This is a genomic window from Ruegeria sp. AL11 (genome assembly GCF_056540865.1).
Genome location: NZ_JBQFXO010000005.1, coordinates 1 through 56834 on the forward strand (window position 1 = coordinate 1; position 56834 = coordinate 56834).

Below are 56834 nucleotides of genomic sequence, written 5' to 3' on the forward strand. Positions count from 1 at the left end.
TGGCGAAGACGGCAACGCCGAGGTCGAGGCCAAGGTCAAAGCCGAAGTCGCCGACCTCTGCGCCCGCTTCCCTATCTATACGAACCTGTAATTCGTCTCGGGTACACAAAAAGAAAACGGTGCCGCACACGGCGCCGTTTTTCGTTGCAACAACGTTTGGGTCAGATGAACCCGCGCCAGCGCAGCACAATCATCGTCACTGCCGCCAAAGCGATAAGACCCAACGCGACTGAGCCAAGAAAGCTCAGAAACCATCCCAATCGTCGATCCGCCAAATTGATAGCGTTCAGATGGCTCTGCACTTCATCCGAGGCTTTCTCAAGCTTCGGCCCGTCCAGAACCAGACGCAGTTTCGGATGTTCTGCCATCTGCTCGGCCTGCGCCAACACCATGGCCTGCTTGTAGACTTTGCGTGGCAAACGCCGCTTGGCGCGGCGGACCGAGGCGATCAGCGTCTTGTCCTTGACCCCAAGTTTCTTGCGCAGCAACTGAATGGTCTGCGCGATCTGGGTCTGGATATCTGTTTCCTGGGTCATCTGCGCCTCCTGACGGGACAACTTAACCGCCCTGCACTGGGGCGACAATGGGGCTGGTTGTTCGGTGCAGTCGCGCGTATCACAAGACTATGCTGAATACGATCACCCATGGCGACCCGACGGACACCCCTCCTCTGTTGATTGCACACGGGCTTTATGGCTCGGCCCGCAACTGGGGCGTCATCGCGCGGCGTCTTTCCGACGAGCGGCAGGTGATTGCCGTCGACATGCGCAACCACTCTCAGAGCCTGTGGAGTGATGAGCACGACTATCCCGATCTCGCGTCCGATCTGGCGGAGGTGATCGAGAGCCTTGGCGGATCAGCCGATGTGGTGGGGCATTCGATGGGCGGCAAGGCCGCCATGATGCTGGCTTTGCAGCATGGGGATATGGTTCGCAAACTGGTGGTTGCTGATATTGCGCCGGTGACCTACGGCCATAGCCAGATCCAGTTCATCGAGGCGATGCGCGCGGTCGATTTCTCGCGGGTCACGCGGCGGTCGGACGCGGCTGAACAGCTGGCCGAGCGAGGGGTTGACCCGGCCTTGCAAAGCTTCTTCACCCAATCGCTGGATATCGAAGGGAAACGCTGGCTTCTGAACCTTGATGCTCTGGCGTCCGAGATGCCCAAGATCATGGGGTTCTCCGAAGTCGCCGGACACTGGGATGGCCCGGCGCTGTTTCTGGCCGGGGCTAGTTCCGACTATGTTCTGCCCGAACACCGCGACAAGATCAAAGCCCTGTTTCCCGCCGCGCGCTTTGCCAAAATCCCCGGGGCCGGGCATTGGCTGCATGCCGAAAAGCCCCGTGAATTCGAGGCCGCCGTCCGGGCCTTTCTGAACGCGTAACCTGCGTCATTAAACAGGCGCAGTCTCGCCGCCGCCGTTGACCCAATCCGTCAGACCGCCAAGGTTGTAGACCTCGTCATAGCCCATATCCTTAAGGAGTTTCCCTGCCAGCGCCGCGCGCCCTCCGGCGGCGCAATAGAGGATAGTGACGCGGTCTTTGCGCAATTCGGGGTCATGGGATTTCAACGTGTCATCGGCACGGAACTCAAGCATGCCGCGTGGGATGTGATGCGCGCCGGTTGCACATCCCGATTGCTGAAGCTCGGCCATGTCGCGCACATCCAACAAAAGCGCTCCGCCCTCGATCATCGCCTTGGCCTGTTCCACTCCGATACGCGCGACCACGGCATTGGCCGCTTCCATCATATCCTTGACTGTCAGTGGCATTTGCACTGCCCCCTCTTTGCCTACATATGCGAGGGTTAGCATGCGGCTACGGGTTGGTGTAGCCAAATCGCGCTAGTGTTCACGAAACGCCCGTGACATGCTGTCTGAGACAGGCTTGGCGATATAGGCGGCAAAGGTGCGCTCTTCGGTCTGGATCATGATCTCGGCCGGCATACCCGGAGTGGGCACAAACCCCCGGACGCGCTTCAGCTCCTCGGGTGTCAGCGAGATGCGCGCCAGGTAGACCTCTTGTGGAATGCCCTGAGAATCCTCGACCAGCGCATCGGCCGAGACATAGAAGACCTGACCGCTCAAGACCGGGGTTGTGCGCTGATTGAGCCCGACCAGGCGCACTGTCGCCTCCTGACCGGTGACAACGCTGTCGATCTCGGTGCGAGGAATCTGCGCCTCGATGATCAGAGGGGCGTCGGCGGGCAGAATCTCGGCGATAGGCTCGCCGGTTTCGATAACCCCGCCGGGCGTGTGGTAGTGCAGACGCACAACGGTTCCGGTGACAGGCGCGCGCACGACCGCGCGGGCCAGAACGCTGCGGGCTTGCCGAGATTTCTCTCGTACGCTTTCAAGGTCCGCTTCGATCACGCCCAATTCATCCAGCGCGGCCTCGCGATAGGCTGAACGGGTGCGGGAGATCTGTTCCTCGTATTTCAACAGCATCTGGTTGATCTCGGCGGCTTCGGCCTGCAAACGGGCCTGCTGTCCATCGGCCTCGGCCTGAACGCGACGGATCGTGTTGAGATCACCTTTGCGCACCAATCCTTTTTCGAACAAGGCTTCCTTTGTCTCGAACTCTTCTTGCAATATCTCCGAGCGTCTCTGCATGCTTTTCAACTGGGCTTCAAACCCGCTGGCGCGGATTTTCAGGGCCTCCATATTACGCGCCAGAAGCGCGACATCGTTCAGCAGCGTTTTGCGCGAGACATCAAAGCTGAGCCGTTGGCCATCGAGGATCGTCATCACCTCGACATCATTTGACGCCTCGATCAGGTCGGAGGAGAAGCTGAGCTTTTCGCGCTCGCCATATTCAGCCAGCAACCGTTCAGTCATCGCTTGCAGGCGGATTTTGCGGATAAACAGCTCTCTCTCATTGGCCTGGGCCGAGGTCTGGTCCAGCGTCATCAGTACCTGACCAGCCTGCACGGCTTCACCTTCCAAGACTTTGATATCCTCGATAATCCCCCCCTCAAGGTGCTGAACGATCTTGTTCCGACCGGTGGCAACAAAACTGCCCTGCGCGATGACGGCCGCCGCCAGTGGCGCGCTGAAGGCCCAGACGCCGAAGCCGCCGAAACACACGACCAGCATCACGAACCCCACCACGATCAGGCGGTTGATCGAGCGTGGAACCTCGGCATACCAGACGGTCGGCTCGGACGGAGACGTGTTGACGGGTACGATATCGTTCATGATCAGCCCCCCTGCTGGCCTTCAATACCGGGTTGTTTTCGTGGCGCATTCAGTTGCTGCAGCACCTGTTCACGCTGGCCGAACAAGGCGACGCGCCCGTCGGTCAGCAGCATGATCTTGTCCACCACATTCAGAAGTGTCGGCTTTTGCGTAATCACAACGACTGTGATCTTGCTGTCCTTGGCCTGCGCTATCGCCCGCGCCAGGGCCTGATCCCCCGCCACGTCAAGGTTCGAGTTCGGCTCATCCAACACCACCAGACGTGGGTTGCCAAAGAAGGCGCGCGCCAGAGCAATGCGTTGTTTCTGCCCACCTGACAGGGGCGATCCATCAGCGGCGACAACGGTTTCATAGCCCTGCGGCAGGGTTGCGATCATGTTGTGGACATCGGCCAGAACGGCAGCATCGTGGATTTGTTCGTCGGTCGCGTCTTCTCGCATCCGACCGATATTGTCTTTGATGGTGCCGGGGAACAGCTGAACGTCCTGCGGCAGGTAGCCGATGCTTTCGCCAAACTGGCGCGGGTCCCAGTTGCGGATGTCCATTAGGTCCAGTCGCACGCTGCCCGAAGTCGGCAGGATCGACCCCACAAGCGTCTTGCCCAGCGTCGTCTTGCCCGCGCCGGAATTACCGATGATCGCCAGCGTCTCACCGGGATTGAGCGCGAAGGTGATCCCGTTCAGCACGACGCGTTTGGTCCCGCCCGGCACATAGAGAAGGCGTTCAACATCGAGCCGTCCCTCGGGACGCGGCAGGCGCAGTTTTTCGAACTGAAGCGCGGAATTGGACAAAAGCGCGTTGATCCGGCCATAGGCCCCCCGGGTCAACAGGAAGCCGTTCCAACCTTCAATCGAGCCTTCGATGGGCGCAAAGGCACGCCCGGCGATGATCGAGGCTGCGATGACCATGCCGCCGGTGATCTCACCTTGCAGGGCCAGAAACGCCCCCCACCCCAAGATGGCGATCTGGGTCAGCAGACGCACGGCCCGCGAAATAGCAGCGAAGATCACGTTGCGATCCTGCGCGCGCACCTGCCATGTCAGAGATTGCGCGGTATCGCGGCCCCAGATCCGAACTGCCTCGGGGATCATCGCCAGCGCGTTGATGATCTGGCTGTTGCGCGACATCGAATCCAGATGCTGGTTCGCCATGGACTGGGCTTTGTTCGCCTCCGCAAACGGTTTCGCGGTCGTTTTCTGGTTGATCAGGGCAATCGTCATCAACAGCAGGGCCGTTACGACAACGATCATGCCAAGCTGCGGATGCACCAGAAAGATCATCAGAATGAAAAGCGGCGCAAAAGGCACATCCAGAAATGAGATCAGCGTGCCCGAGACCAAAAACCCGCGCACCTGCTGCAGATCCCCAAGGGTCTGATACTCGCGACCGTTGCCGTGCAATGAGGCATGGGCCGCAGCACTCAGCACAGGGGCGCCCAGCCGCGCGGCCACTTCGACCGCCGTGCGCATCAGCATGAACCGACGGACCGCATCAAAGGCCGCCTGAAAAATCACCGCTCCGGCAACGATCGTGGTCAGCATGATCAGCGTATCCAATGATCGGCTGGTCAGGACTCGGTCGCTGATCTGAAACAGGTAGATAGGAATGGCGAGGATCAGAATATTGGTGGCGCAGGTCAGCACCAGAACGAACACCAGATTGCGGTAGATCGCGCGCATCGAGACCCGCAACGTGCGCCGGAAATCCTCGGGCGGGGTTCGCTTGTGAAAGGTGTGGGGTGGCCCATTGCCGTCACCACCGCCAGATTTGGTCGGCGGCAACGGCTCGTTTGCCTTGGCCTCAATCGTAGTGCCTATTCGATCCCCACCATCTGTGCGCGCAGAGGGGGTCTTACGCGCTTTGGGTATGTTGGTGTCAACAGGATCAGAGGCCTCGGCTTCGGCCACCCCAGCGCCGCCACCTTCAGAGGTCGTATCTTGCGAAGGTTGCGGCTGTTCGCGCCGAAGGGGAGAATCGGCGCGGTGAGTGTTCTTCGGTTCTGCAGTACAGTTTTCAGCTGCTACTTTCTCCTTGCGTTTCAAGGCTTCAGGCGTATCGACGCGCAGCGCATCATGTAGCAGAAGCAAGGCTGAGCCTTTGGGTTCCTGCGGCGCATTCGATCCCTTTTCGGTACGCGGCGCCTCGGACACGGCAACGCCGCCATTTCGATCCAAAGGGCTGGAACAGATGGAGCGGCGCGACGAAAACACAATCGACATAAACTAACCTTCCGGTCACTCGCTATAATTACAGGAAATCAGGCCAGCATGGTCTGCAGGCCATCGTCAGCGCCCGCCATCTCGGTCGGGGCTGTTTGTTTGGCGACGGTTTCATGGATCTTGGCCAGCTCGCTATTGGCCTCTTCCATCAACACGGCGATGGCATCATTTGTCAGCTCAGAGACGCCCTCCTGATCTGGCACATCATACAGGCTGGCCTGATGCAGGAGCAGATCGGAATAAGTTTCCTCAGCCGCCATCACCACCGAGTCGATCCCAGCCTTGGCAACATTTGCCGCATTCAACAGGGCATTGCTGCCCGCGATGATTTCCGTCTCGGCCGCCTTGGGCCCAGACACGTGCACATCGTCCTGATCCAGCAGCATGGTAACCTGTTCCATGATGTTGACCTGTAGCAGATCGCCCTCAATTTTCAGGGCACGTATCTGCTCCATCCCAGCGAACATGGGATCGTTAAGCAATGCGTCTTCAAGTGCGTCCATGTCTGCTTCGCCCAGCGCCATGGCATTGGCCATATCCTGGTGCAGCACCTTGTGGCTGTCCTCGCCCGTTTTCGAAACGGAGGCCTCGTTCATGACAAGGTTTTCATCACCCTGCGCCGAGATCGAGCCGCCCGATACGATATCGTCGTCCATTAACACGTTGGTCTGGAAAAGCATATCGACGGATATCATGTTGCCGCCGATCATGATCACATCATAGTAGCTGCCCAGCTGGACAATATCGGTGACATTGACCATCTGATTGTCGCCCATCGCATAAAGCGTCGTGCTGGCCGAGATTTCGGCCTGGATGTGGTCGATATCCGTGGCGTCGATCTCTTGCTTGATGAAATTCGCAACGACCAGATCGCCACTGATCCAATCGACCGAGGCAAAGGCGGGTTGTCCTTCGACCCCCTCAGCCTGGTTCAGCCAATAGGCGGCTTTCGCCTCAACGCCGACCGAGGCTGACTGCACCACCTTGGTTCCGCTGCTCCCGCCTTGTTCGATCTGGTCCCAATCGGAAATCACAGCGACCTGGCTGATCACAGTCAAATCCATCGCCTTGCCGCCTACGGCTATGTAGGGCGCATCAATCCAGGCAATCGTTGCCGCCACTTCGTTGACCGCAAGATTTCCGCCCGCGATGACCATATGGCCGTCGGCAAATTCTTCATCTTCCGAGCGATCCCATTCTGTGGGCAGCATATCCGGCGTTTCGGTTTCCTCATCTGGTTGGTGATAGGCCGGAAGCAGGTCGTCCCATTCCAAAGCCTCTTCAACCTTTTCGCCGTTTATGATCACACCAACGGCGTCTTCGCCGTGGAATTGGTGAACCGTGACACCTTCGATCTCGGAGTTCATCGGGTTCACAATCTGCTCGGCAATCTCAGAGAGCAGTTCAAGCGAAGCATAGTCGGCCAACGCAAAGGACGGCGCCGCCACCGCATGGAATGTCAGGGCGGTCTCGAGCATGTCCTGCCCTGCACTGATCAGGGCGTCGACATCGCGGAACTCCCCTTCTCCGACGACGTCATTGTCGCGCAGGAACAGTGTCTGGAACGTGTAGGTGACTGCTGATCCAATCAGTTCGTTCTGAAACTGGAACAGCATCAAGGGCGGTGCTTCCGACGGACCCAATGCCGCCTCGCGTACCGCCTCAGAAGGACCCTCTGGTGGGTCGAGGAAAATGTTTGTCTCATAGTTCGGGCCGTTTGCCGGGGGTGGTGGCGGCAACTCGGCCGGAGGTGTGTTGAATTTGAAAGGGATCGGGGCATAGTTACCCGGATCGGCCTTCAACGTGGCCTTGACCTCAATTCTTGTGGGGTCTGACAGATCTTCAAGTTCGACTTTCCGCCGCAGCGCGGTGAACTCTTCATACTGGTCTCTCAATCGTCCTTGTTCGATTGTCAGCTCAAAAGTTCCAACAAAATGTGCAATCGTTTCAGTAATACTGTCGAGGGACATATTAAGGTTCCTTGTCACCCGCTACGGCCGAAAATTTCCGCTTTGGGTTTGCTAAGCCGGGGCCACGTGGCGCGCCCCCGGCGGTTTTGAAGAAAGCTCGGGCTCTGAAAATGGCAGAGCCCGAAACGGGTCTTAGACCTCGGTATCGTCGCTGGCGTAGGACGACGTCATCGAGCCGCCCACCATGGTCGTATCGACCGAGTTACCAAGGACGTTTGCGCCCATGACGATCGACTGGTTGAACGCCGCCGTATCGACAACAGCCGCAGCCGAGGCATAGGATTCGCCGTTCACGATGCCATCGCCACCGTTGTCGGAGCCCCAAGTACCGGCGTTTCCGCCTGCACCACCTGCGCCAGAATTGGCGCCCGAGGCTTCGCCACCGGTATTGGTTGCACCGTTTGTCATGCCGCCGGTCGAGCTTCCCATGACGGCGCCGCTGGTGCCGCCAGCCGCTGTGGCCGCTCCACCATAGCCACCGTCTCCGGACATGGCCGAACCTGTCGCGCTGCCGGTTCCGGTCGAGGTCGCATCATTGTCAGCCGACCCTGCGCCGCCATATCCGGCAATCGCTTCGGCCAGACTGTCAGCGGTTCCATCGGTGTCAGCTTCTGCAAACACCTCGTTGTCACCACCATCGCCAGCTGTGTTGGTCGCATCCGCAGATCCGGCGCCACTACCGGCCGAGCTCGATGTCGGCGAGGTCATGCCACCTGCACCGCCAGTACCTTCGGCAGTCGATTCACCAGTTCCGGTTGCTTCGGCCGTGCCATCGGTCGCATTGCTGCCACCGCCGCCGCCCGATCCATCCGGAGTTTGCAGGTTGTTGGTCGCACCTGTCACGTCACCCGGGCTTTGCGAGATGTCAGGACCTGTCGCAGACTGATCACCAACGCCTTGCGCGTCCGAACTTGTGTCAACGCGGCCACCGCCTGCACCACCAGCACCTGCACCGCCGGGACCATTCCCGCCCATGCCCGTGCCACCGGTGCCTACACCGCCCGGACCATTACCGCCCGAACCCGCACCGCCTGGACCATTGCCGCCAGCACCTGTGCCGCCCGGACCGTTACCGCCAGAGCCTGCGCCACCGGGGCCATTGCCGCCAGAGCCTGCTCCGCCAGATCCGGCGCCACCGGTTCCAGTTGCATCTCCGGCTGTGCCGCCACCGCCCGTTGTCGGATCAGGATCAGCCAGATTCAGACCAAGACCAAGATTCTGCTGGTTCAGCGCAGACAATGCGCCTTCGGCTGTTCCAGAGGCTCCGCCAGAGCCTGTGCCGCCTGGGCCAGCACCACCCGGACCATTGCCGCCGGAACCTGTGCCGCCTGGTCCGTTACCACCGGTGCCCGAACCACCCGGTCCGTCACCACCAGTGCCGGATCCGCCCGGTCCGTTACCGCCGGTCCCGTCACCACCCGGCCCATTGCCACCAGTCCCAGTACCACCGGAGCCGCTACCGCCCGGACCATTGCCGCCATCTGCGTCATTGGCCCCCATAGCGCCAGCACCCGCGATCCCAGCAGCATTGTTGCTGCCAGCGGTCGCGCCGTTGGCCTGGTTGCTGCCAGAGCTTGTGTTGTCGGCACTACCGCTGGATTGTGCATTGCCGTCGCCAGCGTTCGAGCCTTGTGCAGACGCATCAGTGCCCGCGAGACCAAGGCCAGTTCCCATCGAATCGGAGGTATTGTCGCCGCCATCCGCATTGCCGCTCGCGTTCGAGCCGGACAGACCAAGACCAACACCAAGACCCAGAGATCCAGCCGCGCCGCCTTCTCCACCATCGCCAGAGCTGCTTGCACTGGACGTTCCGGAGTTCGTCGCGTTCGAGGTGCTGTTGGCGTTGCCGCCAGCGGCGCCAGTACCGTCACCATCCGACTGCGCCCCTGACAGGCCTAGACCGATGCTGCCGTTATTCGCTTCGCCCGAGCTTGCGCCCGCTCCACCGGTTGCCGCGCCGTTCGCATCTCCGGAGTGGCCACCGAGGGCCATCGAAGTGCTGCCATGAGTATCACCCCACGCATCACCGCCATGGCTGGTGCCACCGCTGCCAGACGCTCCACCATCGGACGATGTGTCGATACCCTCTTCTGCAGTCGCGGTGCCGCCATTGGCATCACCATTCTGTTCGAAGGTACCGGAGTTGGACACGGTCGCACCGTTCAGCGTGTCATTGTCCGTCAGGCTGGCATACTGGTTGTTGAACGAGGCCATGTCATTGCCTTCGCCGTTCAACGAAATATCCAGATTCAGATCGTCACCGGGATCATAGTTCACGTCGTCTCCGGCCGTGATCACGTCACCGGTCGAGGCATCGTCGCCGATGTCCACGTCAACCTTGTCGTCGTCGCGCGGAATCCACTCGCCTTCACCAAAGTCGATATCGACCCGGTTCACATTGTCATTGGTGCTGTTGCCATTGTCGCGAACGGTATTGCTGTCGTTACCACCATTGGTGTTGCTGTCATTGCCACCGTTCGTATTGCTGTCATTGCCGCCATTGGTGTTACTGTCGTTGCCACCATTGGTGTTGCTGTCGTCACCGCCGTTTGTGTTGTCGACAGACTGTTGTTGTTGCTGTTGCTGCTGTTGGGCGTTTTCAGCCATCTCCAATTCAGGATCTTCAACACCCGGGTCTTCAACGACCGGGTCCATGTCTTCGACATCAATTTCTTCGACGGTTGTGACTGGGGATAGAATTCTACGGTCAGACATATTGATTTCCACTCTATTGGCGCACCTGACCACCATTCATCTCAAAGGTGGTTACTCGTGCGGTTGAAACAAAAATCCGCACGGTATGCCTGAACGCATAACCCTGCGGTCTGTTGGTTCCGAGCTTTCTGCACCTCCTTTCCCGGCTAAGCCGACGTCCCCGCTGAAAAGAGATTCGCGAAAATGCGCGAAAAGCGGGCGTTAAAGGAAAAACCTTCGCAATCTGAAGTAGAGGAAGCGTCGCAGCCTTTGACAAAGCTGCCAAGCTATCGAAAAGCTCTAGAACGTCTAGCCTGTTGAAATCCGGGGATATTGCGGGAGTGGTCGGAGTTTTCGCTAAAAAATCCGACCTAAAACCCTACCAATTGGGCTTAGACGAAAGAAGCCGTTGAATTCCCTCTACTTACCCGAAATCACCGGAACACAACCCTAATCAATGGTTCTAGGACCAAGTATCAAATCCGAATATCCGGTTGCTGACCCCCTACATTTCATCTACAATAAGTCTATATTTTTAAGACTATTTCGGCTTTCGAACTGCCCGAATTACTTGTGTGAAAAACTGCGAATTGCAGTTCGGTTTTTTAGTGGGGGGACAGTAATGATTGACTCGTCTGAGCGTGACTACGCCTACCAGAATATCAAGACCGAAGACCTTTCAATTCACTTCATTGGTCGAGAGCTTTTTCTCTCCAATCAAACCCTCAGAAGCGTCCAGAACGAATTTGACGTTCGCGCGTCGCGTTTCGATTCACTGGACGACCTAACATCTGCCAAAGCAAATGCTAGCCGCGTTCTGGTCGTAGATCAGGTCATGCTGGAGGATCTGCTGGAACGGCCAAGTAAATACGCGGCACAGGTTCCGTTTGGATGCCTCGCGTTTTCTTATCGCAAGGACGCCGCAGCCCGGCATCTGTTTGAACGCTGGGATCGCAGTCGGTACGGCGAGATCGGCTTTCTGCCTATGAACGTCGCCCCTGATGTGTGGCGGTCGATCCTGAGGCTTCTGATGCATGAGCAGCTGCACCTGCCCAGCTTCCTCGCGGATTGTGTCGCGGGCCCTAAGGCGAACCCCTGCAAGGCCCCAGCATCATCTGTAACGCCCAAGCCCGCCGACTCACAGCAGGTTGAACTCTTCGACAGGCTGACAAAACGGGAAAAAGAGGTCCTCAGGTTGGTGTCTCAAGGTCAGAGCAACAAGGTCATCGCCGCCGGGCTGGGGATTACGGAACATACCGTCAAGTTGCATATGCATAACGTGGTCGGCAAGATCGGGGTCAGCAACCGAACTGCGGCTGCTCATTTCTATTTCGAGGTTGCGCCGTTTGATGCGCAAAGCCCACGTGTTGGCTGATCTCGTGGAAGAACGGTTTGACCGGCTGATCCTGTTGGTGGGGCGGCTGAACTATATGTGGACAAACACCGAAAGCCTGCTGATCCACCTAATTGCGGGTCTGGCGGGAACAAGCAAAGACTCTGCCGTTATCATCTTTCTGACCCTGAACACGACCCGCGCCCGGATTGATCTGGTTGAGCGGCTCGCGAAAATGGATGGCCGCCCCGAGGGTATTCGAGACCCGATCCTGGAGCACACAAAACGGCTTGGGAAACTGTCGGGCATACGCAACCGGTTCAATCACTGCATCTATTCCTTCGATCCAGAAAGCGGCAACCCCAAGACCATTCTGATGCGCATTGCGGATCGGAAAACAGACATAAAAATGGGTCGCACGGATACTCTGGATGGTGAGGCCCTGCGCGAGATCGAACAGGTTGTCGAAGACCTGTCCACCCTGAACCGAGATATCTGGCAGCTGATCACAAGGCTCGACTATCCGGTCTAAGGAGCTGTGTGTGGTACCCGCGGCCGGACTCGAACCGGCACGGCCTTCCGGCCCAGAGATTTTAAGTCTCTTGTGTCTACCATTCCACCACGCGGGCAACCTGTGTCGACCCGTGGTCGGCACGCGTTGAGAACTACGCCCATAGCTTTGCGAATTCAATGCGCTTCGCGGTGAAAAACGGCTGAAAAATCGCACAAGTATCGCAGTGTTATCGGAGTCAATTCGGCAAGCAGGGCCATTCCGCGATCACCTGCCCCTCTCGCACCGCTAAAACCGTTCCGAACTGGTTCAGAACAGCCTCGCTCTGGCTCGGGCGGATCAACGCGATGTCACCGGGTTTGACGGCATGGTTAGAGCGGCCGGTCCAAACCTCCTGATTGCTGGACCGCCCAAAGACCGAGGAATAGGTGAACCCGCCGGGGTGTACGGGTTGGCCGGGGAAATGCCCTCCGAAGATCGCGATATGGGTTTTGCGCTGGGGTAGGAATTCCAATCCGGGCAGAGGGTTTGACGGCATGGTCTTGAGGACAGGGGTGGCCAGAAACGCAGCTGGTTGAAAGCCAGTAGTGGTCGCGTGGTCGAAATCGGATGGCTTTACGAGGACCGATCCAAACGCAACCTCGGTGGCTGGGCCGGGCGCGCGGTAGCTCTGAAATGTCAGGCTGCCGCCGGTGTTCAGGCAATAACCCGCGCCTTCAGGCAGTGCAGCCACGGCATGTTCAAACGCTTTGGCGCTGGCCTTCGTTGCCCGCGACTTCAGGAGACCGGGTAGCTTCGCCAGATGCGCCTCATACCCCACAAGCCCGCTTAAACGAGCGTTTGGATGCGCAGAGATCACCCGTGCGAGTTCGGCAACCTGATCCACTTTCAACCCGCCACGGTGCAGACCAATATCCACCTCAAGCGAAAAACGCAGGGACGTTTGGCTTGTCTCCGCCAAAGCCAGATACTCGCGCAGGCGTTCGGGGGTGTCGATCAGCCATTGCACCCGATCTGTGGCGTCCGGGAGGGTCTGCAACACACGCGCGGCAGAGGTGGCGGGCAGCGGTTTTCCGATCAGATGTTCCGTGTCTTGTTCCGCTTGCAGCAGAGCCGATAGCATCGGTTCGGAAAAGCTCATCAGGCCTGAGCTGGGGATCAGCCCGCGGATATGATCCAGCAAGGGCAGGCAAGGTAGGGATTTTGCGACCAAGCGCCGGTCCAGACCGGGGTCAGCTGCGGCCTGGGCTGCCCGGCAATTTACCTCGACCCGATCCAGGTCTATTGCGACGACCGGGTGGTCGACCCCGTACTTGCGCAAGATCTCGGACAGCCGGTTGAGGTAGGGATCGCTCATGGCCGGAACAACCGGGCCAAGGCGGGCGTCATGAATTTGCCCTGCGGGTCCAATTCCTCACGCAGGGCGCAGAACCGGTCGAAATCCGGGTACACGCCGGACAAGTCTTTGTAAGAAAGACTGTGCAACTTGCCCCAATGCGGGCGCCCTCCGGCCTCAAGAAACAACGGCTCCAACGCGTCGAAATAGCGGCTGTGATCTTCACCCGCATCCGTGTGCAGCGCGATCGAGATCCGTGGGCCACCCTGAAACGGTGACAGGCAGGCTGTGTCACCTGCCGTCTGGCGCACTTCGATCGGGAAATAGATGTCCTTGTGTTCACGCTCCAGACGGAGAAAGACCTCGGCCAACACATCAACGGCAACTTCAACTGGCAGATGATACTCCATCTCCTTGAACCGAATATGTCTGTCGCTGCACAGCACCCGCCAGCTTTCACCGACGTAGTCCTCATCCGATTGAGCCAACGTGAGCAGGTTCAGCAACAGCTTGCGCAGACCGGGGTTGAAGCGTCCCGCGTTGCGGGCGAGCTTCAGCACCTTGACCGCCAACATATCCAGATCGCGCGGGGCCTTGCTTTCGGGGGCATCGGTGACGGCATGGCGCAGCTCGACCGCTTTGCCGGTGAAGGGGATGTAGAAGAACTCGAAATTCCGGTTCTCGGCCCAATTCTGATGCATGTTGGTCAAGACATCCGACAGATCGGTCAGCGTGACCTGACGGCGCAGATTGTATTTCGGTACGACATTGATCCGCGCCTCGGTCAGAATACCCAACAAGCCCAACGTCACCTGCGCCATCTCCAGCGGGATTTGCGAGGTAGTCAGAATGTTACCGGTCGCACCTATGAACTTGGCATCTGTAATCTCGGCCGCGAGGCAAGGCAAAGTTCGTCCGGTGCCGTGAGTAGCCGTGGACGCAGCCCCAGCCAAAGACTGCGTGTTGATGTCGCCCAGATTGCGGAACGCCACGCCCTGCTTGGCCAAAGCGGGCGAAAGGTCACGCAGACGTGCATTGGCATTGACCCAGACCTGCCCATCTTCGACCGGTCCAACCGTAGGCAAATGCAACTCCGACAGATCCAATATCCGCTCGGCCCCGCCTACGATTGGGGTAAAGGAGTGCCCTGCCCCAACGACCCGCACGTTTGCGGGCTCCGCCACCGTCGCCCGCAGCTGTTCCAACCCCACAGGGCGCGCAATCGGAGCGGTGGCGGTTTCGTTACCGGCCCAGTTTGTCCACATGCCTAACATCCTCCCCAAGCGAGGATTGCAGCCAAGGCACGGCCAAACAAGTCAGGATATCAGCGTATTACGCTACGTGAAGCAGCCCTCAGGCGGCATCTGCCCGCTTGGCTGAGACCTTTTCGAACCAGCTGACAATAGCCTCAAGATCCGGGGTCAGTTGTTCTGCCGCGCCACCCGTGAAGGTCTGAAACTTCTCATCATTCAACCCGTTCACGCCCAGTAGAACGGGGATGTCCTGCGCCAGCGCCTCGGCGATGACGGGGCGGAAACCGCGCCCGTCGGCCTCGTGTTTACCGAACTTGTTGATGATCATCAGCTGTGGGTCATCGGTAAGCGTTGCCATGACCTGTCCCACAGCCTGTTCGAGCGCCGCAGGGTCCAGACGGCAGCCGCGCGCATGCTCGCCTAGGGATTGCGAGATACGGATGGTCTCGCCATCGGGTAGTACCTGCACATCCATATCGCATTTGCTGCTATCGGTGCATTCCGTGTTGGTCTGCACGACCCCCGCCAGTTTCGCCCCACGCGCCAGCAGATGTGCGGCCACGGCGCTTAACAAGCGGTCGGTCGCGCCGCGATCGGTGGTGGTAACATAGGCCAGATGCATTTTTGGACCTCGTAAGTCAGACTTCGGCATATCAGATAGCACGGGACACGCGGGTCGACCACTCCTTGCGTCAGGGAAGTGGCGAGACGCCGATCACAGCACCGTGCAAGCCGATGAGAACGGCAAAGACGGCAAGCGCGGCAAGCCACACGTGAAGGGGCGGCCACGGTGAGGGCGCGCGCAGCGAAAACCGAGCGGTATTGCGCGACAGGCGAGGCCAATCTGCCCCCAATGACCGGGCCGTCCGGCAGTCGATCAGCGCCATGCCCAGCGCGGCAAAACCGGCGAAAAGGCCAAATAGGATCACGTGAGACAAACTGCCATTCGCCAGAAGATGCGCCCCGGCCCACAGCATCAGCGCCGCCAGAAGCGGATGGCGGGTGGTACGCAGAATACCGGGGCGGTCCGGATCAAAAGCCGCCTTCCCCAGCCCACCAAAGGAAAACGGGTTGCTGATGGTCAGTCCGGCCACAGCCAGCCAGCACACCACTGGCATCACGACCAACGGCACCCAGCGCAGCACCGGCCACGGAGGGATCACCTCGACATAGGGCGCATTCGCCGCGGCCACGATCAGCCATGCAAGGACAACGAGAGACAACAGCGAATACGCCAGCAGATACCCCTTTTGCCCCAGAAGCGTGACCAACCTGGCCCTCACCGGCGCACGCGCGGGAATGGCGTGGCTTAGGAAAAACGCCGTCAAAGCCGATATGAATGGCACCCAACTGGACATGGACTCTCCGATAGATGTTTAGACCCGTGTAGCGGTATCGTGCCGATTTGGTCTTGTGCCAGATCAAGTACCTGCTGCGGCCCGGCCACGTCTACGTGAAATCGCCTTGCGCAACGCAAGTGACGCACTAGGGTTGATGACATGGTTTTGCGCATTCTGTTTATGCTCCTTTTGCTTCTGTCCTCCTGCGGGCGTCCCCTGACCGAGCAGGAGCGTGGCTTTGCAAGCGCGGTGCAAGGCACGACGCTGGATCTGGATAGTGTCCGGCTGGTCAAAGGGGCCCCAGTCGTGCCAGTCACCTATTTCCGCGAAGCGCGCCCGCGCGAGGCCTGTCGGGAACGTATCCTGCCCCCTGTCGAGGCTGGTGTGGTCACCGGAAAACCGGCCGCCGTTGCCCTGTTCAACAAAGTCTATTTCGCGCGCGATTGGTATCTTGACGATTACATGTCCGACTACCCTGAAGAGATGAACCTGATCGCCGCCATGCTGCTGGCCCATGAACTGACCCATATCTGGCAATGGCAGAACCGCGAGACCACAGGCTATCACCCCCTGCGCGCCGCAGCGGAACATGGCGGGCGCAAAGATCCGTATTTGTTCGATCTGGAAACCTCGCCCGATTTCCTGTCCTACGGGTTCGAACAGCAGGGCGCGATTGTAGAGGAATATGTCTGCTGCCGCGCGCTAGACCCTCAGGCGCAGCGCACCAAACGATTGCACGACATGTTAGGGGTACATTTCGATCTGTCCCCGCTGCCGCAGATCGGCCGCGAGCGTGACATCGCGATCCCGTGGAGCGAGGCAAAGGTAGAAGGCATTTGCAGCTGAACGCTTAGCCGTCCTGCAGGGTTTTCAGATACTCCACCAGATCCACAATGGGCTGGCTGGTGAGGATCGGCTGCCCATCGGGCGTTTTGATCGCCGTGTCCTGCCCTTCGAAATACGGGCCATAAACTGGCATCGGACTGCCATGGCTCACCAACGGATCACGCCCGTCAATCCGCCCCACCACGCGGGCCGTAGGGAAAACACCGTCTGCATTTGCCAGTGTCTTCAGGTTGGTCGGCTGAATGACAAGCACTCCGGCCATCGGCCCATGGCCGGTTGCATCAATCCCATGGCAGGTGGCGCAATAGTGCTGGTAAAGCTCGGCGCCTTTCTCTGCATCCTGCGCCCAGAGGGGGACAGACATGGCAAACATAGCTGACGCCGTTGCAAAACAAAGCTTTGTGATCATCGCATCCTCCTACCACAATTGCTGTCAACAGGCTTGCCCGCTGCGCGGCTTGGCGCAATGATCCAGATCAACGAATACGGGTAAAGAGGGTTCGGGCCATGACACAATACGCAGCCATCATGTTGGCCGCCGGGATCGGAGTCCCCATCCTGGCCGCTTTAAACGCGGCGCTTGGCAAGCTCATCGGCTCGCCGACCACAGCGGCTGTGATCCTGTTTGCCATCGCCTTCGGGTCTTCCGCACTGGTGATGGTGGTCTTTCCCGGTTTTGAGGCGCTGTCAAAAGTGGCGCAGGCCCCGAAACACCTGTTGCTGGCGGGCGTTCTGATTGCTTTCTACGTCCTGTCGATCACCCATGTCGCGCCGCATTTCGGCGTCGGCAATGCCGTGTTCTTTGTCCTATTGGGACAATTGATTAGCACGGCCGCCATTGACCATTTCGGCCTGTTCGGCGCGCAGGTCACGCCACTTACCCTGATGCGCGCGGGTGGGATTGCGGTGATGGCGATTGGAGTGGCGATCACTCAACTGGCTTGAGCACCCCACCTTCCAGCCGGACGATCCGGTCCATCCGTGCAGCCAGGTCCAGATTGTGCGTGGCGATCAGCGCGGACAGGCCCTGGTCGCGCACTAGGGTCATCAGGGCCTCGAACACCTGATCCGATGTATCCGGGTCAAGGTTGCCTGTCGGTTCATCCGCCAGCAGAACGCGCGGTGCGTTGGCCAGAGCGCGACAGAACGCGACCCGCTGTTGTTCCCCTCCAGACAACGCCGCCGGACGGTGATCGGCGCGTTGGGCGACTCCGACACGGTCCAAGAGGGCAATCGCCCTGTCCTGCGCGTCCCACTCGGACACACCGTTGGCGAGTTGTGGCAGGGTGATGTTCTCGAGCGCTGTAAACTCGGGCAGAAGGTGGTGGAACTGGTAGACGAACCCAACATCCTGACGCCGCACAGAGGTGCGTGTGCGGTCGCCTTTTCCTGCAAGATCCTGACCCGCAATCTCAACGTTGCCACTGTCCGGAGTGTCCAGCAGCCCGGCGATATGCAAAAGGGTCGACTTGCCCGCACCCGATGGCGCAACAAGCGCGACGGCCTCACCCGCCTGAAGCTCCAGATCAATCCCGCGCAAAACCTGCACCTCACCCGGAGTGCCCTGCAGGTAGGTTTTCGTCAGGCCGTTCAGCCGCAAGCTCACATCATTCATAGCGCAGCGCCTCAACCGGGTTCAGCCGCGCGGCGCGGCGGGCGGGGAAATAGGTGACAAGAAAAGACAGGCCCAGAGACAAGCCAATCGCCTTCAGAACATCGCTGAGGTGAAGCTCGGCGGGCAAGGCGTAAATCCCACGGATCGACGGATCCCAGACGCCGCCGCCCATCGCGTAGTTCACAAACGAAAAGATCGGGTCGATATAAAGCGCGAACAGGCAACCCAGGATCACGCCCATGACCGTGCCGATGATGCCCGTGAACGCACCGCAGATGAAAAACACCCGCAGGACCGAGCCCTCGCTGAGACCGATGGTGCGCAGGATACCGATGTCTCGGCCTTTGTTTTTAACCAACATAATCAGGCCCGAGACGATGTTCATAGCCGCAATGAGGACAAGGATCGACAGGATTATGAACATCACGTTGTCCTCAACCTCCAGAGCCCTCAAGAACCCGCCCGAGGCATCCTGCCACGTCCAGATTTGGCTGCGCTCACCTGCGGCCTCAAGGATGGGGATCAGGATTGGGTTCAGGTCTTCGGGACGGTCGACCATGACTTCGATCTCGTCGGCGACGCCCTCACGGTTGAAAAAACTCTGCGCCTGCGAGAACGGCATATAGACCCGCGTGCGGTCGATATCGTAGCGCCCGGCCGAGAACACGTAGACAACGCGATAGGCGTTTACCCGTGGTGAGGTTCCAAAGGCCGTCTTGACCCCGTTGGGCGAAGTCAGTTTGACGGAGTCGCCAACGGTGGCGCCAATGCTGCGCGCCACGCCTGAACCGATGGCGATGACGTCTTCGCCCGTCTGGAACTGGGACAGATCGCCAACCGCTTCCTCGCTTTCCGCAATACCCGGCAAGTCACGCAGATCGTCCGGTCGCATCCCGAAGACCTGAACCCCACTGCTGCGGTCGCGATTGGTGATCAGCACCTGCCCTTTGACCAAGGGGGCGACCCGTTCAACGCCGGGAACCTGCGCCAAACGCGCAGTACGCTCCTCAAAATCTGCAATGGTCCGGTCAACCCGCCCCTGCGTGTCGATCTCACCCGAGGAATAGACCGTCACATGTGCGTTAGCCCCCAGAATGGTGCCAACGAATTCAGCCCGGAACCCCGAGCGCACCGCTAGGGTCGCAATCAGGGCAAAAACAGCCAGCGTGATCCCGATCAGGGAGATCCAGGTCATCACGCTGACGCCACCCTCGGCCCGACGCGCACGCAGGTAGCGCCAGGCGATCTTCCATTCAAAAGGGGCGAAAGGCGGGGGTGTTTTGGCCATGCCTGCTCCGGGTTATTTTCTGGTTTGGCGCGACCCTTTCGGCATTTCGTCCGAGGGTCAAGCCGCTTGTCCTTATAGGTCAGCTCGAAAGCGCGGAAGTTTGCTGCAGAACCTCTTCGGTCACCTGGCGATCGCATATGCCACGCGTTTCAAGGGCCGCATAGACTTGCCCGCGCAAATCCTCTGGCAAGTTCGCAACCGCCCTGTTGTGCAGCCCGAGGGTCAGCGATCTGTCGTCCTGCAGCCGCGCGACCAGCTTAGCCAGTTCATCCGTGGAATAAGTCGGCCACATCCCAATATGCGCAGGGTCAGCGGGTTCGAACCACGGCACATAGCCATCACGTGACTTCAGACAAATCGCGTTCATCAACATGAACTCTGATGGCCGCCGTTTAGACGCGAACAGTGCCTGAACTGAGCCGTAGCGTGTATTGATCTCATCAAGCAGCGAAAGGACCAGCGTCCGGCGTACCGGGAAAGGCGTGGAAAACGTCGTGGTGCGCAGATCGTCTGTCAGCGTTTGTTCAACACCCAAAGCTTCAAGACTCTGGAGAAACCAATTGCGGTGATAATCGCTGTGAACTGGCATGAACTGAATGCGGGCTGGTCCTTGGGGTGAGAAGAATTCGCCTTCTTCGAACGACCGCAGGAACAGGTTCTTGGTGTCGAGAATGACGATGTTCTCGGCCTCTGCCACCCGCGCCGCGCCAAGTTTCAGCACCTGCTGCATGCGGTAGCCATTGTTGCCCCGCCAACCGCCTTTGCGGATCAGCGGCAGGCGATAGCGGTTTTCGATGAGGATACGATCTTTCAGCGGCCGCTTGGCAGTGTGCCCCTCGCCCAGCAACACCTCTTCGCCCTTCAGAATCCGCACTTTAGGACGCAGCGGGCCATAGTGTTGCAGGATCGGTTCGATCTTCGCTGCTAGCCCGGCCTCATCTATATCGTTCAGAATAACATGGATCGAGGCCAGCTGATCCGGCGCAACAAACCTGGCCATAGACATCGCCTGAAGCCTGAGCAGCGGATAATCCTTGGAATAGACAATAGTGGCGAAACTCAGCACGAACCTGCGGCCTTTCTCTGGGGCGTGCCCTCGTCTATCAGCAAATCTGCCGAGGTCAAATTGCACTGCCTCCAGATCGAAACGAATCACTTACCGGTCCTTTGGCAGGGTAAAAGTAGTCTTGCCCGCCAATTGGTTACACCAGAGGTTGTGACGACCTTCACAGACAGGCCGCTATTGTTTCAGCTATGAAGTCAATATCGGCATTGCGTGAGGCACTGAACTCAAAATGCCACAACAATTGAGCAATTTTATTTCGCTTTTTGCTTAATATCAGAAACTTTGTCACCCTGACTTTGGGGGAACACATTTGAAAGAGCGGGGGTCGCTCATGAATATTCAAAATACAACACTTGGGACGGGCCCGATTTTGGCCCACAAACCTTCATCAGATTTGGATTGTGAGACTGCAGCACTGCTTCGTGCAGCGATCCGTCCGATCTTTGCAAGCGCAGTTAGCTGGAACAATTTGGCCGAGGTCCTAAGGGACAAGGGCTATCGTCTTGCCTTTCGCGAAGGGCGCCTGTGCGTCACTGATCGCGACACCGGCGCACGCATCTGCGGGATCCGGTTTCTGGGCTTTGAGCTTCGGGAACTTGTACGCCGCATGGGGCGTCCGATCGTTGTGGCCCGCGGGAACGATGCAGACGGCGACATTCTGACCGCGCGTCCTGTGGTACGGGCTTAGTAGCTGCGCCAAAACTGAACGGATCGGCGCAGAGATTTTGCCAGACTGTGGCGCGCGGCGGTCTTGATCGGCTCGGGTGTGTCGGGTCGCCGTAACAGTTCCCAGATCAGACGAGCAGGCATGTGTCCGCGTCGATAGAACCCGGCGAAATCATCCAGACTGAGGGCTTTCGCGGATTTGAACCCCGCATAGTAGTTCATCCAGACCCGAGCGTAATCCTTGCCGGTCGCGTCCTGATCACTGGTCGCGCCACGATCCCAGAACAGTGAGATCGGATCATCCATACGCTCACCCTGATAGTCCGATCCAATCAGGCGCAGCATCAGGTCATAGTCGGCAGCAATACGGAACTGGCTATCGTGCCCGCCCAGCGCCTGAAACACATCACGACGAATGAAGACCGAGTTATGGCAGAACGGCATGCGCTGCAGGATAGCTTTCAGCGACATGCGCTTTTCCATCGTCTCACCGCCATCCTCATAACGGCGCAGCGTTGAGCCATATAGGAAATCAGGCTTGGTCGCCTCCAGCCGATCTGCGGCTTGGTTGAGAATATCATCCGAGGCCAGCGAGTCGTCTGAGTTCAGGAACAAAAGGTATTCACCCTTTGCTGCCTGCGCGCCCTTGTTCATCGCGTCATACAAACCGCCATCCGGTTCACTGATCACACTCGTGCGCGGCATCCCTTCGGTCAACTCGTGCAACAGAGCGACGGTGCCGTCGGTTGAGGCGCCGTCTTGAATTATATGCTCGGCTCGCGCGCAATTTTGGCGCTGCATGCAATCGACAACGCCTTTGAAACTGTCCTGCCGTCCTTGGGACAGCAGGTTGTAGGTCGCGGTGATGACCGAGATGAGCGGATCAGGCGATCTGCTCATAAATCCCGGCAATTTTGGTGACGGCGGCTTCGGGGCTCAGTTCTTCGCTTTCACCTGTGCGGCGGCAGGTCAGTTCGACCACACCGTTTTTCAGGCCGCGCGGTCCGACAGTGATACGCCATGGCAAGCCGATCAGGTCCATGGTGGCGAACTTGCCCCCTGCCCGCTCGTTGCGGTCGTCGTAGAGGGGCTCAAGACCCAGAGCGGTCAGAGCACCATAGAGCTTGTCACAGGCCGCATCCGCCTCTTCATCGCCCTGTTTCAGATTGACGATGCCACAGTGGAACGGCGTCACGCCCTCGGGCCAGATAATGCCCTTGTCGTCATGGCTGGCCTCGATGATCGCGCCGATCAGGCGGCTGACGCCGATACCATGGCTGCCCATGTGAACCGGAACTGGCTTGCCATCGGGGCCTTGAACGGTCGCGCCCATGGCTTCCGAATACTTGGTGCCGAAGTAGAAGATCTGACCCACTTCGATCCCGCGCGCCACGCGGCGGCGCTCTTCAGGGATCTGGTTGAACAGCGCCTCATCGTGGGTTTCGTCCGTGCGCGCGTATTTTGAGGTGAACTCCTCCAAGATCGCCTGACATTGCGCGCGGTCATCGTAATCGATCTGACGGTCGCCGAAGGTCAGGTCGGTGACCGCGCTGTCATAGAAGACCTCGGACTCGCCGGTTTCGGCCAGTACGAGGAATTCGTGGGTGTCATCGCCACCAATCGGGCCAGAATCCGCACGCATCGGGATCGCCTGCAGGCCCATGCGTTCGTAAGTGCGCAGGTAGCTCACCAGATGGCGGTTATATGCGTGCAGCGCGTCTTCCTTGGTCAGGTCGAAATTGTAGCCATCCTTCATGTAGAATTCGCGCCCCCGCATCACGCCGAAACGCGGGCGGATTTCATCGCGGAATTTCCACTGGATTTGATAGAGGGTCAGCGGCAGGTCCTTGTAGCTGCTGACATGGCCACGGAAGATGTCGGTCACCAGCTCCTCAGCCGTCGGCGTATACAGCATGTCGCGACCATGGCGGTCCTGCATCCGCAGCATCTCTTGGCCGTAGTCATCATAGCGGCCGGACTCGCGCCACAGGTCCGCCGATTGCAGGATTGGCATCTGGATCGCGATATGGCCTGCCCGCGCCTGTTCCTCATGTACAATGTTTTCAAGCTTGCGCAGGACTTTGAAGCCCAACGGCAGCCAGGAATAGATCCCGGCAGCAGCCTGCTTGATCATCCCGGCGCGCAGCATCAGCCGGTGGCTGACGATCTGGGCCTCGGAGGGGTTTTCCTTGAGAACGGGCAGAAAGTAACGGCTAAGGCGCATTGGGTGACCTTCAAAGGTGGATTTGAGCTTTTCAAGGTGATTATGCCAAACCCCCGCCGGGGGCAATCGGCCATTGGTGATTTTGCGACCTCAGGTCCGTCGCATTTTTTATTGACCCGCCAATCAGGAACATAAAGTGTGACGGAAATGTAAAATCATGAGGCACCGATGCAGACAATCTCGGAACCCGCCCGTCAAATCCCTGTTGTTCACCAGACAGATGTTCTGGTCGTCGGCTCCGGCCCCGCAGGGCTAGCCGCCGCCTTGGCCGCCGCGCGCGCCGGGGCCGAAGTGTCGCTGGTCGATCGTTTCGGCTGCATGGGCGGCAATATTACCGCCGTGGGGGTCGAAGGATTCGCCTGGTATCGCCACGAACAAACGGTCGAGGCTGGTGGTATCGGCATGGAGTTCGAGACCCGCGCCAAAGACATGGGCGCCGCAGTGCCGGAAAGTCAGTCGCTCAGCTATGAGCTGGACAGCGAAGGGTTCAAGCTGGTGGCCGACAAGTTGGTCGAAGAAGCGGGTGTGCATCCGATGCTGCACCGTCAGTTCGTCGCCCCCATCATGGAGGGTGACCGGATCACCGGCATCATCACCGAATCCAAAGCCGGGCGCGAGGCGGTTCTGGCCAAGGTCGTGATCGACGCGACCGGCGACGCAGATGTCGCCCATCGCGCCGGTGCCCCCACACACAAAACCGCGAGAGAGGATATGATGGCCGCTTCGGTCATGTTCCATCTCGCCGGTGTAGACAAACGCGCCTTTATGGAAGGCGTCAAGGCCGACCCCCAGACCTATAAAGACTGGGGCGGTGGTGGCGAATGGAACATCGAAACTTCGGGCAAAGAGGACGACATGTTCTCTCCCTTCGTTCACAAGCCTTTCCAGCAGGCAATTGATGAGGGGTTGATCCCGCCTCATCTGAACACCATCGCAGGCACCTGGGGCGCGATGCACGACACGGGTGAGCTGACCTATATGAACCTCATCCATCTGGCTGAAATCGACGGCACCGACCCCGACAGCCTCACAAAGGGTGAGATCGAAGGCCGGCGTCAATCCATGCTCGCCATCGAGGCGCTGCGTCGCTTCATGCCCGGTTGCGAAAACGCTCGGCTGCGGAATTTCGGGATGACCATCGGCATCCGCGACACTCGAAAGATCGACGCAGTCTACAATATGACCGAAAATGACGCGCGCCATCAGGGCCGGTTTGAGGATACGATTGGCATCTATCCCGAGTTCATCGACGGCTACGGCATCCTGATCCTGCCGACCACCGGCCGCTATATGCAAGTGCCCTATCGCTCGATGCTTCCCAAAGGGATCAAGGGGCTTTTGGTTGCCGGACGCTCACACGGGGCCGACAAAGTGGCCCATGCGGCAACGCGCAACATGGCGTGCTGCGCGGTCATGGGACAAGGGGCCGGCATCGCGGCAGCCTTGTCACTGAAAAGCAACCAGGAGCTGCACAGCATGAACCTTACCCCTGTTCACGCTGAACTGGACCGTCAAGGCGTCAGGATTCACTGATGGACTACATTCCGACAATCGACCTCAACCCACTTCGCGACGCCACGCATCCCGACCGGGACCAAACCGTGCAGCAGATCATGGAAGCCTGCACTGAGATCGGTTTCCTATCGATCACGGGCACTGGCGTTCCCGAGGCTACTGTTGATAAGGTGCGCGACATGGCGCGCGCGATTTTTTCGGTCGAAGAGGCCTCTAAATGGCAACAAGCCATCACCCGCGAGAACTATCGCGGGTTTATCCCGATGGGGTTCTTCACGCCCAATGACGGCTCGGGCAAAGCCGACAAATATGAAGGCTACAAGCTGCATCACGAAGTCGACGCCGAGGCTGCAATCCGTGAAGATTGCGGGCTGTATGGCCCAAACATCTGGCCGGTCGAAGTGCCGGGGGCGCGCGATGTCATCCTGACCTACTGGTCGATGCTGGATGACGTGGCAGACCTTCTGCTCGCAGCGCTCGAAACCGGGCTGGAGTTGCCGGAACGCCAATTGCGCGACGCGTTTCGAGACCCGATGACCAACATGACCCTGCTGCACTACCCTCCGCAGGCACCGGATGAGGGCGGCTATGGCATTCACCCACACAAGGATACGGATGCCCTGACCATCATCGCACCAGATCCCGTCGGAGGGCTCGAGGTGCAAACCCGCACCGGAGACTGGATCACGCCCGACTGCCCGCCCGGTGGCTTCGTCGTCAATATCGGCGACATGCTGGAACTCTGGTCGGGCGGTCGATTGAAATCTACGCCGCACCGCGTCGTCAACCGATCAGGGCGCGAGCGGTACTCGTTCCCCTATTTCGCCGTTCCGCGCCATGATGTGGTTGTCGAACCTCTGCTGCCCGCCCTGCCCGGCTTTGATCGCCCCGCCGTTCATTGCGGCCATTGGTCCGCTGAAATCTGGCGCACCAACTGGCCGGACGAGACCGCGACAGGAGATACTCCGGAACTGGGCACGCTGACCGACTGACCCGCAGAAACCAAGGCCCATGAACCGCTTGCATCGCCGCGCGTCATGGGCCAAGAACATGGCAACGCTGTGCAACAAAGGGATGCGCCATGGCTTTGCCGGTGAAGGATCAGCTGAGATACTGGGGCATCGCCACGGTTGTCTTTGTCGTGATCCTGTGGGCTTTGGGCGATGTGCTTTTGCCCTTCGTGATCGGCGGCGCAATTGCTTATTTCCTCGACCCTGTCGCCGATCGGTTGGAAAAGCTGGGGCTGTCGCGGATGGCTGCCACCGGGATCATCACCGTGGTCGGCGTCCTTGGATTTGTGCTTGCGATTCTGATGGTTGTGCCAGCTCTGGTCACACAGTTGATCGACCTGGTTGACATAGTGCCCAGCCTGTTCCAAGAGCTGCGCGCCTTCATCGAGAAGCAATTCCCTTCGATTCTAGACCGCGAATCCAGCTCGCACCAATTCCTTGTCGGGCTGGGTGAGACGCTGAAATCCAAGACCGGGGATGTGTTAGAATCCGTTGTGGCCTCTCTTGGCTCGGCAATCAACGTGGTAGTGCTGTTTGTCATCGTGCCTGTGGTCTCGGTCTACCTGCTGCTGGATTGGGACCGTATGGTCGCCCGGATCGGAGAGCTGCTGCCCCGCGACCACGCCCCTACCATCAAACGTCTTGCCGGTGAGATCGACAACGTACTGGCCTCATTCGTGCGGGGCATGGGCACCGTCTGCCTGATCCTTGGCACCTACTATGCGGTTGCCTTGATGCTGGTCGGGCTGCAATTCGGCCTGATCGTCGGATTCATTGCCGGGCTGGTGACCTTTATCCCCTATCTGGGCGCGTTGATTGGCGGCACGTTGGCTATCGGCCTGGCGTTGTTCCAGTTCTGGGGGGATTGGGCGCATATCGGGCTGGTCGCAGGTATCTTTGCACTGGGACAAGTGACCGAGGGCAACTTCCTGACGCCCAAACTGGTCGGCGACTCGGTCGGATTGCATCCGGTCTGGCTGTTGTTGGCCTTGTCGGTCTTTGGTGCACTTTTCGGCTTTGTCGGGATGCTGGTCGCCGTTCCGGTTGCCGCAGCTTTGGGTGTGCTGGCACGGTTCGGCACGTCGGTTTATCTGGATAGCCGCCTTTATACCGGCCTCGAAAGCCAGGATCAGGACAACGCGTAAATGGCCCGACAATTAAGCTTCGATTTGCCCGCCAAAACCGCGCTGGGGCGTGAGGACTTCTTTGTTTCCCCGGCGAACGCGCTTGCGGTTGCGATGATTTCGGCCACCTCATGGCCCGGCAACAAACTGGTGCTGAGTGGCCCGGCAGGAGCAGGTAAGACCCACCTGGCCCATGTCTGGGCGGCTGAAACCGGCGGGCGCATAATCAAAGCCGAGGCACTTCGGTACGAGGACGTGCCCGATCTGGCGCGCAGCCCGATTGCGGTTGAAGACGTTCCGATGATCGCAGGTGATATCGAGCAGCAGAAAGTGCTGTTTCACCTGCACAACCTCGTTCTGGCCGAGGGCCACGCCCTGCTGATGACGGGTCGTCTGGCGCCGAAATTCTGGCAATTGCCGCTGGCGGATCTGCAAAGCCGGGTCGAGGGCGCGCATCACGTCGCACTCGATCCACCGGACGATGCGCTGCTCTGCGCGGTGCTTGCAAAACTGTTTGTAGACCGGCAGCTGAACCCCGGCCCCGAGGTGATTGCCTATCTGGTCAAGCACATGGATCGACGCTTTGAGACCGCCGCCGACGTGGTCGCACAGCTGGACGATTTCGCGCTGTCCGAGAAACGGGATATTACGCGTGCTCTGGCGATCCGCGTCTTGAAAATGGACACGGACGAAGGCGATACGAATGATTGACCCAAGCGCGCCAATTGCGCATTCTGACAGCGAAATTTCTGGGTAAGACATGGACCAGACCGTCGAAACCGACATTCCTGATTGGGGGCCTTTCGGAAGACCTCTGTTCGACGACCCCGGCACAAGGGCGCTGTCACGTGTGGGCGTGGTCGATGTCGGATCGAACTCGGTCCGAATGGTGGTCTTTGATGGCGCGGCGCGGTCACCTGCCTATTTCTACAACGAAAAGGTTATGTGCGAGCTGGGCGCGGGGCTGTCCGAGACCGGCCACCTGAATCCCCGAGGGCGTGAGAGGGCGATGGCCGCCCTGCAGCGCTTTAAGCGGATCGCAGAGGATCTCGGCCTGCCGGGGCTGCATGTCGTAGCCACCGCCGCCGTGCGTGAGGCGAAAGACGGGCCTGAATTCTGTCAGGACGTGAAAGCAAAAACCGGGCTGCATGTGGCTGTGATCGACGGTCAGGAAGAGGCACGCCTGTCGGCCCAGGGCGTTATGCTGGGCTGGCCCGGTGCCTACGGTTTGATCTGCGACATAGGCGGCTCGTCCATGGAATTGGCCGAGATCGGAGGTGGCGATGTTGGCCGCCGCGTGACCTCGGCCCTTGGTCCGCTGAAGCTGCGCGATATCAAGGGCGGGCGTCGTGCGCGCAAGGCCCTTATCAAATCCACCATGGAAGAACTGCACAGCCAGATGGGCCAGCAGCGCGACCGGCTTTTTCTGGTCGGAGGCAGCTGGCGAGCTTTTGCACGGCTGGACATGCTGCGGCGGGGCTATCCGCTGAACGTCCTACACGAATACCGCATGACGACCAAACAAGTGCGCGAAACGATCAAATTCATCGACGCGAATGATCATGACAAATTGCGCAGTCAGGCCGGGGTCTCAAGCTCGCGCATGGCGCTGATCCCTTATGCGATGGACGTGCTTGCGCGGCTGATCCGCACGTTCAAACCCAAAGATATCGCGATCTCAAGCTATGGCATCCGCGAAGGCCTGCTGTATGAGCAGATGTCGCAGGAACAGCGCGACCGCGACCCTCTGATCGAGGCCAGTCGTTTTTCCGAAGCGAAAGACGCCCGCCTGCCCGGTATGGGCCGCACGCTGTTCGATTTTGTGATGCCTCTGTTCAAATCTGCACCTGCGACGCAGGTCCGTCTGATCAAGGCCGCCTGCCTGTTGCACGATGTTAGTTGGCGCGCGCATCCCGACTACCGGGCCGAGGTCTGTTTCGACTATGTCACCCGCGCCAATCTCGGAGGACTGAAACACTCCGAACGCGTATTCATCGGCCTTGCGTTGCAACATCGCTATCGCAACAAGCGCGAGGGCAACCGATTTGCGCCACTCTATGAGTTGCTGGATGAAAAAGACCAAAAACAAGCCGAGATTCTGGGTAAAGCGATGCGGTTCGGGGCCATGTTGTGCATGGACAGCGACGCACATGTAGGCAAGCTGCGCTTTTTTCCCAAAAAGCGTGAGCTTGATCTGGTGCTGCCCAAATCCGTGCAGCCCCTGTTCAACGAAGTGGCCGAGTCCCGCCTGAATTCACTGGCAAATGCCCTGAAATCCGAGGTGCGTGTGGTCATCAAGGGCTAAGCTGCCCCTAGATGTCCGTGGCGCCGTCCGGGTCCTCTGGCAAAACTTCGGGTTTGTCAGGCGCATCTTCGGTCTGTTTCTTGCGGATGATGATGTCGCCATTGGGCAGGATTTCGGGCATCTCGTAGACGCTCCAATCCTTTACCTCGGCGGCAAGCTCAGCCAACGCAGGTCCCATCTCCTGCATGAAGGATCGCATCGCGGGGCCAAATTGATCTGCTAGGCCAAGCAACTCATCCAAAGCCGGCTCCATCTCGCGTCGCAGGCCCTCGAAAAACAACTCGGCCCCCTGCTCCATCAGCGTTGGGGCATCCTCTTCCTCGGCCGTTGCAGGCAGCGCAAAAGCGGCTGCCATCGCGCCGATCATCAGAATATTTTTCATATGCTGAATATAAGCCCTTCCGCGCCCGGTTGAAAGATCACAGCTCAAAATCCAGCGTGACAGGGAAGTGATCTGACGCGGTCAAAAGGGCCTCGCGCAGCTCAGGTTTGGACCAGCAGGTAGCATCCCGAAACGGATGCAATATGCGCCAGACGGGTCGCCGAGACTGCAAATCCTCGCTGATCATGATGTAGTCCAGCAGCGCCTCAAGGAACGTGCCGTTCTCGGGCCGCGCAAATCGTGCGGTAGCGGGCACAGATCCGGGACGCGGCCCATATGCGGTAGCCGCATGGGGATCAAACAGACCCGCCTGCAAGAGAATCTCGACCGAGGAGCGCCCGAACAGATGTTCGAACTCATCCAGACCGGGGCCGTCATTTAAGTCACCCAACAGGATCACTGGATCATCCTCAGTCAAGTGATGTGCGACCCGACGGGACAACCAGATCGCCTGTGCCAACTGCTTGCGGCGGTTGGCGATCGAGATACGGATCGCCTCATCCCGTGACTCCGCCCCATGCGGAGCCTTGGATTTCAGATGCGCGCCGATCAGGCGAAACTCAAACCCCGCTTTGGTCTGGACCGACAGCTCCATTGGCGGCTTGGAGAACCGTACCACGTCCTGCGTCGCATCCACGTCCAGATCTATGCGAAACTCCGCGTCAAAGCGCGGGGCGTCATCTGCCGCCCTTGGGTCATGGCGAACCGACAGAACCTCCGGGTCGTAGAGAAGCGCCAATTCCTGATGCGTGTCATTGGGAAATCCCATGGTCGCCTGCGAGGTGCGAAGGTCAAAAACCTCGGCAAATGCCTGTAGTGCGCGCACCGTGTTCTGCCGTTTGCCCGTATTCGGTGCTTCGACGACCAGAACCGCATCCGCGTCAATCGCGGTGAGAACCTTGGCGATCGCCTCGACCTGCTGCGCTTTTGTCACGTCATGTCGACCCGACCAACTGTCGTCGACGATCAGTCTGTCGTTGCGATCAAACAGGTTGGCAAACCATTCGATATTGTAGGTCGCCAGACGCATCGCCTAAACCGTCGCGCCGTTGATCTCGTCCCAGGCACGGTTGATGTCGATCATCTTCTTCTCGGCCAGGCGGATCGCCTCTTCCGGCACACCACGCGACATCATAGCGTCGGGATGGGTTTCGCGCACCAGCTTGCGCCAGACCTTCCTGATCTCAGCAATAGACATTTCGCGCGAGACGCCCAGTACCACATACGGGTCGTTTAGCGCATCAGGCACGAACCGCGCTCGCAGGGCCAGAAACTGAGCATCCGTCTGTCCGAAAATGCGGCTGACCTCTTCCAGAAATTCATTTTCGTTCGGGTGATAGAACCCGTCGGCCATGGCGATATGGAACAGCCCCTCCATAAGATCGCACAGGGTGGTGCTGTCCTCCGAAAACATCCGCGCGATCTTCCGGGCATAGTCCTGATAGCCTGCCACATCGGTGCGAGCCATGTTGAAGACACGGGCCGCGCCCTCTTCATCGTCGCGCGCAATCTGGAACACGTCGCGGAAGGCCGTCACCTCATCCCGCGTCACCTGCCCATCGGCCTTGGCCATCTTGGCCCCCAGCGCGATCACGGCAATTGTAAACGCGACCGAGCGTTCAGGCGGCGAGCGTAGCTTTTCGAAAACAGCCGTCAGGCTCTCACCTTGGGCAAGAGCGCTCAGCGCGTCGGATATGCGGGTCCAGATCGACATGGGCGTACACTAGCGTCCCATTGCTGGACTGTCAGGTGCGATAGATCATTCGGGCGAAAGAATTTTCTGCATCAGCACAAGGTCCAGATACTGACCCCATTTGTGCCCAACCTCGGGCATGAGCCCCACCTCAGAAAACCCCAACGCCAAATGGAAGGCAACCGCCCCCGGATTGGCTGACGAGATCCCGGCGACCAGAACATGCACCCCTTTGCTGCGGGCTACTTGCTGCAACCGCTCCATAAGAGCGCGCCCAACGCCACGGCCTCGCGCATCGTCTGCCAGCTGGATCGAATGCTCGCGGCACTTGGCATAGCCCGGCCCGGATCGGAAAGGGGCATAGGTTGCGAAACCAATGACCCGCCCTTGATCCTCAGCCACGAGAAACGCCGCTCCGCGCGCCCGGATATCATCGACAATCGATTCGGCACTGCGTTCATCGGTCGTGAAGGTCACCAATGTGTCGCGAATAGTCGCGTTGGTGATCAAAGCGATCTCTGCTGCATCCGCTGGTTGGGCCTGACGGACCTTCATCGCAAAATGCGTACCCCATGAGGCGTTTCGACCTCGGCCTGCATAGACGCCGACCCTGTGTCAAAAACGACCGGATCAAGCGGACCCAGCTGCTCCGCCAAGCGCAACGCATCCGGGTGATAGACAACCAGACGTTTCAGGCGGCACCCATGATCCTCCAACATACGCGCGGGGTGAAGATCCCCCTGCCACTGGATCAACGCCGGAAACAAGTTGTCAAAGGGCAATCGCCCATTTGGCGGAACCGCCATCCGCCACCGCAAAGCCCCTCGGGCTAAATCAATCGGCGTCCCGACGCCATCGGGAAACACAGATAGTGAGGCCTCGATATCGGGTACGCGGCAAATCCAGTTGGTCAAACGTGGCGCACCCTCGAACCGGTCCAGATCGAACCACCGCGTCCTGTCTGGCCGAGGCGCATCCGGGTCGATGGCAATCGCCTCCAGATACAACCCATCCTTCAGGCCAAGCAACCGATTGTGCGTGCCAAATGCCTCATGCTTGCCACCGGCCTGAAGACTGACACCCAGCGCATCTTCTACATGCGCCGTGGCCTCTTCCAACGTGGCACCCGCCACCGCAATATGATCCAACTCCATCGCGCCCTCCACGATGACACCCTACGCGCGCACCAAAAGGGCGCAAGCCAAACCCGCGCCTTTCTTCTGTTTGAAAATACCTTCGGGGGTGAATTTGCCGACAGGCAAAGAGGGGGCAGACAGCCCCCTGCCCCGCCTCAGTCTCGCGCGTCGCGGATCAGGCGCAAAATGTCCTGCGCAGCGTCGGGAATATTCGTCCCCGGCCCAAAGATCGCCTTGACCCCGTTGTCATACAGGAATTGGTAGTCCTGTTGGGGGATCACCCCACCGCAAATTACGATGATGTCCTCAGCCCCGGCTTTCTTGAGTTCCTCAACAAGCTGCGGTGCCAGCGTCTTGTGGCCTGCCGCCTGAGACGAGATCCCCACCACATGCACGTCATTGTCCACGGCGTCCTGCGCGGCCTCGGCCGGGGTTTGGAACAGAGGGCCAACGTCCACGTCAAACCCGATATCAGCAAAGGCGGTTGCAATCACCTTGGCGCCCCGGTCATGGCCATCCTGCCCCATCTTGACCACCAACAGACGGGGGCGGCGCCCCTCGACCTCGGCAAAATCTTCGATGGATTTCTGGATGGCGGCAAAGCCTTCGTCGCCCTCGTACGCAGCGCCATAAACCCCCGCCAGGGTCTTCACCTCGGCGCGGTGGCGGCCGAACTCTTTCTCCATTGCCATACTGATCTCTCCTACCGATGCGCGGGCGCGGGCGGCCTCAACCGCAGCAGCCAGCAGGTTTCCGCCTTCTTGTGCGGCCTTGGTCAGCGCGTCCAACGCGGCCTGACAGGCGGCCTCGTCGCGGGTGGCGCGGATCTCTTCCAGCCGCGCGACCTGAGATTCGCGCACGGCCACGTTGTCGACGTCCAGAATGTCGATCGGGTCTTCTTGTTCCTTGCGGTATTTGTTGACGCCAACGATTACCTCGTCGCCCCGGTCGATCATGGCCTGACGTCGCGCGGCGCTTTCCTCGATCCGTAGCTTGGGCATGCCCGAGGCCACGGCTTTGGTCATACCGCCCATTTCCTCGACCTCTTCCATCAGGGCCCAGGCTTTCTCGATCAGATCATTGGTCAGGCTTTCCACGTAGTAAGAGCCTGCCAGCGGATCGACAACGTCGGTCACACCGGTCTCTTCCTGCAAGACCAGCTGGGTGTTCCGCGCGATGCGGGCCGAGAAATCGGTGGGCAGCGCTATCGCCTCATCCAAAGCATTTGTGTGCAGCGACTGGGTGCCGCCCAGAACCGCGCTCATCGCCTCATAGGCGGTGCGGATCACGTTGTTGTAGGGGTCCTGCTCCTGCAATGACACGCCCGAGGTCTGGCAATGGGTGCGCAGCATTTTCGAGCGTTCTGATTTCGCGCCGAACTCGGTCATCACCCGATGCCAAAGCGTCCGCGCGGCGCGCAGCTTGGCGATCTCCATGAAGAAGTTCATGCCGATGGCAAAGAAGAAGGACAAACGGCCCGCGAACTTGTCCACGTCCATGCCTGCCTCGGTAGCGGCGCGCACATATTCCCGCCCGTCCGCCAGCGTATAGGCCAGTTCCTGTACCAAATTCGCCCCGGCCTCTTGCATGTGATAGCCCGAGATCGAGATCGAGTTGAATTTCGGCATCTCGTTCGAGGTGAACTCGATAATGTCCGAGATGATCTTCATCGACGGGTCCGGCGGGTAGATATAGGTGTTCCGCACCATGAACTCTTTCAGAATATCGTTCTGAATGGTGCCGGACAGGACGGATTTGTCATGCCCCTGCTCTTCGCCCGCGACGATGAAACTGGCAAGGATCGGGATCACCGCGCCGTTCATGGTCATCGAGACCGAGACCTTATCCAGCGGGATGCCATCGAACAGGATTTTCATATCCTCAACGCTGTCAATCGCGACACCGGCCTTACCGACATCGCCGACAACGCGCGGGTGGTCACTGTCATAACCGCGGTGCGTCGCCAGATCGAAGGCGACCGAGACACCCTGCTGACCCGCAGCCAGATTCCGCCGGTAGAAAGCGTTCGATTCCTCGGCGGTCGAGAACCCGGCATATTGGCGGATGGTCCAAGGCCGCCCGGCATACATCGTCGCCTTCACACCGCGCGTGAACGGGCCAAACCCTGGCAGAGTGCCCATATGCGGCAAATCGGCGGTGTCGTCCTGCGTATAAAGCGGTTTGACGCTGATGCCTTCCAGCGTTTCCTTGGTCAGATCGTCCAGTGGCCGTCCGCGCAATTCTTTCTCGGCCAGCGCGCGCCAGTCGTTCTTGTCGGTCATCGAGGTGTCCTCTTGTCAGTTCGGCCTGCAGCAGCCTGCAATCCGTGCGTATCGTGGTTCAGCAGATGCCGGGCATGGCCCGCGCGCGACAAATTGAGCGTCTTGTGCAAATCGCCGGTCGCATTCGCGCGCGCAGAGGCTATATTCAACGGGACAGGAGGCCCCATGAACAAAACGCTTGCCCTTGTTTTCTCGGCACTTATCCCGCTGGCTGCCATGGCCGCCGACGGAACAGCACCTGCTGATGATGAATATGTTCGCCCTGTTGGCGACAGTGAGTTGAGCGATTTCATGTGGACCCACCGGCCCATTGTCGTCTTCGCCGACACACCCGCAGATCCCCGGTTCCAGCAGCAGATCGACATGTTGCTGGAAGGTGAGGACGCGATGCGGGATCGGGATGTCGTGGTGTTAACGGATACCGATCCGTCCGCACGATCCGCGATCCGGTCCAAGCTGCGCCCGCGCGGGTTCCAGATGGTTTTTGTCGACAAGGACGGCGTGGTTAAACTGCGCAAACCGTCCCCGTGGAGCGTGCGCGAGATCGGCCGCTCGATCGACAAAACCCCCTTGCGCGAACGCGAAATCCGCGAACGGCGCGAGGGCGGCTGAAGGCTTTTGCCACGCCTCAAACCACCGGCGCAGAACGCCGGTGAGACCTGAGGGTATGTCAAAAGCGCGGTCATGATCATTCGAACTCGATGATCACTTCGTCTACGGCGAGGCTATCGCCCGGGCCTGCGTTGATCTTGGCAACAGTGCCCTTCTTCTCGGCGCGCAGGATGTTTTCCATCTTCATCGCCTCAATGGTGCATAGCGCCTGACCTTCCTGGACCTCCTGACCGACTTCCACATCGATCTTCACGACCAGACCCGGCATCGGGCAGAGCAGCATTTTCGACGTGTCCGGCGGCAGTTTTTCCGGCATCAGCTTGGCCAGCTCGGCCTGACGCGGACGGCGCACATGGACCTTTAGATCGGCACCCCGGTTGCGAATGCGGAACCCGCCCGAAACCTTGCCAACTTTCAGAACCAGAGGGCTTCCATCCACATCCAGCACCGCCAGCTGATCGCCCGGTGTCCAGTCTGATGCGACGCGAACGGTCGAGCCATCCTCGAATTTGACGGTCGCGCCTTCCTTGTCTGCGTTGACCTGAACGGCCAGTTCTTGGCCCTCCAGCGAAACGACCCAGCGCTTGCCGACCTTGCGCTCGTGGTTGTCCATCCGGCCCGAGACACGGGTACGTCGAATCTCAGCAACCCGGTGCATCGCCGCGCAAGAGGCCGCGATCCGACGCAGGTCGCCTTCGGGCAAGGTCACGCCTTCGAACCCGTCTGGGTATTCTTCGGCGATAAAGGCGGTGGTCATGTCACCGCTGACGAATTTCGGGTGGTCCATCACCGCCGACAGGAATGGCAGATTGTGACCAATCCCTTCGACCTCGAAACTGTCCAGCGCCACGCGCATTGCTTGAATCGCGGCTTCGCGGGTCGGGGCCCATGTGCAAAGTTTGGCGATCATCGGGTCGTAATACATGCTGATCTCGCCGCCCTCATAGACGCCGGTATCGTTGCGCACAGCAGCCTCACCCTCCGGCGCGTCGCCTTGCCATTTGCCATTGACCAGCATCGGACCGGCAGCGGTTTCCTGCGGCGGGCGATAGCGGGTCAGACGGCCGATCGAGGGCAGGAAGTTGCGATAGGGATCTTCTGCATAGAGGCGGTTTTCGATCGCCCAACCCGTCAGCGTTACATCATCCTGCGTGATGGTCAGCTTTTCGCCATTCGCCACGCGGATCATCTGTTCCACCAGATCGACACCGGTGATCAGTTCGGTCACCGGGTGTTCCACCTGAAGACGGGTGTTCATCTCAAGGAAGTAGAAGTTCTTTTCGCCATCGACAATGAATTCCACCGTACCCGCGCTGGAATAGCCCACGGCCTTGGCCAGTGCGACGGCTTGTTCGCCCATGGCTTTGCGGGTCTCGGGATCCAGGAAGGGCGACGGGGCCTCTTCCACCACTTTCTGGTTCCGACGCTGGATCGAGCATTCGCGTTCCCCCAGATAGATACCGTTGCCATGGCTGTCGCACAGAACCTGAATTTCGATGTGGCGCGGTTGGGTCACGAATTTCTCGATAAAGATCCGGTCGTCGCCAAACGAGTTCGCAGCCTCGTTCTTGGAGGACTGGAACCCCTCGCGGGCCTCTTCGTCATTCCACGCGATCCGCATGCCCTTGCCGCCGCCCCCGGCGCTGGCTTTGATCATGACGGGGTAACCGATGTCGTTCGAGATCTTGACCGCCTCATCGGCATCTTCGATCAGGCCCATATAGCCGGGTACGGTGGAAACACCGGCCTCCTGCGCGATCTTTTTCGAGGTGATCTTGTCCCCCATGCTTTCAATCGCGCCAACGGGAGGGCCGACAAAGGCCACGCCTTCTGCGTCCAGCGCCTCGGCGAATTTGGCGTTCTCCGACAGGAAGCCATAGCCGGGGTGGACAGCCTGCGCACCGCTCTGACGGATGGCGTCCATGACCTTGTCGATCACGATATAGGACTGGTTGGCAGGCGGCGGGCCGATATGGACAGCCTCATCCGCCATCGACACGTGCAGAGCGTTCTTGTCCGCGTCCGAATAGATGGCAACGGTGCCGATACCCATTTTGCGGGCGGTCTTGATAACCCGGCAGGCGATCTCGCCCCGGTTGGCGATCAGGATCTTATTGAACATGGAACGTCCTTTGGCTTGGTGTTCTGGAAACGCAAAAAGCCGCCGCAGGGAGGGCATCCCCACGTCGGCGCAATGCGTGACGACGGACGGGGCGGCTTGCGCCCCGAAAATTCGCGTTAGTTACAGGTGTTCTGCGTCTTACAGTACAGCACGTTGCCTGCGGCCCCGACGGCCGCACCGACCAACGGATCGGCACTGAGAACGGCTGCCCCGACAGCGCCCGCGCCGCCGCCCAGGATGGCCTGTTCGCCGAGGGTATCGCCGCAGGCCGCGAGGCCCGCACAAGTTGCCAGTGCAAGGAACACTTTAGAGATACGCATGATGTCTGCCTCGTGGTTTTTTGTATTGCTCTTAGAGGCAGATGCAGGAACTGGGCACCGTTATTCAATAACAACGGGGTAAAATCCGCATTTTGCGCAGGTTTATGCCCATTCAGGCCAGTTTTTTGTGCAAAGAAAAACGCGGACAGGACGATGTGGGGAACACAAGCCTGCCCGCGCAAGGAAGGGGTACGGAATAGTAGGTGCATGTGCGACGCAGGCAAAGTAGTGTCGCACGGCTGGATCAAGATGCACTGCACAATCTTGTCTGCAAACAAGTTATTGTTTCCAGCTAAGATTCCGGCCAGAATCTGCCCAACAGGCGAAACTCCGCGCAAATTCATGCCGACAAGACTTGTATGGTTTTGCCAGGTTGAAGCCGCCCAAACCGTCACAGTTTCGTTACATTTCTCTGCCGCTGCCTTGATTTCTGCGCCTGCAACATCACGGGCATTCACACCTGTTCGCAGATTATTTTTGCGCATATGCTGTGGGTTAACCGATCTGTTCACCCTGCCGTGAATCATGACCTTATTTCCAGCACAAATACTTGAGCAAAAACGCGTTTTCCGTCCCTTTTTCGTGATTTCCCTGATCGCTGGGCGCGTGGAACTTTGGCCACGCACACTCGCAAACAAGGAAACACCCACATGTTTACAAAGAGAAAAAAGGCAATCCTGCTTGCTGCCACTGCGTTTAGTGTGACCAGCACGCTTGCCTTTGCTCAGGACGCTCAAACCCAGGCCGAGCTTGACGCTCTGCGGGCTCGGGTCGAAGCCCTCGAGGCCTCCAGCACCGGCCCCGCCAATGGCGATTTCCGCCTTGGGAACACCAGCCTGGACCTTTACGGCTACATCAAGGCAGACTTCTTTTATGATTTCGACTTCGACCAGGGCGACACCGCGTTCGTGAACGTCATCGGCGAGCCGTCGACCGCAACCAGTGGTACCTTCGGCAGCACCGTACGCCAGTCGCGCATAGGACTGCGCACCAGCACACCCAGCGCTCTTGGTGATATCGGCGGTCAGTTGGAGTTGGACCTGTTCGCGTCCAACGGCACGGCCGAACTGCGCCTGCGTCACGCCAACATTACCATTGGTGACAATTGGCTGATCGGTCAGTACTGGACCAACTTCCAGCCGCTGGACACCTACCCTACGTCGGTTGAATTCAACGGCCCGGTTGGCATCGCCTTCGCCCGTCAGCCGCAAATCCGCTACACCAACAGCTTCGGCGCGAACACTGAGTTCAGCGTATCGCTCGAGGAAAACGTCAGCGGCTCCAACTCGAACGACCCGGTTCTGACCGCGGCGGCTGAATACAACGACGGTACCTACGTCGCGCGTATCTCGGGCCTCTACGGTAAAGCCGAAACCAGCGATGGTGCCACCGAAGTGGACCAGTGGGGCGTGACCCTGTCGGGATCGGTTCGCCCATGGGAGGGCGGTCTGTTCCAAGTCAACTACGTGACTGGTCAGGCGATCGGCCCTTACCTGATCGGTCTTGGCAACGCCATCGTCAACGGTGAGGCCAATGACGTCGACGGCTACACGATCGAGCTCCGTCAGGATCTGGGTGAGAAATGGAATGTCGGCATCGCCTATGGTCGGGAAGACTATGATCTGGCGACCAACAGCTTCTCGGACGGCAGCGGATCCCTCAACTTCACCGAGTTGGAAACTATCCACGTCAACGCCTTCTACGAGGCCACCGACAGCCTGACGCTGAGCGCCGAGTACATATATGGGGAGCGCAACGATGCCACGACCGGTGACACCTTCGACGGTAGCCGCGTTCAGGTCGCCGCGCAACTGAACTTCTGACGCCACATACCCGCCCTGCCCGTCTTCGGGCAGGGTTTTACCCATGCGGGCAAGGATATGAGGCACAGGGTGGATCACCGCTCAGCCTGCTCCGAAAACTTCGGGAAAAGACGCACGTGCCGCGTCCAGATCGATGACCAACAACGCATCATAGTTAGCCGGGTCGAAAGGATCTTCGGCTGGCACGACCTCACGCTCAAACAGCCAGCTCAGCCGCCCTGCATCCAGATTGCCGCGTTCAAAGGGCTGATCCCCGAAGTTCTGCCAAAGCGCCTCCATAAAGGCGGCATCTGCGCGACGGTCCGCAGGTTTGCGGTCGCGGAACCGCTCACGCCGGGTGATCGGCGTCACGCCCTTAGGGTTGGCACGGCGGATAGTGAATTGAAAATCCGTCCCTGGCAGACGGCCCGGAAAACCCCGATGCTTCAGCATCCTGGCACCTCGTTGACTGCTGTCATCGGGAACAAGATTTCGCACCCGTAAGGGGTAAAAGTCATAGCGCGCACCTCCAAAGCCGCATCCGTTGTCTGAGACGCTCTGCTATCATGACGACAGATCATGGTCAGAGCCCTTCCCAGATACACCGGGACTGTTCCAGCCGGTAGGCTTCGAAAAACTGAGTTGCATCGGGGGCGGCATCGCCGAATTGGATCGGACGGTCGGACAGTGAAATCACCACCAGGGCCGGGTCCAAATCATGCTGGGAGACATAGGCAACCGCCAGCGTCTGGCACAGATGCTCCATATCGTTCGACGCTACGTCATAGCCGATCCGTCCCACCGTCGCGCCGATCTTCGGGGCAATGAACCGGAACCGCACCCACAGCTCACCGGGGTTGTTGTCCAACAGAACGTCGCTCAGATGCACAGGTTGGCCTGAGGGTACGGGCAGAGAGGTTTCGCCCACTGAAATGCTTGGCAGAGATAGGATGCTAAACATCAGACCCAAGGCGCGACCCCGGACCCGCCAGCGGCAGGCTCCTCCTTCCGGGATCGCGCGCGCAGTGCTATGTGCCCGCGCGGTTCTATGTCTGATGGATCGGATCATTCGACGATTTTTCGCTCGTTGTCAATTCTGCCTTGATTTCGGGCAAATTGCGGAGGAGTACCGCAATTTTCAGCGGATTGGGGTGGGCCGCCCCACCCCGCACGCTCAGAGAGGGATGTTGTCGTGCTTTTTCCACGGGTTTTTCAACTGCTTGCCGCGCAAGCTGGCAAAAGCCCGTGAGACACGACGGCGCGTTGATTGCGGCATGATCACCTCATCCACAAAGCCGCGTTCAGCCGCCACGAATGGGTTGGCGAAACGGTCTTCGTAGTCGGCAACGTGCTGCGCGGTCTTCTCAGCGTCACTGAGGTCAGCACGGTGGATAATCTCGGTCGCGCCTTTCGCACCCATCACCGCGATCTCAGCCGTGGGCCACGCATAGTTGAAATCGCCACGCAGGTGCTTCGAGGCCATCACAACATAAGCACCACCATAAGCCTTACGGGTAATCACAGTCACCTTTGGCACAGTCGCTTCGCCGTACGCATAAAGCAGCTTGGCACCATGCTTGATCACGCCGCTATATTCCTGCTGCGTTCCGGGCAAGAAGCCGGGCACATCCACAAGCGTCAGAATAGGGATCTCAAAACAGTCACAAAAGCGCACAAACCGTGCCGCCTTGCGAGAGCTGTCGATATCCAGACATCCAGCCAGAACCATGGGCTGGTTGGCCACGACACCAACAGTCTGCCCTTCAAGCCGGATGAAGCCAGTGACGATGTTCTTGGCGAAGTCTTCCTGAATCTCGTAGAAATCGCCTTCATCCGCAATCTTCGTGATCAGTTCCTTCATGTCATACGGTGTGTTCGGGTTGTCCGGAACCAATGTATCCAATGAGGTTTCGACACGGTTGGGATCGTCAAAGAAAGGCCGAACCGGAGGTTTTTCCTGGTTGTTGAGCGGCAGGAAGTCGACCAGCCGGCGCACCTCGGCCAAAGCTTCGACATCGTTTTCAAAAGCGCCATCCGCCACCGAGGACTTTTTGGTATGCGTAGAAGCTCCACCCAGTTCCTCAGCTGTGACGACCTCATTCGTGACGGTCTTCACCACGTCCGGACCGGTGACGAACATGTAAGACGAGTCCTTCACCATGAAGATAAAGTCTGTCATCGCCGGGCTGTATACCGCACCACCCGCACAGGGGCCCATGATCACGCTGATCTGAGGCACCACGCCCGATGCGGTAATGTTGCGCTGGAACACTTCGGCATATCCGGCAAGCGAGGCAACGCCTTCCTGGATTCGCGCACCACCCGAGTCGTTGATCCCAATGATCGGCGCGCCGTTCTGAACGGCCATATCCATGATCTTGCAGATCTTCTGCGCATGGGTCTCGGACAGAGAGCCACCAAACACAGTGAAATCCTGGCTAAATACATAGACCATACGGCCATTGATCGTGCCCCAGCCGGTGACCACACCATCCCCGGCAGGCTTTTGTTTTTCCATCCCGAATTCGGTGCAACGATGGCTGACGAACATGTCGAATTCTTCAAAACTGCCTTCGTCCAGCAGCAGCTCGATCCGCTCGCGCGCGGTCAGCTTGCCCCGCCCATGCTGCGCGTCGATCCGTTTTTGCCCACCACCCAGACGGGCCGCGTTGCGGCGTTCTTCAAGCTCGGAAAGGATGTCTTTCATGGCGATAGTCCCCTGTGAAATCTGACCGGACCCTACAGCGGGCGACCCTTCAGCCAAAGAGATTTTCGGCAAATTTGCAAAGTTTTGAAAATCTCGTTTGCTCAAACTGTAAATTTGCGAATTTTTACCAGCAGCATCAAGCGTCTGGCCTTTGCCCACCCAACAGCTATACAAGCAAACCATGCAGTTCAGAACGTCGTCGGCTTATCGCACACCACCCACAATCGGCACTTTGGTTCTTCTCTCGGGACTATCGGCGTTGAGCATGAATCTATTCCTGCCAAGCCTGCCGAACATGGCCCTGCATTTCGACACGCATTACAAGGTCATGCAACTGTCGATCGCCCTTTACCTGCTGGTAAACGCGGTCCTGCAGATCATCATCGGACCAATTGCAGACAAGGCGGGACGACGCCCGGTTCTGCTTTGGGGACTGGCACTCTTTCTACTGGCGACACTCGGCTGCATCTACGCACCGACGGCCGAGGTGTTCCTACTTTTCCGCATGTGTCAGGCGGTCGTGGTGGTCGGGATGGTCCTCAGTCGGGCCGCGGTTCGGGACATGTATGATCAGGATCAGGCGGCCTCGATGATCGGCTATGTCACCATGGGAATGGCTGTTGTCCCGATGATTGGCCCGGCCATAGGCGGGTTGCTGGAAGAGAGCTTTGGCTGGAAAGCGAATTTCTGGCTGCCCTTCGCTTTGGGCGCCCTAACCCTTGCCCTGACCTATGTCGATTTCGGGGAAACTTCAGCCAAAAGCGGCAAAACCCTGCTACAGCAATTTCGGGAATACCCCGAGCTGCTGATGTCTCCTCGGTTCTGGGGCTATTCGCTGTCCTCGGCCTGCTCGTCGGGCGCGTTCTTTGCCTATCTGGGCGGAGCGCCCTTCATCGGAACCGAAGTCTTCGGGATGAGCGCCGCCGAAGTCGGGATTTATTTTGGCGCGCCTGCATTGGGCTATTTTCTGGGCAACTTCTTCAGCGGGCGGTATTCGGTCAGGTTCGGCATCAACCGCATGGTACTTTGGGGAACCTGGCTGAACGCCGCCGGCGTCGCCCTGTCTGCCGCTTTGTTCCTGACAGGCTTCGGAACAGCGCTCAGCTTTTTCGGCTTCATGACGTTCGTCGGATTGGGCAATGGGATGACGATCCCAAACGCAACATCCGGAGCCCTGTCCGTTCGACCACATCTGGCCGCCACCGCCTCGGGTCTCAGCGGCGCAATCATGCTGGGCGGAGGAGCAGGCCTGAGCGCACTGGCAGGGGCGCTACTGACCGTCGAAACAGGCGCAATGCCCCTGCTCTGGCTCATGCTGGTCACGGCGATCCTTGCCATCGCAGCGATCTGCTCGGTCATTTGGCGCGAACGGCAATTGGGCCTCTAAGACGCCTTGCCCAAGAGGGTTTGCAAAGTTAACGTGCCGGAATAGAAAAGTTGCAAAGGCACGCCCATGGCCACCCAAAAACTCTATGCCGGCGCCAAACTGCGCGAAATGCGCACGCGCTTGACGCTGACCCAGAAGGAATTTGCCACAAAACTGGGTGTTTCCCTGCCCTACCTGAACCAGATGGAAAACAACAACCGGCCGATCTCGACCACCGTTGTTCTGGCGTTGGCGCAGGAGTTCGGCATGGACGTGACCGAGCTGAGCACGGGCGACAGTGAGCGACTGGTCTCGGATATGCGTGAGGCGCTGGCCGATCCGGTCTTTGCCGACGATATCCCCCCACTAGCTGATCTGCGCCTAACCGCCTCAAACGCCCCAGCTCTTGCCCGTGCCTTTATCGAGTTGCACCGAAGCTATCGCCAAACCCACGAACGCCTCGCCTCACTAGACGAAGCGCTAGGCCGCGAAGACTCCCGCACCCAAGCCAGCCCATGGGAGGAAGTTCGCGACTTCTTCCACTATTGCGACAACTACATCGACGCGGTTGACCGCGCCGCCGAACTGTTTGCCAAACGCGCCGACGGCCCGGGCGGCATCCGTCAGGCCGCGCTGCAAAGCCTGGAAGAACGCGGGATTCAAGTGATCTTCTCAGACATCAACCCGTTGCGTAGCTACGACAAAGAAAGCAGAACCCTGCGCCTGTCCTCACGCGCCGCGCCGCAAACGCAGGTCTTTCAGTTACTGCTTCAGGTTGCTCTGATAAGCCAGGACAAGCTGCTAGAGGCCACGCTCGATTTCGCCAAATTCCAGAGCGAAGAGGCCCGCGCAATCGCCAAAATCGGCCTTGCCAACTACTTCGCCGGCGCGTCCCTGATGCCCTACAGCGCGTTTCTGGCCGCCGCGCAAGAGGATCGTCATGATCTGGAGATGCTGAGCAACCGGTTTGGCGCTTCAATCGAGCAGGTCGCGCACCGCTTGTCCACGTTGCAGCGCCCAGGCGCAAAAGGCATTCCGTTCTTCTTCGTCCGCGTGGATCAGGCCGGAACGATTACCAAGCGCCACTCGGCCACTCGGCTGCAATTTGCTCGCTTTGGCGGCGCCTGCCCGTTGTGGAACGTCCACCGCGCCTTTGAAACACCGGGGCATTTCCTACGGCAACTGGCGGAAACACCCGATGGCGTCCGCTATATTTCGCTAGCAAGGGATGTTTCAAAGCCCGGCGGCTCATTCGGTGCGCCGGTGCGCCGCTATGCGATCGCATTGGGCTGCGAAACCCGCCATGCCGAAGCACTAGTTTACGCCGACAATCTGGATATCAACAACGCCAGCGCCTATGAACCGATCGGTATTTCCTGCCGCATCTGTGAGCGCGCAAATTGCCACCAACGCTCGGTTCCGCCACTGGAACGGCGCTTGGCCATCGACACTCATACCCGAGGCACACTGCCCTATGAGGTCACTTGATCTTCATCTGGCCAAAATATACCGGGGGTGCGGGGGCAGAGCCCCCGCTGTTGGCGTTAAGCCTTGGACACGATCGCCCAGATTTCATCTTTAAGCGCGGCGCGTTTCTTTCGCATCTCGCCCTCGGCCAGTTCTTCCACCGGCTCGATATTGGTTTCGGCGCGATGAACGCGGCGGTTAATTTCGTGATACTCTTCAGCCAGCCGCGCAAAATGAGCGTCCGTCTGCTTGAGCTGGCTCATCACCTCAACTTTGTCCGGAAACTCTTCGGCCAGTTCATGCGGGGTGTGGGACATTCCTGTTCGCTCCTGAATAAATGTCGTTGCGATTCAGGTTTATCGGATGTCGCCTCACCCCACTTTGACGCGGATCAAATCAGCGCTGCGCCACCTCCCATTGCGGGTGAATCCACGGGCGATCATTTGCTTTGGGCAGCGCATCCTTGCCCAGTATGTGATCTGACATCTTCTCACCCACCATGATCGACGGCGCGTTGAGGTTGCCATTGGTGATCTGCGGGAAGATCGAGCTGTCAGCCACGCGCAAACCATCCACACCGATGACACGACCTTCGGGGTCGACCACGGCGTTCTTGTCATCCGCGCGCCCCATCCGACAGGTGCCACAGGGGTGATAGGCGCTCTCGGCATGCTCTGCGATGAAGGCATTCAGTTCCTCATCCGTCTGCACCGAGGCGCCGGGCTGGATCTCCTTGCCCGCATAGGGTTTGAAGGCGTCCTGACCAAAGATCTCACGGGTGAGGCGGATACATTTGCGGAAGTCTTCCCAATCTTTTTCGTGGCTCATGTAGTTGAACCGGATCACCGGCGCGTCTTCAGCCTTGTTCGACCGCAAAGTCACAGCCCCACGCGACGGAGACCGCATTGGCCCCACATGCGCTTGGAACCCGTGCCCTTCGGCTGCAGCCTGCCCGTCATAGCGCACTGCGATCGGCAGGAAGTGGTACTGGATGTCGGGGTATTCAACACCCGGGTTCGACCGGATGAACGCCGCGCTCTCGAACTGGTTCGAGGCCCCAAGACCAGTTTTGGTGAACAGCCACTGCGCGCCAATCAGCCCTTTGCTGAACAGGTTCCAGTGCTTATACAGCGTGATCGGCTGCAGCGAGGCTTGCTGGATATACAGCTCTAGATGGTCCTGCAGGTTTGCGCCCACGCCCGGACGATCAGCAACAACGTCGATACTATGCTCCGCCAGATGCGACGCCGACCCGATCCCCGAGAGCATCAGCAGTTTGGGCGAGTTGATCGATGAGGCCGCCAGAATAACCTCACGCCGGGCACGAATGACCTCTTTCTTGCCGCCACGCACCAGTTCGACACCAACTGCGCGACCCTCTTCCATCACAACGCGCGATGCTAAACCCTTGACGAGGTCGCAGTTGGGACGTTTCAAAGCAGGTCGCAGATACGCATTTGCCGCCGACCAGCGCCGTCCTTTCCAGACGGTCTGTTCCATCGGGCCGAAACCTTCCTGCTTTTCGCCGTTATAGTCGCCCGTGACTTCATAGCCCGCTTGCTGACCTGCATCGACGAAGGCTTGGAACAGAGGGTTTTTGCGCGGACCGCGTGACACATGCAGCGGACCATCCTTGCCGCGCCATTCCGGGTCACCGCCATGGCCGCCATCATGCCAGTTTTCCATGCGTTTGTAGTAAGGCAGCACATCCGCGTAAGACCACCCATCCGCACCCATATCGGCCCAAGTATCAAAATCCCGCGCGTGGCCGCGCACATAGACCATTCCGTTGATCGAGGACGATCCACCGAGCACCTTGCCGCGCGGACAGGCCATCCGGCGGTTGTTCATTTTGGGTTCGGGTTCCGAGCTGAACCCCCAGTCATAAAGAGACATGTTCATCGGGTAACTCAGCGCTGCGGGCATCTGAATAAAGGGCCCAGCATCCGTGCCACCATGTTCAATCACCAGAACCGAGGCCCCGGCCTCGCTCAGGCGATAGGCCATCGCACAGCCGGCAGAGCCAGCACCCACAATGACAAAATCTGCTTCCATTTCACGTCTCCATAGATCCGCCGTGAGAGGTTTCGAAATCTGCTCTGCTTCCGGCGGGCGTATTTTCAAAAAGAAGAAGAGGTCACTCGCCGCGCGGGAACCGCTGGCTTTCCTCGACGATATTCAGGTCCATGTGGTTGCGCATGTAGCGCTCGGATGCCTTTTGCAGGGGCTGGTAGTCCCACGGGTAATACCCACCTTGCCGCAGCGCCTCGTAGACAACCCAGCGGCGCGCCTGGCTGGCGCGGACATCCGCATCAAACCGGTCCAGGTCCCAGCGCGCCTCGGACTTGGCGCCTAGGGTTTGCAGGGTTCCGGCATGCGCGGGGTCATCGGCGAGGTTGTTCTGTTCATGCGGGTCGACCTCAAGATCAAACAGCTGATCGGGGTCCAGCGCGCAACGATTGTATTTCCACTTGCCATAGCGCAACGAGACCAGCGGCGCATAGGAGGCCTCGGCCGCGTATTCCATCGCCACGGGGGCTGTCCGCTCCTGCCCTTTGGCCAGAGGCACGAGGTCCTCGCCATCCGTCCATGGGGCAATCTCGGCCATATCAACACCGGCCAAAGAGCCCAGAGTCGGGGTCACGTCGATGGTCGACACAGGTGTTTCGATCAGGCCCGCAGGTAAATCCGGGGCGGAGATCATCAGTGGCACGCGCGAGGAGCCCTCGAAGAACGTCATCTTGAACCACAACCCGCGTTCGCCCAGCATGTCGCCATGGTCCGAGACAAACATGATGATCGCCTCTTGGCGTGTCGTCTCCAGCACTTCGAGGATCTCGCCGATCTTGTCGTCCAGGTACGAGATATTGGCGAAATACGCGCGGCGGGACTTGCGGATATCTTCTTCTGTGATGTCGAAGCTGCGCCAGTCGTTGGCGTCGAAAATACGCTTGGAATGCGGGTCCTGATTGTCATAGCCAAGATCAGCGATCTCGGGCAGCAGATGTTCGCAATCCTCATAAAGATCCCAGTATTTGCGGCGCGCGACATAGGGGTCATGAGGATGCGTGAAGCTGACGGTCATAGCCCACGGACGGTCGTCCTTGCCGCGCGCCAGATCATAGAGCTTGGCCTTGGCGTGGTAGGCAACCTCGTCGTCATATTCCATCTGGTTCGAGATTTCAGCAACACCCGCGCCGGTGACGGAACCCATGTTGTGATACCACCAGTCGATCCGCTCACCCGGTTTGCGGTAATCCGGAGTCCAGCCAAAGTCAGCGGGGTAGATATCGGTGGTCAGGCGGTCTTCGAACCCGTGCAACTGGTCGGGACCAACAAAATGCATCTTGCCCGACAGACAGGTGTAGTACCCCGCGCGGCGCAGATGGTGGGCATAGGTCGGGATGTCGCTGCGGAACTCGGCCGCGTTGTCGTAAACCCCCGTGCGTGAGGGCAACTGGCCCGACATGAAGCTCGCCCGTCCCGGTGCGCAAAGCGGCGAGGCCGTATAGGCATTGGCAAAACGGGTGGAGCGTTCGGCCAGTTTCTTCAGGTTCGGCGCATGCAACCAGTCGGCCGGACCGTCGGGAAACAAGGTGCCGTTCAGCTGATCCACCATCAGGATCAGAATGTTTGGTTTTGTCATTTTTCGCCCTCGAGCAGTGTATTCAGGACGCGCAAGGCGTGATTGGCAGCCAGCTGAGGTTCTTCCGGGGCGCTCAGCGCCGAGTGGATATACAGCCCGTCGATCAAGGCAATCATGGTCTCGGCCGCGTTGATCGGTTCGGCAATTTGGGGGCGCAGCGCATGGATCAGGTTCGAGCGGATGCGCGCCTGATAGACCTTCCACAGCCGCAGAGCATCATCGTTTGTCTGCGCGAGGACATAGAATGTCATCCACGCGGCAATCACGTCCGGGGTGAAGCATGAATGGGCGAAACAGGCGCGGATGATGGCTTGCGCCCGTTGGTCAGGGGCTGCGGCGGCCAGCTCGGTCCGGGCTTCCTTGCCGAAATCCGTCAGGATTTGCCGCATGGCGGCCAGAAAGATCTGATCCTTACCGCCAAAATAATGGTGCGCCAGCGCGCTGGACATGCCCGCGCGTTTGGCGATCTGGCTGACGGTCACATCCAGAGATTTCTGTACGCCCAATTCGGCAATCGTCGCACGAACGATCGCATCACGGCGTATAGGCTCCATTCCGACTTTTGGCATCGCGTCCCCCTGGGCAACAGGATTTCCCGACGACGCTAGGCGCTTTTTATTGACTCGTCAATCAATCTCGTTTTCGGACGCATGTTTTCATGCTTTGGGTGCAAAAGCCGATGGTGTCACATCGCGTTTGTTCAGCACCGCTTCGCGCCAGGAAATGAAGCTGACGGCGGTCAGGATCAGCGTACCGCCAGCCACGACCCAGATGTCAACGCTTTCGTGGAACACCAAGGCTCCGACAGTCGTCGCCCAGATAAGCTGCAGGAAGGTGACCGGCTGGGTCACCGCAACCGGCGCGGCCTGCAGCGCTAGCGTCATGAAATAGTGCCCTGCCGTTGCAAAGCTTGCGACCAGAAACAGTACCCCGATGTCCCGCAGAGTAGGCGGCGACCAGACTGCAATTGCAAAGGGGATCAAAGCCAGCGTCACCCAGATCGACAGATGGGCCACCACGACCGAGGGCGGGATATCCCGCACCAACAGTTTGGCGAGCAGGTAGGACCCACCTAGCGTTAGCGCCGTTCCCAGCATGGCGAGATGCCCACTGGACACCTCGCGAAATCCGGGGCGCAGAATGATCAGTACGCCGATTAGGGCGACCAGAATGGCGGCCAACCGGCGAAAGGCCAGCTTCTCACCCAGAAACAGGGCCGCGCCAAGTGTGACATAGACCGGGGTCATGTAGTTCATGGCCGTCACTTCGGCCAAAGGAATGCGAGTCATCGCGTAAAACCACAGCATGACCGCCACCCCGTGGATGACCCCTCTTAGCCCAAACAGAGAGAGATCGCGCTTGCTCAACCGTGTTGCCAGGATCGACCGCAAGGCAGGCAACAGAAACACCAACCCAAGAACGTAGCGCAAAAACGCGGCCTGAATCGGGTCCATAGTCGAGCCGAGTGATTTCACCAGCGCCGTCATCACCACAAAGGCCAGACCCGCAGCGAACATCCAGAACATTCCCACTACGGGGCGCGAAGGGGCGGAAGCTGTTGTCATGGTCCCGGTTGAACACCGAATTCACCGGCAGAACAACCCTTCACATGACAAGTAACTTCCACGCAATTCCCAGCATCACAATCCCAATCAGCGCGTCCAGCACCTGCCATGCGCGTGGGCGTGCGAAAAACGGCGATAGTATCCTGGCCCCGTAGCCCAGCGTGAAGAAGAAAACAAAGCTTGAGGTCACGGCCCCAATGGCAAAGCTGAACCGGTCGTCATACTGGGCCGAGATCGAGCCGATTAGCACCACGGTATCCAGATAGACATGCGGGTTCAGCCAGGTGAAGGCCAGCACGGTCAGCATCGCCGAGCGCAGGCTTGTGCGTTGGCTCTCGCCCAGTTCCATCGCCGCCCCGCCCTGCCAGGCTGACCGCAGGCTGCGCAATCCGTACCATGTCAGAAACGCGGCGCCGCCATAGCGCATCACCTTCTCAAACCAAGGCGCGGCCTGTGCCAACGTGCCAAACCCGGCGATCCCGGCGGTAATCAGGATCGCGTCCGAAACAGCGCAGGTCAGGCACAAGACAAACACGTGCTCGCGCCGCAAACCCTGCCGTAAGATGAACGCATTCTGCGCACCAATGGCCAGAATCAGACTGAAGCTAAGGACAAAGCCAGCGATGAGGGGGGCGGACATGAAACCTCCTGTCGTTTGAAGGTTTGACTACCGACTTCATCTCGGCCTATCAAATTAAAGATACTGAGTAGGATTAAGTTTGTCTAATGCTGATAGATCCACATCACCTGAACACGCTGGCCGCGATTCTGCGGCATGGGAGCTTTGACGCCGCCGCCTCTGAGCTGTCCGTCACGCCCTCGGCAATTTCGCAGCGGATCAAAGCGTTGGAGGATCGCATCGGCACCAGCCTGATCAATCGCGGCTCCCCCTGCACCGCCACGCCTGCAGGGCTGCGGATTGCCAAACATGCCGAGGATATCGGGCTGCTGGAGTCCCAACTTGCCCGCGAACTGACCTTGGAGAGCGGCCCCGGTCCGGCGCGGGTGCGCATCGCCCTTCCGGCCGATGTTCTGGCCGCGTGGTTCATCGATGTGATGACGCAGGTGCCGGACCTGTTGTTCGATCTGGTGATCGACGATCAGGAGCATTCGGCAGACTGGCTGCGCCGGGGCGAGGTTAGCGCCGCAATCACCGTCGGAGGGCAACCGGTCACCGGATGTGATACGCATGCCCTTGGCGCGATGCGGTATCTCGCGACGGCAAGCCCGGAATTCACCAAGCGCTGGTTCAGTGAGGGATTGACCGCACGGTCGCTGGCAAAAGCGCCCTGCCTTGTCTTCAATCGCAAGGACAGCCTTCAGCGGGTCTGGATGGCGGCCCAAACCGGGCAGAGACTCTCACCGCCTTCGCATTTCGTCCCCTCATCCCATGGGTTTGTCGATGCCGCTATTGCAGGATTGGGCTGGGGCATGAATCCCGAACCCTTGGTGCGCGACGCTTTGCAGGACGGCAGACTTTGCGAAGTCGCGCCAGACGCGCCTTTGGACGTGCCCCTCAATTGGCAGGTTGGTCGCGTGTTGGCATCGACTCTGACCCCCTTGACCAAGGCCGTAAAACGGGGCGCTGCAAATGCCTTGATCCCGGATGCCGACCGCCAGATAAACAGCAAAAATCCGGAGTAAGACAATGTTCTCACGCGATGCGCTCAGCTATGATCCGATCCCTCTGCCCGACCGGTGCGAGATGAGCGATGCCAAGATGCAGCAGTCCGCGCAGGCATTCTACGACAAGATGCGACAGCGCCATACCGTTCGAGATTTCATCGACCGCCCCGTTGATCGCGAAGTAATTGAGACCTGCTTGCGGACCGCAGGCACCGCGCCATCCGGGGCCAACCACCAGCCATGGCATTTTGCCGCCATCGCTGACCCGGCTTTGAAACAGCGCATCCGTGAAGAAGCCGAAGAAGAAGAACGTCGTTTCTATGCTGGCGGCGCAGGGGATGAATGGATCAAAGCGCTAGAGCCCATCGGGACCAACGCGGTCAAAGAACACCTGACCATTGCCCCCTGGCTGATCGTGGTTTTCGCCCAGCGCTGGGGTGAGTTCGAGGATGGCACGCGGTACAAAAACTACTACGTCCCGGAAAGCGTCAATATCGCAACGGGCTTTCTGTTGGCTGCCCTTCATCACGCCGGGCTTTCGACACTGACACACACGCCGAACCCGATGAAGTTCCTGAATGACGCGCTGGGACGGCCGGCATCGGAAAAGCCCACAATGATTATCGCCGTTGGTCACCCATCAGAGGCCGCGACTGTCCCCTCCGTTGCCAAGATGAAGAAACCTCTGGACGAGATTTCGTCGTTCTTCTGATTGGAACTCTAACGACGTTAGCCGCCCTGCAGATCAGGTGTCGCAGGCTTGGGTAAGACGACCAGATAACAGGCGGCGGCTGCGACCAGACTGCACAGGACGATAAACGCAACCGCCAGCGAAACCTCATGCATATGCGCGACCGCTGCCAAAGCGGCTGACATGGCAACGGCGGTCAGGCGTGCGATGCTTTTGATCGCGGCAGAGGCCTGAACCCGCTGCTCTTTCGGGGCGACGTCCAGAAAGTAGAGCTTGCGCGCGCTGCTGATCCCCGTGACGGCAACCGTTGCGATGAACAGGGCAATCGCATGCAGGTGCACTTCGTGGTCGATACCCAGATAGTGAAACGCCAAAAGGACGATCCCAGTGATCGCCACCATCAAAGTCCCTGCGACCATGACGGTACGATGGGATTTCATGTTCAACAGCTGCCAAAGCGGGGCCGAGACAAGATAGCCAGACGCCGAAGACACAATCATCGCGGTCAGTCCCTTGGCCGAGCTATGATGCGCCTCGGCCGCAATCAGAGCGAAAAACGGCACGGACAAGGACACCACGACAAGCGGCATGCGCATGACCAGGTAGCGGCGAAACCAAGCATGTTCGAACATGCTGAAGATGGACTTGATATTGGCTTTCAAAGACAGGCCCAAGTGTTTGGCTTCATTGGATTCTGAACTGTTGGTCTTGCGGATCTCAAACATCGCAAGGATCGACAGGGCAGATAGTAGAAAGAACGTGGCGGACACCGCGATGACGACCGAGTGGCGCGAAAATGGCGGATTGTCCTTGGTCAACTCATGCAACAAAAGCGCCAACCCTATGGCACCCAGCCCTCCGGCCCCCAGTTGCAAATATTGCATCATCATTCGGGATTTCGAATGCACATGATCGCCCAGTAGATCGGTTAACATGAGGTTCTGCACCTCATCGATAAGCCCGATCAGGAAAAAGACTGCGATGAAGGCAATGGCGATCAGCGGCACGATGCCTGTGGCGGCTACCCCCATGGCGACCAAAAGGCAGGTTCCAATTGCGATTTCGGTCATCGCAATCCCGCGTTTCTTCTCGGGCCGCGCGGCAATCGAACGGGCCAGAAAGAAATCCGCGATCATGCTGCCGACCATGCGAACCGAGACCAACGCCCCGGCGATGAACATCGGCAACTCGAACGAGACCGCCAGAAACGGCAAAACCACCGACGGGCTGCCTAAGGTCCACGCGACCTGAGACAGAATGCTCTGCCCGGCCAGGACCGGGACATTGCGTTTTGCCAGATCTGACGGGTCACGCGCCATATATCACTCTGGCGTCAAAGCCAGCCTTTTTGTTTTCTCGCCCACATTTCAAAGAGTAATCGCTTGAGCCTGATCAGCCAAGCAACACTTCCGACGCAAAAAAGCCCGACCAAACCGGCCGGGCTTTCAGGTGCCAGTTGTCGAGTGCGATCAGAGCTGCGCCATAACCTCATCGGTCGCTTCGAAATTGGTTGTCACGCGCTGAACGTCGTCGTCATCTTCCAGCGCATCGACCAGCTTCATCAGCTTCTGCATGTCTTCCAGACCCAGCTCAGTGGTCGTGGTGGGTTTCCAGACCAGCTTGGTGGATTCGGACTCGCCCAACGCCTCTTCCAGCGCATTCGATACATCGTTCAGATCGGTATCGGCGCACCAGATGATATGACCATCTTCCGAGCTTTCGACATCCTCGGCACCCGCCTCGATCGCGGCTTCAAAGATGGTATCCGCATCACCTGCATCCGCCTGATAGACCACTTCACCCTTGCGGTCGAACATGAACCCGACCGAGCCGGTTTCGCCCAGGTTTCCACCGTTCTTGGAAAAGGTCGAGCGCACGGTCGAGGCCGTCCGGTTGCGGTTATCCGTCATGGTCTCGACGATCACGGCCACACCGTTGGGGCCGTAACCCTCGTACCGGATTTCTTCGTACTCGTCGCCTTCTCCTGCAACCGATTTCTTGATCGCGCGGTCGATCACGTCCTTCGGGACCGAGTTTGACTTGGCCTCTTTCACCGCCAGACGCAGGCGCGGGTTCTTGTCGGGATCGGGGTCGCCCATCTTGGCGGCCACGGTGATCTCTTTCGACAGTTTGGAAAACAGTTTGGACCGCGCGGCGTCCTGACGTCCCTTGCGGTGCTGGATATTGGCCCATTTGGAGTGGCCTGCCATGGTGCGTCCTCGTCATCATGTTAGCGTATTCGGCGCTCATATAGACGTTTGCGGGGCAAAGGATCAAGAGAGCGGCTTGCGAGACGCCCATCTGAGGGTAAGGTGGCCGCATGACGACCGATCAAATCATTCTGTTTGCGCTTTTCATTACAGTCTTTGGAATGCTCCTTTGGGGCCGTTTCCGGTATGACCTTGTGGCCTTCACCGCCCTGATGATCGGGGTCACGCTGGGTGTTGTGCCAGTCGACAACGCCTTTGCCGGGTTCGGGCATCCTGCAACAATCATCGTTGCCTTGGTGCTGGTAGTTTCGGCTGGGCTGGTCCGATCCGGGGCTGTATTCCTGATCACGCGCACTCTTGTGGATGCCTCGCGTGGACTTGGCGCCCATATCGCACTGATGGGCGGAATCGGCGCGGTTCTGTCGGCGTTTATGAACAACGTCGCTGCACTAGCCCTCCTGATGCCGGTCGACATACAGACCGCGCGCAAAGCGGGGCGCGCGGTGGGGCTGACGCTCATGCCGCTCAGCTTTGCGACGATCCTGGGTGGCATGGCGACCCTGATCGGGACACCGCCAAACATCATCATCGCCTCGATCCGGGCCGAGACCTTGGGCGAGCCGTTCAAGATGTTCGACTTTGCCCCCGTCGGAGGGATCGCGGCCATCGCCGGCTTGGCGTTCGTGTCGCTGATTGGCTGGCGGCTGATCCCAAACCGAGGCGCGCAGGAAGAAGCCTCCGAGGCACTGGCCGAATACATCGCCGAACTCACCCTGCCCTCCGAGTCGCCCCATATCGGCAAGCGTGTCAGCGAGCTGTACGAAGATGCCGAGAAATCCGACGTGGCAATCATTGGCCTGATCCGCGACGGCAAACGGCGCTATGGCCGATCTGCCCACGCCACTCTGAAAGAGGGCGACGCGCTGGTGCTGGAGGCGCGGCCCGAAGCGCTGGATGAGTTCCGCGCGGCGCTCAAGCTGGATTTCTCGGACACCCGCCGGCAAGAGATGCTGACGGCAGAAGGCGACGGGCTTGAGGTGATCGAAGTTGTCGCCACTGAGAGCGCACGCATCACCGGCCGTACCGCGCAAGGGTTGGGTCTTGCTTGGCGACAAAGCACAGTTCTGATGGGCATCTCGCGCCAGGGTCGCCGCATCACCGAACAGGTCCGTAAGACCGAGGTCGAGGCCGGCGACATCCTGCTTCTGCTCTGCCCCCGCGACCGGGGTGCCGACGTGACAGAATGGCTGGGCTGCCTGCCATTGGCGCAGCGGGGCCTAAACGTAACAGCCAACGAAAAAGCCTGGCTCGCCATCGGCCTGTTCGCCACTGCGGTTTTGGCGGCCAGCATAGGGTTGATCTACCTGCCCATCGCGCTGGGTTTTGTTGTCGTGGCCTACGTTCTGACCAAAATCATGCCGATCAGTGACATCTATAATCACATCGAATGGCCTGTTGTGGTGCTGCTCGGCTCGATGATCCCTTTGGGCAGCGCGCTGGAGACCTCAGGCGGCACCGAATTGATCGCCAATGCCCTGATCCAGCTGACAAATGGCCTGCCCGCCTGGGCCATCCTCACCGTTCTGATGGTTGTGACGATGACGCTGTCGGACGTACTGAACAACACGGCCACGGCCATTGTCGCCGCCCCCGTGGGCATCCAGATGGCCCGCACGCTCGAGGTCTCTCCCGATCC

The 56834-nt window shown here is 59.2% G+C and carries 53 protein-coding genes and 1 tRNA gene (1 of these 54 running past the window's edge); 18 read left to right on the top strand and 36 right to left on the bottom strand.

Annotated features, from left to right (window positions below):
• Window positions 1–161: 161 nt before the first annotated feature.
• Window positions 162–536: a hypothetical protein gene (locus tag ACR0IP_RS09200; RefSeq protein WP_480525159.1), complete on the bottom strand. Its 375-nt coding sequence runs from the start codon at window positions 534–536 to the stop codon at window positions 162–164.
• Between the two features lie 89 nt (window positions 537–625).
• Here ACR0IP_RS09200 and ACR0IP_RS09205 point away from each other — a divergent pair, with 89 nt between their 5' ends.
• Entirely contained in the window at window positions 626–1384 is a 759-nt protein-coding gene (locus ACR0IP_RS09205; RefSeq protein WP_480525160.1) for an alpha/beta fold hydrolase, read from the top strand.
• Window positions 1385–1393: 9 nt separating this feature from the next.
• On the opposite strand, the gene ACR0IP_RS09210 is transcribed toward ACR0IP_RS09205, so the two are convergent.
• The 5 genes from ACR0IP_RS09210 to ACR0IP_RS09230 all read right to left on the bottom strand — a co-directional run bounded on the left by ACR0IP_RS09210 (window position 1394) and on the right by ACR0IP_RS09230 (window position 10100).
• Complete coding sequence (locus ACR0IP_RS09210) at window positions 1394–1771, bottom strand: rhodanese-like domain-containing protein (protein WP_480525162.1); 378 nt, start codon at window positions 1769–1771, stop codon at window positions 1394–1396.
• Window positions 1772–1843: 72 nt separating this feature from the next.
• Window positions 1844–3196, bottom strand: coding sequence for an HlyD family type I secretion periplasmic adaptor subunit (locus ACR0IP_RS09215; RefSeq protein WP_480525163.1), 1353 nt, complete (start codon window positions 3194–3196; stop codon window positions 1844–1846).
• Between the two features lie 2 nt (window positions 3197–3198).
• Window positions 3199–5415, bottom strand: a complete 2217-nt coding sequence (locus ACR0IP_RS09220) for a type I secretion system permease/ATPase (RefSeq protein WP_480525165.1) — start codon at window positions 5413–5415, stop codon at window positions 3199–3201.
• Window positions 5416–5453: 38 nt separating this feature from the next.
• Entirely contained in the window at window positions 5454–7385 is a 1932-nt protein-coding gene (locus ACR0IP_RS09225) for a type I secretion protein (protein ID WP_480525167.1), read from the bottom strand.
• A 132-nt stretch (window positions 7386–7517) separates the two neighbouring features.
• Window positions 7518–10100 (bottom strand): beta strand repeat-containing protein, encoded by a 2583-nt coding sequence (locus ACR0IP_RS09230; protein WP_480525169.1) that lies wholly within the window; start codon window positions 10098–10100, stop codon window positions 7518–7520.
• A gap of 601 nt (window positions 10101–10701) precedes the next feature.
• Here ACR0IP_RS09230 and ACR0IP_RS09235 point away from each other — a divergent pair.
• Together ACR0IP_RS09235 and ACR0IP_RS09240 are read left to right on the top strand one after the other, a co-directional pair.
• Window positions 10702–11454, top strand: coding sequence for a helix-turn-helix domain-containing protein (locus ACR0IP_RS09235; protein WP_170677261.1), 753 nt, complete (start codon window positions 10702–10704; stop codon window positions 11452–11454).
• Window positions 11429–11944, top strand: coding sequence for a hypothetical protein (locus ACR0IP_RS09240; RefSeq protein ID WP_170554459.1), 516 nt, complete (start codon window positions 11429–11431; stop codon window positions 11942–11944). The genes ACR0IP_RS09235 and ACR0IP_RS09240 overlap by 26 nt, the downstream gene beginning before the upstream one ends.
• 11 nt (window positions 11945–11955) lie before the next feature.
• Here ACR0IP_RS09240 and ACR0IP_RS09245 read toward each other — a convergent pair.
• The 5 genes from ACR0IP_RS09245 to ACR0IP_RS09265 all read right to left on the bottom strand — a co-directional run bounded on the left by ACR0IP_RS09245 (window position 11956) and on the right by ACR0IP_RS09265 (window position 15870).
• Window positions 11956–12041: transfer RNA gene (locus ACR0IP_RS09245), tRNA-Leu, on the bottom strand.
• Window positions 12042–12161: 120 nt separating this feature from the next.
• Window positions 12162–13280, bottom strand: coding sequence for an alanine racemase (locus ACR0IP_RS09250; protein ID WP_480525172.1), 1119 nt, complete (start codon window positions 13278–13280; stop codon window positions 12162–12164).
• A complete protein-coding gene (locus ACR0IP_RS09255) occupies window positions 13277–14524 on the bottom strand; it encodes a D-arabinono-1,4-lactone oxidase (RefSeq protein WP_480525174.1) in 1248 nt (415 codons plus the stop codon). The genes ACR0IP_RS09250 and ACR0IP_RS09255 overlap by 4 nt, the downstream gene beginning before the upstream one ends.
• An 88-nt stretch (window positions 14525–14612) precedes the next feature.
• On the bottom strand, window positions 14613–15134 hold the full coding sequence (locus tag ACR0IP_RS09260) for a DUF2478 domain-containing protein (RefSeq protein WP_170719281.1): 522 nt from the start codon (window positions 15132–15134) through the stop codon (window positions 14613–14615).
• 70 nt (window positions 15135–15204) lie between these two features.
• Window positions 15205–15870 carry an NnrU family protein gene (locus ACR0IP_RS09265; RefSeq protein WP_170719284.1) on the bottom strand — a complete coding sequence of 222 codons (666 nt, stop codon included), beginning with the start codon at window positions 15868–15870 and terminating at the stop codon, window positions 15205–15207.
• 162 nt (window positions 15871–16032) lie between these two features.
• On the opposite strand from ACR0IP_RS09265, the gene ACR0IP_RS09270 reads away from it, so the two are divergent.
• Window positions 16033–16698, top strand: a complete 666-nt coding sequence (locus ACR0IP_RS09270; RefSeq protein ID WP_480525176.1) for a hypothetical protein — start codon at window positions 16033–16035, stop codon at window positions 16696–16698.
• A gap of 4 nt (window positions 16699–16702) precedes the next feature.
• Here ACR0IP_RS09270 and ACR0IP_RS09275 read toward each other — a convergent pair whose 3' ends face one another.
• A complete protein-coding gene (locus ACR0IP_RS09275) occupies window positions 16703–17071 on the bottom strand; it encodes a c-type cytochrome (RefSeq protein ID WP_480525480.1) in 369 nt (122 codons plus the stop codon).
• A gap of 134 nt (window positions 17072–17205) precedes the next feature.
• On the opposite strand from ACR0IP_RS09275, the gene ACR0IP_RS09280 reads away from it, so the two are divergent.
• A complete protein-coding gene (locus ACR0IP_RS09280; protein WP_170461979.1) occupies window positions 17206–17643 on the top strand; it encodes a DMT family transporter in 438 nt (145 codons plus the stop codon).
• Here ACR0IP_RS09280 and ACR0IP_RS09285 read toward each other — a convergent pair.
• The 3 genes from ACR0IP_RS09285 to ACR0IP_RS09295 form a co-directional block, all read right to left on the bottom strand.
• Entirely contained in the window at window positions 17627–18313 is a 687-nt protein-coding gene (locus ACR0IP_RS09285) for an ABC transporter ATP-binding protein (protein WP_170660055.1), read from the bottom strand. The genes ACR0IP_RS09280 and ACR0IP_RS09285 overlap by 17 nt on opposite strands.
• Entirely contained in the window at window positions 18306–19601 is a 1296-nt protein-coding gene (locus tag ACR0IP_RS09290) for a lipoprotein-releasing ABC transporter permease subunit (protein ID WP_170660054.1), read from the bottom strand. Before ACR0IP_RS09290 ends, ACR0IP_RS09285 begins: the two co-directional genes overlap by 8 nt.
• A gap of 79 nt (window positions 19602–19680) precedes the next feature.
• On the bottom strand, window positions 19681–20757 hold the full coding sequence (locus ACR0IP_RS09295; protein WP_480525179.1) for a DUF6492 family protein: 1077 nt from the start codon (window positions 20755–20757) through the stop codon (window positions 19681–19683).
• A gap of 241 nt (window positions 20758–20998) precedes the next feature.
• On the opposite strand from ACR0IP_RS09295, the gene ACR0IP_RS09300 reads away from it, so the two are divergent.
• A complete protein-coding gene (locus ACR0IP_RS09300) occupies window positions 20999–21355 on the top strand; it encodes a hypothetical protein (protein ID WP_170378069.1) in 357 nt (118 codons plus the stop codon).
• Here ACR0IP_RS09300 and ACR0IP_RS09305 read toward each other — a convergent pair.
• Window positions 21352–22233 (bottom strand): glycosyltransferase family 2 protein, encoded by an 882-nt coding sequence (locus ACR0IP_RS09305; protein WP_170378067.1) that lies wholly within the window; start codon window positions 22231–22233, stop codon window positions 21352–21354. The two genes, ACR0IP_RS09300 and ACR0IP_RS09305, sit on opposite strands and share 4 nt — an antisense overlap.
• Complete coding sequence (proS, locus tag ACR0IP_RS09310; protein WP_170378065.1) at window positions 22217–23557, bottom strand: proline--tRNA ligase; 1341 nt, start codon at window positions 23555–23557, stop codon at window positions 22217–22219. Before proS ends, ACR0IP_RS09305 begins: the two co-directional genes overlap by 17 nt.
• A 168-nt stretch (window positions 23558–23725) precedes the next feature.
• Here proS and ACR0IP_RS09315 point away from each other — a divergent pair, with 168 nt between their 5' ends.
• The 5 genes from ACR0IP_RS09315 to ACR0IP_RS09335 all read left to right on the top strand — a co-directional run bounded on the left by ACR0IP_RS09315 (window position 23726) and on the right by ACR0IP_RS09335 (window position 29511).
• Window positions 23726–25090 carry an FAD-dependent oxidoreductase gene (locus tag ACR0IP_RS09315; protein WP_480525182.1) on the top strand — a complete coding sequence of 455 codons (1365 nt, stop codon included), beginning with the start codon at window positions 23726–23728 and terminating at the stop codon, window positions 25088–25090.
• Window positions 25090–26064, top strand: coding sequence for an isopenicillin N synthase family dioxygenase (locus tag ACR0IP_RS09320; protein ID WP_419740073.1), 975 nt, complete (start codon window positions 25090–25092; stop codon window positions 26062–26064). The genes ACR0IP_RS09315 and ACR0IP_RS09320 overlap by 1 nt, the downstream gene beginning before the upstream one ends.
• Window positions 26065–26153: 89 nt before the next feature.
• Window positions 26154–27227, top strand: coding sequence for an AI-2E family transporter (locus ACR0IP_RS09325; protein ID WP_480525183.1), 1074 nt, complete (start codon window positions 26154–26156; stop codon window positions 27225–27227).
• Window positions 27228–27917: a GTPase domain-containing protein gene (locus ACR0IP_RS09330; protein ID WP_170378057.1), complete on the top strand. Its 690-nt coding sequence runs from the start codon at window positions 27228–27230 to the stop codon at window positions 27915–27917.
• Window positions 27918–27966: 49 nt separating this feature from the next.
• Window positions 27967–29511 (top strand): Ppx/GppA family phosphatase, encoded by a 1545-nt coding sequence (locus tag ACR0IP_RS09335; RefSeq protein ID WP_475220698.1) that lies wholly within the window; start codon window positions 27967–27969, stop codon window positions 29509–29511.
• A 7-nt stretch (window positions 29512–29518) separates the two neighbouring features.
• On the opposite strand, the gene ACR0IP_RS09340 is transcribed toward ACR0IP_RS09335, so the two are convergent.
• The 6 genes from ACR0IP_RS09340 to scpA form a co-directional block, all read right to left on the bottom strand.
• The gene (locus ACR0IP_RS09340; protein ID WP_475220697.1) at window positions 29519–29893 is read right to left on the bottom strand and encodes a hypothetical protein; all 375 of its coding nucleotides are present in this window, start codon (window positions 29891–29893) and stop codon (window positions 29519–29521) included.
• 37 nt (window positions 29894–29930) lie between these two features.
• Window positions 29931–30923, bottom strand: a complete 993-nt coding sequence (locus ACR0IP_RS09345; protein ID WP_480525186.1) for an endonuclease/exonuclease/phosphatase family protein — start codon at window positions 30921–30923, stop codon at window positions 29931–29933.
• 3 nt (window positions 30924–30926) lie between these two features.
• Complete coding sequence (locus ACR0IP_RS09350; protein WP_480525188.1) at window positions 30927–31607, bottom strand: TerB family tellurite resistance protein; 681 nt, start codon at window positions 31605–31607, stop codon at window positions 30927–30929.
• 45 nt (window positions 31608–31652) lie between these two features.
• Window positions 31653–32141, bottom strand: coding sequence for an N-acetyltransferase family protein (locus tag ACR0IP_RS09355; protein ID WP_480525190.1), 489 nt, complete (start codon window positions 32139–32141; stop codon window positions 31653–31655).
• Window positions 32138–32740 (bottom strand): VOC family protein, encoded by a 603-nt coding sequence (locus tag ACR0IP_RS09360; RefSeq protein WP_480525192.1) that lies wholly within the window; start codon window positions 32738–32740, stop codon window positions 32138–32140. The genes ACR0IP_RS09355 and ACR0IP_RS09360 overlap by 4 nt, the downstream gene beginning before the upstream one ends.
• Window positions 32741–32877: 137 nt before the next feature.
• Window positions 32878–35004: a methylmalonyl-CoA mutase gene (scpA, locus tag ACR0IP_RS09365; protein WP_170378044.1), complete on the bottom strand. Its 2127-nt coding sequence runs from the start codon at window positions 35002–35004 to the stop codon at window positions 32878–32880.
• A 165-nt stretch (window positions 35005–35169) separates the two neighbouring features.
• Here scpA and ACR0IP_RS09370 point away from each other — a divergent pair, with 165 nt between their 5' ends.
• A complete protein-coding gene (locus ACR0IP_RS09370; RefSeq protein WP_170378042.1) occupies window positions 35170–35616 on the top strand; it encodes a DUF4174 domain-containing protein in 447 nt (148 codons plus the stop codon).
• Between the two features lie 76 nt (window positions 35617–35692).
• Here ACR0IP_RS09370 and ACR0IP_RS09375 read toward each other — a convergent pair whose 3' ends face one another.
• Together ACR0IP_RS09375 and ACR0IP_RS09380 are read right to left on the bottom strand one after the other, a co-directional pair.
• The gene (locus ACR0IP_RS09375; protein WP_480525194.1) at window positions 35693–37738 is read right to left on the bottom strand and encodes an acetyl-CoA carboxylase biotin carboxylase subunit; all 2046 of its coding nucleotides are present in this window, start codon (window positions 37736–37738) and stop codon (window positions 35693–35695) included.
• 116 nt (window positions 37739–37854) lie between these two features.
• Window positions 37855–38058, bottom strand: a complete 204-nt coding sequence (locus ACR0IP_RS09380; protein ID WP_170462027.1) for a hypothetical protein — start codon at window positions 38056–38058, stop codon at window positions 37855–37857.
• Window positions 38059–38708: 650 nt separating this feature from the next.
• Between ACR0IP_RS09380 and ACR0IP_RS09385 the strand changes: the two genes are divergently transcribed.
• A complete protein-coding gene (locus ACR0IP_RS09385; RefSeq protein ID WP_480525195.1) occupies window positions 38709–39881 on the top strand; it encodes a DcaP family trimeric outer membrane transporter in 1173 nt (390 codons plus the stop codon).
• 81 nt (window positions 39882–39962) lie between these two features.
• On the opposite strand, the gene ACR0IP_RS09390 is transcribed toward ACR0IP_RS09385, so the two are convergent.
• From ACR0IP_RS09390 to ACR0IP_RS09400, 3 genes are all read right to left on the bottom strand, one after another.
• On the bottom strand, window positions 39963–40313 hold the full coding sequence (locus ACR0IP_RS09390) for a hypothetical protein (protein ID WP_170640263.1): 351 nt from the start codon (window positions 40311–40313) through the stop codon (window positions 39963–39965).
• 130 nt (window positions 40314–40443) lie between these two features.
• On the bottom strand, window positions 40444–40821 hold the full coding sequence (locus ACR0IP_RS09395; protein WP_480525481.1) for a DUF6497 family protein: 378 nt from the start codon (window positions 40819–40821) through the stop codon (window positions 40444–40446).
• A 213-nt stretch (window positions 40822–41034) separates the two neighbouring features.
• Window positions 41035–42567, bottom strand: a complete 1533-nt coding sequence (locus ACR0IP_RS09400; RefSeq protein ID WP_170378028.1) for an acyl-CoA carboxylase subunit beta — start codon at window positions 42565–42567, stop codon at window positions 41035–41037.
• A 181-nt stretch (window positions 42568–42748) separates the two neighbouring features.
• Between ACR0IP_RS09400 and ACR0IP_RS09405 the strand changes: the two genes are divergently transcribed.
• Together ACR0IP_RS09405 and ACR0IP_RS09410 are read left to right on the top strand one after the other, a co-directional pair.
• A complete protein-coding gene (locus tag ACR0IP_RS09405; RefSeq protein WP_170677198.1) occupies window positions 42749–43954 on the top strand; it encodes a multidrug effflux MFS transporter in 1206 nt (401 codons plus the stop codon).
• Between the two features lie 66 nt (window positions 43955–44020).
• Window positions 44021–45421 carry a helix-turn-helix domain-containing protein gene (locus ACR0IP_RS09410; protein WP_170378023.1) on the top strand — a complete coding sequence of 467 codons (1401 nt, stop codon included), beginning with the start codon at window positions 44021–44023 and terminating at the stop codon, window positions 45419–45421.
• 56 nt (window positions 45422–45477) lie between these two features.
• Here ACR0IP_RS09410 and ACR0IP_RS09415 read toward each other — a convergent pair whose 3' ends face one another.
• The 6 genes from ACR0IP_RS09415 to ACR0IP_RS09440 form a co-directional block, all read right to left on the bottom strand.
• Window positions 45478–45717 carry an HP1242/YdcH family protein gene (locus ACR0IP_RS09415; RefSeq protein ID WP_170471799.1) on the bottom strand — a complete coding sequence of 80 codons (240 nt, stop codon included), beginning with the start codon at window positions 45715–45717 and terminating at the stop codon, window positions 45478–45480.
• Between the two features lie 79 nt (window positions 45718–45796).
• Window positions 45797–47455 carry a choline dehydrogenase gene (gene betA / locus ACR0IP_RS09420; protein ID WP_480525198.1) on the bottom strand — a complete coding sequence of 553 codons (1659 nt, stop codon included), beginning with the start codon at window positions 47453–47455 and terminating at the stop codon, window positions 45797–45799.
• An 82-nt stretch (window positions 47456–47537) separates the two neighbouring features.
• Window positions 47538–49046: a choline-sulfatase gene (gene betC, locus ACR0IP_RS09425; RefSeq protein WP_170691255.1), complete on the bottom strand. Its 1509-nt coding sequence runs from the start codon at window positions 49044–49046 to the stop codon at window positions 47538–47540.
• Window positions 49043–49615: a choline-binding transcriptional repressor BetI gene (gene betI / locus ACR0IP_RS09430; RefSeq protein WP_170378015.1), complete on the bottom strand. Its 573-nt coding sequence runs from the start codon at window positions 49613–49615 to the stop codon at window positions 49043–49045. Before betI ends, betC begins: the two co-directional genes overlap by 4 nt.
• Before the next feature lie 87 nt (window positions 49616–49702).
• On the bottom strand, window positions 49703–50611 hold the full coding sequence (locus ACR0IP_RS09435) for a DMT family transporter (protein WP_170691254.1): 909 nt from the start codon (window positions 50609–50611) through the stop codon (window positions 49703–49705).
• A 40-nt stretch (window positions 50612–50651) separates the two neighbouring features.
• Entirely contained in the window at window positions 50652–51251 is a 600-nt protein-coding gene (locus ACR0IP_RS09440) for a LysE/ArgO family amino acid transporter (RefSeq protein WP_480525201.1), read from the bottom strand.
• Between the two features lie 86 nt (window positions 51252–51337).
• On the opposite strand from ACR0IP_RS09440, the gene ACR0IP_RS09445 reads away from it, so the two are divergent.
• Together ACR0IP_RS09445 and ACR0IP_RS09450 are read left to right on the top strand one after the other, a co-directional pair.
• Entirely contained in the window at window positions 51338–52255 is a 918-nt protein-coding gene (locus tag ACR0IP_RS09445; protein WP_480525203.1) for a LysR family transcriptional regulator ArgP, read from the top strand.
• A 4-nt stretch (window positions 52256–52259) separates the two neighbouring features.
• Complete coding sequence (locus ACR0IP_RS09450) at window positions 52260–52949, top strand: nitroreductase family protein (RefSeq protein ID WP_480525205.1); 690 nt, start codon at window positions 52260–52262, stop codon at window positions 52947–52949.
• Between the two features lie 17 nt (window positions 52950–52966).
• On the opposite strand, the gene ACR0IP_RS09455 is transcribed toward ACR0IP_RS09450, so the two are convergent.
• Window positions 52967–54247 carry an MFS transporter gene (locus ACR0IP_RS09455; protein WP_170691250.1) on the bottom strand — a complete coding sequence of 427 codons (1281 nt, stop codon included), beginning with the start codon at window positions 54245–54247 and terminating at the stop codon, window positions 52967–52969.
• A 150-nt stretch (window positions 54248–54397) separates the two neighbouring features.
• Window positions 54398–55138, bottom strand: coding sequence for a YebC/PmpR family DNA-binding transcriptional regulator (locus ACR0IP_RS09460; protein ID WP_170352472.1), 741 nt, complete (start codon window positions 55136–55138; stop codon window positions 54398–54400).
• 110 nt (window positions 55139–55248) lie between these two features.
• On the opposite strand from ACR0IP_RS09460, the gene ACR0IP_RS09465 reads away from it, so the two are divergent.
• A protein-coding gene (locus ACR0IP_RS09465) for an SLC13 family permease (protein WP_170462052.1) crosses the window boundary here: on the top strand, window positions 55249–56834 show its 5' portion. 187 nt of this gene lie beyond the right edge of the window; the window shows 1586 of its 1773 coding nt (coding positions 1–1586); its start codon is at window positions 55249–55251; its stop codon lies beyond the right edge, outside the window.

Bases quoted from the DNA above. Each gene is read 5' to 3' on its own strand.
- ACR0IP_RS09305 (WP_170378067.1), bottom strand. From the start codon at position 22,233: ATGAGCAGATCGCCTGATCCGCTCATCTCGGTCATCACCGCGACCTAC.
- ACR0IP_RS09230 (WP_480525169.1), bottom strand. From the start codon at position 10,100: ATGTCTGACCGTAGAATTCTATCCCCAGTCACAACCGTCGAAGAAATT.
- ACR0IP_RS09285 (WP_170660055.1), bottom strand. From the start codon at position 18,313: ATGAATGATGTGAGCTTGCGGCTGAACGGCCTGACGAAAACCTACCTG.
- ACR0IP_RS09250 (WP_480525172.1), bottom strand. From the start codon at position 13,280: ATGAGCGATCCCTACCTCAACCGGCTGTCCGAGATCTTGCGCAAGTAC.
- ACR0IP_RS09355 (WP_480525190.1), bottom strand. From the start codon at position 32,141: ATGAAGGTCCGTCAGGCCCAACCAGCGGATGCAGCAGAGATCGCTTTG.
- ACR0IP_RS09320 (WP_419740073.1), top strand. From the start codon at position 25,090: ATGGACTACATTCCGACAATCGACCTCAACCCACTTCGCGACGCCACG.
- ACR0IP_RS09280 (WP_170461979.1), top strand. From the start codon at position 17,206: ATGACACAATACGCAGCCATCATGTTGGCCGCCGGGATCGGAGTCCCC.
- ACR0IP_RS09300 (WP_170378069.1), top strand. From the start codon at position 20,999: ATGAATATTCAAAATACAACACTTGGGACGGGCCCGATTTTGGCCCAC.
- ACR0IP_RS09375 (WP_480525194.1), bottom strand. From the start codon at position 37,738: ATGTTCAATAAGATCCTGATCGCCAACCGGGGCGAGATCGCCTGCCGG.
- ACR0IP_RS09235 (WP_170677261.1), top strand. From the start codon at position 10,702: ATGATTGACTCGTCTGAGCGTGACTACGCCTACCAGAATATCAAGACC.
- betA (WP_480525198.1), bottom strand. From the start codon at position 47,455: ATGGAAGCAGATTTTGTCATTGTGGGTGCTGGCTCTGCCGGCTGTGCG.
- ACR0IP_RS09390 (WP_170640263.1), bottom strand. From the start codon at position 40,313: ATGCTGAAGCATCGGGGTTTTCCGGGCCGTCTGCCAGGGACGGATTTT.
- ACR0IP_RS09415 (WP_170471799.1), bottom strand. From the start codon at position 45,717: ATGTCCCACACCCCGCATGAACTGGCCGAAGAGTTTCCGGACAAAGTT.
- scpA (WP_170378044.1), bottom strand. From the start codon at position 35,004: ATGACCGACAAGAACGACTGGCGCGCGCTGGCCGAGAAAGAATTGCGC.
- ACR0IP_RS09200 (WP_480525159.1), bottom strand. From the start codon at position 536: ATGACCCAGGAAACAGATATCCAGACCCAGATCGCGCAGACCATTCAG.
- ACR0IP_RS09410 (WP_170378023.1), top strand. From the start codon at position 44,021: ATGGCCACCCAAAAACTCTATGCCGGCGCCAAACTGCGCGAAATGCGC.
- ACR0IP_RS09210 (WP_480525162.1), bottom strand. From the start codon at position 1,771: ATGCCACTGACAGTCAAGGATATGATGGAAGCGGCCAATGCCGTGGTC.
- ACR0IP_RS09275 (WP_480525480.1), bottom strand. From the start codon at position 17,071: ATGTTTGCCATGTCTGTCCCCCTCTGGGCGCAGGATGCAGAGAAAGGC.
- ACR0IP_RS09345 (WP_480525186.1), bottom strand. From the start codon at position 30,923: ATGCGTCTGGCGACCTACAATATCGAATGGTTTGCCAACCTGTTTGAT.
- ACR0IP_RS09385 (WP_480525195.1), top strand. From the start codon at position 38,709: ATGTTTACAAAGAGAAAAAAGGCAATCCTGCTTGCTGCCACTGCGTTT.
- ACR0IP_RS09220 (WP_480525165.1), bottom strand. From the start codon at position 5,415: ATGTCGATTGTGTTTTCGTCGCGCCGCTCCATCTGTTCCAGCCCTTTG.
- ACR0IP_RS09460 (WP_170352472.1), bottom strand. From the start codon at position 55,138: ATGGCAGGCCACTCCAAATGGGCCAATATCCAGCACCGCAAGGGACGT.
- ACR0IP_RS09315 (WP_480525182.1), top strand. From the start codon at position 23,726: ATGCAGACAATCTCGGAACCCGCCCGTCAAATCCCTGTTGTTCACCAG.
- ACR0IP_RS09255 (WP_480525174.1), bottom strand. From the start codon at position 14,524: ATGTGGACAAACTGGGCCGGTAACGAAACCGCCACCGCTCCGATTGCG.
- ACR0IP_RS09205 (WP_480525160.1), top strand. From the start codon at position 626: ATGCTGAATACGATCACCCATGGCGACCCGACGGACACCCCTCCTCTG.
- ACR0IP_RS09215 (WP_480525163.1), bottom strand. From the start codon at position 3,196: ATGAACGATATCGTACCCGTCAACACGTCTCCGTCCGAGCCGACCGTC.
- ACR0IP_RS09400 (WP_170378028.1), bottom strand. From the start codon at position 42,567: ATGAAAGACATCCTTTCCGAGCTTGAAGAACGCCGCAACGCGGCCCGT.
- ACR0IP_RS09325 (WP_480525183.1), top strand. From the start codon at position 26,154: ATGGCTTTGCCGGTGAAGGATCAGCTGAGATACTGGGGCATCGCCACG.
- ACR0IP_RS09225 (WP_480525167.1), bottom strand. From the start codon at position 7,385: ATGTCCCTCGACAGTATTACTGAAACGATTGCACATTTTGTTGGAACT.
- ACR0IP_RS09370 (WP_170378042.1), top strand. From the start codon at position 35,170: ATGAACAAAACGCTTGCCCTTGTTTTCTCGGCACTTATCCCGCTGGCT.
- ACR0IP_RS09445 (WP_480525203.1), top strand. From the start codon at position 51,338: ATGCTGATAGATCCACATCACCTGAACACGCTGGCCGCGATTCTGCGG.
- proS (WP_170378065.1), bottom strand. From the start codon at position 23,557: ATGCGCCTTAGCCGTTACTTTCTGCCCGTTCTCAAGGAAAACCCCTCC.
- ACR0IP_RS09455 (WP_170691250.1), bottom strand. From the start codon at position 54,247: ATGGCGCGTGACCCGTCAGATCTGGCAAAACGCAATGTCCCGGTCCTG.
- ACR0IP_RS09270 (WP_480525176.1), top strand. From the start codon at position 16,033: ATGCTCCTTTTGCTTCTGTCCTCCTGCGGGCGTCCCCTGACCGAGCAG.
- ACR0IP_RS09350 (WP_480525188.1), bottom strand. From the start codon at position 31,607: ATGTCGATCTGGACCCGCATATCCGACGCGCTGAGCGCTCTTGCCCAA.
- ACR0IP_RS09440 (WP_480525201.1), bottom strand. From the start codon at position 51,251: ATGTCCGCCCCCCTCATCGCTGGCTTTGTCCTTAGCTTCAGTCTGATT.
- ACR0IP_RS09360 (WP_480525192.1), bottom strand. From the start codon at position 32,740: ATGGAGTTGGATCATATTGCGGTGGCGGGTGCCACGTTGGAAGAGGCC.
- ACR0IP_RS09290 (WP_170660054.1), bottom strand. From the start codon at position 19,601: ATGGCCAAAACACCCCCGCCTTTCGCCCCTTTTGAATGGAAGATCGCC.
- ACR0IP_RS09395 (WP_480525481.1), bottom strand. From the start codon at position 40,821: ATGTTTAGCATCCTATCTCTGCCAAGCATTTCAGTGGGCGAAACCTCT.
- ACR0IP_RS09435 (WP_170691254.1), bottom strand. From the start codon at position 50,611: ATGACAACAGCTTCCGCCCCTTCGCGCCCCGTAGTGGGAATGTTCTGG.
- ACR0IP_RS09335 (WP_475220698.1), top strand. From the start codon at position 27,967: ATGGACCAGACCGTCGAAACCGACATTCCTGATTGGGGGCCTTTCGGA.
- ACR0IP_RS09330 (WP_170378057.1), top strand. From the start codon at position 27,228: ATGGCCCGACAATTAAGCTTCGATTTGCCCGCCAAAACCGCGCTGGGG.
- betI (WP_170378015.1), bottom strand. From the start codon at position 49,615: ATGCCAAAAGTCGGAATGGAGCCTATACGCCGTGATGCGATCGTTCGT.
- ACR0IP_RS09405 (WP_170677198.1), top strand. From the start codon at position 42,749: ATGCAGTTCAGAACGTCGTCGGCTTATCGCACACCACCCACAATCGGC.
- ACR0IP_RS09340 (WP_475220697.1), bottom strand. From the start codon at position 29,893: ATGAAAAATATTCTGATGATCGGCGCGATGGCAGCCGCTTTTGCGCTG.
- betC (WP_170691255.1), bottom strand. From the start codon at position 49,046: ATGACAAAACCAAACATTCTGATCCTGATGGTGGATCAGCTGAACGGC.
- ACR0IP_RS09380 (WP_170462027.1), bottom strand. From the start codon at position 38,058: ATGCGTATCTCTAAAGTGTTCCTTGCACTGGCAACTTGTGCGGGCCTC.
- ACR0IP_RS09240 (WP_170554459.1), top strand. From the start codon at position 11,429: ATGCGCAAAGCCCACGTGTTGGCTGATCTCGTGGAAGAACGGTTTGAC.
- ACR0IP_RS09260 (WP_170719281.1), bottom strand. From the start codon at position 15,134: ATGCATCTGGCCTATGTTACCACCACCGATCGCGGCGCGACCGACCGC.
- ACR0IP_RS09265 (WP_170719284.1), bottom strand. From the start codon at position 15,870: ATGTCCAGTTGGGTGCCATTCATATCGGCTTTGACGGCGTTTTTCCTA.
- ACR0IP_RS09450 (WP_480525205.1), top strand. From the start codon at position 52,260: ATGTTCTCACGCGATGCGCTCAGCTATGATCCGATCCCTCTGCCCGAC.